Here is a 56,469-nt window from a genome sequence, read left to right on the forward strand (position 1 = left end):
TGCCGGCCTCGATCAGGGTCTGCACCGCGGTTTCCACCTTGCCGTCGGCGTACAGCGACGATTCGAGGTAGTAGTTGTCGAACTTGACGCCGAACGATTGCAGGTCCATGTCCTGCTCGTTGCGCAGGTAGGTGACGGCGAAGCGGCGGATCGATTCGATGTCTTCGACGTCGCCGCTGGCGGTGGCCGGCTCGCCGTCGCTGGCCGAGACGGTCTTCCTGGCCAGGTAGTCGGCCGCGATCTCGGCGATGTAGTCGCCGTTGTACGCGGATTCTGGCCATTCGGCGTCGCCCGGCTTGAAGCCGCGCGCGCGCGCCTGCACCGAGTTGGCCAGGGTGGCGATCTGCACGCCGGCGTCGTTGTAATAGAACTCGCGCGTGACTTCGTGGCCTTGCGACTCGAACAGCGACGACAGCGCGTCGCCCAGCGCGGCCTGGCGGCCGTGACCGACGTGCAGCGGGCCGGTCGGGTTGGCCGAGACGAATTCGATGATCGCGTGGTGGCCGTTGCCCGAAGTGCCGCGGCCGAACGCCTGGCCCTGCTCGAGAACGGTGCGCACCACAGACTGCTTGGCGCTGGCGGCCACGCGCAGGTTGATGAAGCCGGGTCCGGCGATGTCGATCGATTCGATCAGGTCTTGCGCGCCCGGCTCGGCCTGCAGCGCAGCGACCAGGCGGACCGCCAGTTCGCGCGGGTTGGTTTTCAGCTGCTTGGCCAGCTGCATGGCGATGTTGCAGGCGATGTCGCCGTGCGACGGGTCGCGCGGACGCTCGAGCACCACGTTAGGGGTGAGGTCGGTACCGGCGACGATCGGCGCCAGGGCTGCCTGGAACAGGGCAACGATTTGTTGTTTTTGTTGGGCGAGCATGGGAATGGTCGAAAGAGTAAGGTATGGCGGTGAACGCAGAGCCTGAGGCAGGCAAACAGCTGCCATTATACTAGTTTGGGAAACTGGATTGGCTGCCGGCGGCGCGGCCATTGGTGCTCAGGCAACGGCATTGCAACACCATTAAGCGTCGCCAAAGGCATAACCGTTACAATGGACGCCCTTTTTCGCAACATTGTATTCGCCATGACCGACAAGCGCCCGACGCTCTCCCTGAAACCCAAGGCCAAGGCCGCTGCCGGCAGCGCCCGCACTGGCGCGGTCGGTCGTGGACCGGCCCAGTCCGGCGGCGGACGCCCGGCCCAGGGTGGCGGCAAGCCCGGCCCGTCCAGCACCGGCCAGGCGCGTGCGCTGGACAAGGATGCGCGTCCGGTCGGCAAGCCGCCGCGGGTGCAGGGTGGCGACTTCCCGGGCGCGGCCAGGCAGCGCGGCGAACAGGGGCGTTTGGAGCCGCGCTATGAACGCCAGCGCGAGGAAGCTCCGCGCCTGCGCCAGAGCCATGAAGTCAAAGTCCAGCCGCAGCGCGACTTCCGTCCCGACCTGAAACCCGATTCGCTGGCGCTGGCCCTGCTGGGCGCGGCCAATGCGGTGTCGCGGGTGCGCACCGGCAGCGCACTGCCGCAGGCGCTGTCGGCCGTGTTCTCTGCCTACGATGCGGCGCCGCAGGCGCGCGGCGCGATCCAGGACATCGCCTACCGCACCATGCGCCAGCTGGGCCGCGGCGAGGTGCTGCTGGGCCTGATGACCACCAAGGCGCCCGAGCCGCCGATGCTGGCGGGGCTCCTTTATGCCGCGCTGGCGCTGCTCGATCCGGCGGAAGACGGCGAACCGCCGTACGAAGCCTTTACCGTGGTCGACCAGGCGGTCAGTGCCGCCGCCGCCCACCCCGACTTTGCCCATGCCAAGGCCATGGTCAATGCGGTGCTGCGCCGCTTCCTGCGCGAGCGCGAGGCGCTGGTCGAACAGGCACTGCGCGAACCGCTGGCGCGCTGGAATTATCCGCAGTGGTGGATCGACGCCACCCGCACTGCCTACCCGCGCGACTGGGAAGCGATCCTGAAGGCCGGCAACGCCCATCCGCCATTGACCCTGCGCGTCAACCGCCGTCACACGACAGTGGACGCTTACTTGCAGACCCTGCACGAGGCCGGCATCGAGGCCGCGCAGGTGGGCCCGATGGCCGTGCGTCTGGCGCAGGCGATCAATGTGGCGCAGATCCCGGGCTTCGCCGACGGCGTGGTCTCAGTGCAGGATGCCGGCGCCCAGCTGGCCGCGCCGCTGCTCGATCTGCAGGACGGCATGCGCGTGCTGGACGCCTGCGCCGCCCCGGGCGGCAAGAGCGGCCACATCCTCGAAGCGGCCGACGTGAACCTGACCTCGGTCGACGCCGACCCGGCGCGCCTGGCACGGGTGGGCGACAACCTGGGCAGGCTTGGGCTGGAAGCGCAACTGCTGGCGGCCGACGCCGGCAGCCGCGACTGGTGGGACGGACAGCAGTTCGATCGCATCCTGGCCGACGTACCGTGCACCGCCTCGGGCATCGTGCGCCGCCACCCGGACATCCGCTGGTTGCGCCGCAAGTCGGATACATCCCAACTTGCAACACTTTCCACCAAAATACTCGACAATCTTTGGCAGATGTTGCTGCCCAATGGTAAATTGCTGTTCGTGACATGTTCGCTCTGGCCCCAGGAATCGGAGGCGCAGGCCGCCGCATTCGCGGTGCGCCACGACGCAGTCCGCCTCGACGCGCCGGGCCAACTGCTGCCGACCGGCGGCTCCGGGCAAGATCATGACGGTCTGTTCTACGCCCTGTTCCAGAAGAAAGCGGCGTAAGGTTCTCTAACATACGCGCATTTTTAAGGCACCGGCCCACCCGTGACGTACCGATTTTTCAGCCTCTTCGCATGCCAGCTGCTGCTGGCGGTTGCGTGCGCCCTCATGGGCGCACCGGCGCGGGCGGCTGACGGAATCGACATCACGCGCGCCACCATCGAAGCCGGCGACGACGGCTACCGCCTGAATACCGCCTACGAATTCGAGCTCAATCACGGCCTCAAGGACGCGATCCAGCATGGCGTCCAGCTGCACTTCACCACCGAGATCGAGCTGACGCGCCCGCGCTGGTGGTGGCGCGACGAGAAGGCCGTCGAACTGAAACGCACCATCCGCATTTCATATGACGTGCTCACACGCCAGTACCACGTGATGGTGATGGGCAGCTTCCAGCAAAGCTTCCAGACCTTCGACGAAGCGATGTTCATGATCCGGCGCCCGACGCGCTGGCTGATCGCGCCCAAGGGCAAACTCAAACCCGGCGAGACGTATGAAGTCTCGCTGCGCATGTACATGGACCGCGAATACCTGCAGAAGCCCTTGCAGGTGAACGCCTTCAACGACTCCGACTGGCGCCTCACTTCGAACAGGAAGACCTTCAACTACCGTGCGGAGTAAATCGGTCAATCAGGTGCTGCGCTATGCGCTGGTGGTGGGCGGCGCGGTCGTCTCCATCCTGCTGTTCCTGCTGGCGTCGGCCTCGGACAACTCCGGCTTCTTCGACCGCTATTACGGCTGGCTGCTGGGCCTGAACGCCGCGATGGCCGTCGTGCTCCTGACCCTGGTGGTGGTGGGGCTGGCGCGCCTGTATTCGCGCTACAAGGCCGGCAAGTTCGGCTCGCGCCTGATGGCGAGGCTGGTGCTGCTGTTCGCCGGCATCGGCATCCTGCCCGGGCTGGTGATCTTCATGGTGTCGGTGATGTTCGTGTCGCACTCGATCGACTCCTGGTTCGACGTCAAGATCGAAGCCGCGCTCACGTCCGGCCTCAACCTGGGCCGCGCCGCGCTGGACGAGTCGCTGTCCGAGCTGGGCGCCACCGGCCAGACCGCGGCCGCCACCCTGGCCGGCCAGAACGACATGACGGCGCAGCCGGTGCTGGCGCGTTTATTGAGCGACACCAGCGGCCTGCAAAGCGCCATGCTGCTGGATGCCAACGGCGGCGTGCTGGCCGCCGCCACCGAAGACCGGCGCGCCAACCTGGCGGCCGACATCCCTGATCCACAAATGCTGCGCTCGGCCACCATGCCGGGCGGGTATGCGCGCGCCGAAGGCGGTATCGAGCGCGACTTCCGCGACCAGGAAGCGCAAGGAGGAGGGCAGGCCAATTCCCTCGACGCCGTCACCAGCCTGCGCCTGCGCGTGGTGTTGATGGTGCCCGAGCCTCCCGGCGCCGAGCCGCGCTACCTGCAGCTGCTGCAATCGGTGCCGGTGAACCTGGCCTCGAACGCCGAGGTGCTGCGCACCGCCTACAGCGAATACCAGCAGCGCAACGTGGCGCGCACCGGCCTGCGCAAGATGTACATCGAGACGCTGACCCTGACGCTGCTGCTGGCGATCTTCGGCGCCATCGGCAGCGCCTTCCTGATCGCCGGTAACCTGGCGCAGCCGCTGCTGGTGCTGGCCGAAGGCACGCAGGCGGTGGCCGAGGGCGACCTGTCGCCGCGCCCGATCGTCGAGACCAACGACGAACTGGGCACGCTGACCCAGTCGTTCAACGCCATGACCGGCCAGCTGTTCGAAGCGCGCAGCGCGGTCGAACGCAACCGCGCCGCGCTGCAAAGCGCCAAGGCCCACCTGGAGTCGGTGCTTGCCAATATGTCGGCTGGCGTGATCGTGCTCGACGCCGAAGGCACGGTGGTCAACTCGAACGACGCCGCCTACCGCATCCTGCAGGTCGAGCCGGGCGCGCTGGCCGGGCCGCTGGCGCGCATCCCGGGGCTGGAACATTTTTCGGTATGCGTCACGCGCGCCTTCTCGGCCCAGAGCGCGCACTCGGCAGCCGACCGCCGCAAGCGCGGTCACTGGCAGCAGCAGATCGAGATCCCGCGCGACGCGCTGCGCAAATCCGGCGGCGAGGAACCCGATCACGACATCGCCCTGCTGGCGCGCGGCTCGCGCCTGCCGGTGGGCGCCGACAGCGGCTTCATCGTGGTGTTCGACGATATCTCGGACGTGATCACGGCCCAGCGCTCGGTGGCCTGGGGTGAGGTGGCGCGGCGCCTGGCGCACGAGATCAAGAACCCGCTGACCCCGATCCAGCTGGCGGCCGAACGCATGCAGATGAAGCTGGAAGATCATCTGCCCGAGACCCAGGCCGATCTCCTGCGCCGCAGCACTACCACCATCGTCAACCAGGTCGACGCCATGAAGCGCATGGTGGACGACTTCCGCGACTACGCGCGCACGCCGCCGGCGGTGCTCGAGCCGCTCGACCTGAACGGCCTGATCGACGAAATCCTGAGCCTGTACCTGGCCGAGGACGCGAGCGACATCATCCGCGCGCGTCTGGCATCCGGCCTGCCGCGCGTGATGGGCGACCCGACCCAGCTGCGCCAGGTGATCCACAACCTGCTGCAGAACGCCCAGGACGCCCTGATCGACCGCGGCCCGGACGCGCCGCCGCCGCTGGTCGAGGTGGTCACCGAGGCGATCCACTACACCGGCGCCGACGGCATGCTGGGCGTGGCGGTGCGCCTGGCGATCATGGACAACGGCCCCGGCTTCGCGCCCAAGATCCTGGCGCGCGCGTTCGAACCCTACGTCACCTCGAAGGCGCGTGGCACCGGCCTCGGCCTGCCGATGGTGAAGAAGATCGTGGACGAACACGGCGGCCGGATCGATCTCACCAACCGCACGGATGGAAGTGGCGCGGCGGTATCGATTTTGCTGTTAAAGTTAGCGCCAGAGGCGAACTTGGCCGAAGTGTGAAAGACTTATAAAATACACACCATGACGGGTAGAAGATCAGGAAGGCAGAGAGATGGCGAACATACTCGTAGTTGACGATGAAATGGGCATCCGGGAACTTCTTTCCGAGATCCTGGGCGACGAAGGACATGCCATCACCCTGGCCGAGAACGCGCAGCAGGCGCGCGAGGCGCGCGCGGCCGGCGCACCCGACCTGGTGCTGCTCGATATCTGGATGCCGGACACCGACGGCGTCACCTTGCTCAAGGAGTGGCAGCGCGACGGCTTGCTGACCATGCCGGTGATCATGATGTCGGGCCACGCGACCATCGACACCGCGGTCGAGGCCACGCGTATCGGCGCATTGAATTTCCTCGAAAAACCGATTGCCCTGCAAAAGCTGCTCAAAGCCGTGCAGCAGGGCCTGACGCGCGCCCAGGAAGTGGCGCGCGCACCGATGGCGCCGCCGCGTCCGATCGCGCCGAGTGCACCGGCCGTGGCCGAACCGGCCGCCAGCGCGCCGATGTTCGCGCCGCAGCCCGGCGCGGGTGCCGGCATCGGCGCCGGCGTCGGCGCCGGCGTCGGCATGGGCGCCGCGGTGGGCGGTGTCGGCGCGGCCGGGATCGGCAACGGTTCGCGCCTGGTGCATGCGATCTCGCATGGCGAAGGCACCGGCTACACGCTGTCGTTCGACTTGCCGCTGCGCGAGGCGCGCGACGCTTTCGAGCGCATGTACTTCGAACACCACCTGGGCCGCGAAGGCGGCAGCATGACGCGCGTTGCCGAGAAGACCGGCCTCGAGCGTACCCACCTGTACCGCAAGCTCAAGCAGCTGGGCGTCGAGCCGGGCAAGCTGGCCAAAAAAGGAGGCTGATGGCCCCCGCGGCCACCAGCACCACCCTCGTCACCGGCGCCAGCGCCGGCGTGCGCGAAGCGGCAATCGCGGCGCTGCTGGCAGCGTCCGCAGATCGCTCCGCCGTCTTCACCCCAGGGGACGGCGCACTCCCTCCATCAGTCTCTGCTCTGGATGCGGTCATCCTCGAAGGATTCGGTGTCGCCGCCGATCCGCTCGAGAACGGTCCCGGCCTGCATGTGACGCGCATCGCTCCCGGCTGCCTGTGCTGCGACGGCAATCTGGTTTTGCGTGTAACATTAAATCGACTGCTACGTCAACGCCCTCGACGACTGTTCATCGGTCTGGCGAGCAGCGAACACCTTGATCAGTTGCGATCGTGGCTGCAGTCTCCGCCATACGATCAGCTGTTGGCGCTAGACCCGGTCGTCTCCGCCTGAGACGCCGCCTGAAGACCATGCGCGATATGTGGTCACTCTTGAAATCGGTTTGGCCAGCCCCACCTCTTTAACGAAGTGAAGAGCCTGCTGCTCGCCGCCAGACGGCAGGTTTGCACAAACACTCTGATCGAGAGAAGGAGTCATCATGAACATGATCTACAACAGCGAACAGTACAGCATCGTGGAGTTCGGCGTCGACCGTGAAGTCGAGGCTCTGCGATTTGGCGGCTTCGAAATCGTCGACAAAGCCGGGCGCTGCGAAGCGTTCATCGGCGGTCGCCTGGCGCAATCGTTCCGGCGCGACGTCAACAACCTGATCGCCAGCGAACCGACGATGGAAGAAATCGACGACTTCCTCGGTTCGTATGACACCCTGATGAGCCAGCCGGTGGTGCTGCATTAAGCGCCCCGCATCCTCCGCTTGGGAAGGATCCGGCTCACCAATGCACAGTGCCCGCTGACGCATCCGAAGATGGCGAGCGGGCACTGTTGGAAACACAAGGACGAAACGCCCTAGCGAGCGCTTCGTCCTGACTTCACCTCATCAGAAATCGACCTGCGCCGACAGCAGCACTGTACGTGGTGCGGCCACGGTGCCCACGGTCGCCAGCGTGCTGCTCGACAGCCAGTACGCCTTGTTGGCCACATTCTCCACGTTCGCACGCAGCATCACCGGTTTACCCATGATCGCGGTGCGATAACGCGCGCCGATGTCGATGCGGTTCCACGACGGCAGGGTCAAGGTGTTGGCGACGTCGAACGGCGCTTCGGCGGTGTAGATGGCGCGCGCATTCAGGCTCAGGCCCGGCACCCATGGCAGGTCCCAGTCAGCGCCGAGGTTGAAGGTGCGCTTCGGCACGCCGATCGCATCCTTGCCGTCGTTGACACCGCCGGCGCTGCGCGCCAGCGTGGCGTCGAAGAAGGTGGCGCTGGCCATCAGGCGCACATTGCGCACGACTTCACCCATGGTCGACAGTTCCAGGCCGCGGTTGCGCTGCTTGCCGTCCAGGCTGTAGATATTGGTGAACGGATCGGTCAGCGCGTTCGGGCGGTCGACCTGGAACACCGAGACCGTGCTCATCATCTTGTCGTGCTCGACCTTCACGCCGGCTTCGTACTGCTTCGACTTGTACGGCGGGAAGACTTCGCCGCGGTTGGCCGCGGTGTCCGGTGCGGTGCTGCCGCGCGACAGGCCGGCGGTGAAGTTACCGTACACCGAGACATTCTGCATCGGCTTGAACACGACGCCGGCCAGCGGCGCCACGGCGCTCTCGTCGTAGGCACCGGTGACGGCGCCGGCAGCGTTGAAGTTTTTCGCGTCCACCGTCTGGCGGCGCGCGCCGGCCGTGATCAGGAGGCGGTCGTCCAGCAGCGACACGGTGTCGGTCACGGCAAAGCTCGACAGCTTGGTGCGCGAGTTCAGCGTGGTCGCCAGGCGAGTGCCGTTCATCACCGGCAGCGCTGCCGGGTAATAGATGTTCGAATTGACCGGGGCGCTGGTCGCGGTCAGGTAGAAGCTGCCGGCTTCGGTTTCCAGGCTGGAGGCGGATACGCTGGCGGTGTGCTTGATGGCGCCGGTACGGAAGTTGAAGCGTGCGCCGACCTGGCCGGTCTTGTTGTGCGAGGCGGCGTCGTACCAGGCGTTACTGATGCGCATATTGCCGTTGACGTCGATCGCATCGTTGCCGCGCACCGACGGGAAATCCTGCTCGCTGGCGCCGTAGCGGTAGCCGGCGGTCGCGTACAGCATCACGTCCGGGTTCAGGTCGTATTCGATGCGCGAGGAAATGGTGGCGTCGCGGAAGGTCAGTTCGGCGCCGGGATACAGCGCGCGGTGGCCCGACGGCGCCTTCGGGATGCTGCGGATGCCCGGGCGGAAGCCGGTCTGGGCGCGGAAGGTGTCGGTGTCTTCGCGCTGGCCGTAGGTGTCCAGGCTCCAGCGCAGCTTGTCCGAGCGGTAGTCCAGGGCCAGGGCCAGCGTGCTGGCTTCCATCTGGCCGTCGTCCAGGGTGGTGTCGCCCTTGCGGTAGACGCCGTTGAAGCGCACGCCCCATTCGCCGTTGTTGCCGAAGCGGCGGCCGACATCGACGTGGGTGCCGAAGATGGCCTGGCTTTCATAGGTGCCGGTGATGCGGGTCAGCGGCTTGTCGCCGGCCTTCTTGGTGACGATATTGATGTTGCCGCCGACGCCACCGCTCGGGCTGATGCCGTACACCAGCGTGCCCGGACCCTTCAGCACTTCGACCCGTTCCATGATCGCGGCCGGCATGCGGTTCGACGAAGTGAGGCCATACAGGCCATTCAGGCCGACGTCGCCGCTGGTGACGTTGAAGCCGCGGATCTGGAAGTCTTCGCTGAAGCCGCCGGTCGAGGTCATCAGGCGCACCGAAGCGTCGTTGACGACCACGTCGGCCAGGGTGCGCGCCTGCACGTCTTCCAGCATCTGCGACGTGTAGTTGTTGGTGCTGAACGGGGTATCCATGACGTCCGCCGAACCCAGCACGCCGAGGCTGCCGCGGCGGGCCACGCCGCCGTTCATGTACGGCGCTTCGGCGTCGCCCTTGGCGCCGGTGATGACCACGCTTTCGATCTGCGGGGTCGCCTGTTGCTGGGCGTATGCCGCGAACGGCAGCAGGGCGACCGGCGCCGCGACGACGCCGCTCAGGGCCAGCTTGACGAAGCGCGCCAGCGGTTTCTGGCGGCAGACTGGAGAATTATCGTTCGGACGCAACTGCTTAGTGTTCATGGAGTACCCGGATTATTTTTGTAAATGAGAATGATTATTATATCCATTCGCATTTTTGGGGTCAATCCGGCCGGTGGCCTGATTCCGCCCGCCGGCCCGGCGTGGTAAGCTCCGGCCATGTGCCAGCTACTCGGAATGAATTGCAATGTCCCTACTGACATTGTTTTCTCTTTTACCGGCTTCGCCCACCGCGGCGGACGTACCGATACCCACCATGACGGCTGGGGCATCGCCTTCTTCGAGGGCAGCGGGGTGCGCCATTTCGTCGATCACCAAGCCGCGATCGCCTCGCCGATCGCCGAGCTGATCAAGCGCTATCCGATCAAGTCGACCAACGTCATCGCCCACATCCGCAAGGCCACCGTGGGCCAGGTGGCGCTGGAGAATTGCCATCCCTTCGTGCGCGAGCTGTGGGGGCGCTACTGGGTGTTTGCCCATAACGGCGACCTGAAGGACTTTGCGCCAATGCTCGACGGCCCGTTCCGGCCGGTGGGCAGCACCGACAGCGAGCTGGCGTTCTGCTACCTGCTGCAATGCCTGCGCCAGGAGTTCGGCGACACTGCGCCGGATCATGCCGCCTTGCGATCAGCGCTGGAGCGCATCATTCCCGGCATTGCCGCCCACGGCACCTTCAACATGATGCTGTCGGACGGCACCGCGCTGTTCACCCATTGCTCGACCAAGCTGTGCTACGTGGTGCGGCAATATCCCTTCGTGACCGCCTGCCTGTCGGACGAGGACCTGTCGGTCGACTTCTCGCAGGTGACCACGCCCAATGACCGGGTCGCGATCATCGTCACCGAACCGCTCACCACCAACGAAACCTGGACCCAGTTCCAGCCCGGCGAACTCAAATTGTTCGTGGACGGCCTGCCACAGTGATGGCCGCGGGTGGTGATGATTTGTTATCATTCCCCGAGTAAATTAGTTCCCTAAAAACACTGATACCGGCGGATGCGGTAGAGTAGTTCCGTTGCCGCGACGAAAAGAGACGCCATGACCGATACCGCCAGCCTCGACGAGGCTTCCCAGCCTCTGCGCATGCGCAATTTTTATCTGGCGCGCCAGCCGATCCTGGACCGCAATCAGGCGCTGTTCGGCTATGAGTTGCTGTTTCGCGGTAGCGCAAATGGAAGCGCACCGGTCGACTCCGGCGTGGCTGCCAGCGCCGGCGTGCTGCACCACGCATCGCAGCTGGGCCTGCCGCGCGCGATCGGCGACGCCACTGCCTTCCTGAACATCGACCGCGACGGTCTGATGAGCGACATCTTCGCCTTTCTGCCGCGCGAGCGGATGGTGCTGGAACTGGTGCGTTCGGTCGAGCCGGACGACGCCGTCATCGAACGCATGCGGGTCTTGAGCGGCCACGGTTTCCGCTTCGCAGTGGAAGCTTCGAACCACGGTCCAGAGCTGTCGCGCCTGCTGCCGGTGATCGACTTCGTCAAGATGGATCTGCGCGCGCTGCCGATCGTGACCCTGCTGTCGCTGGCGCCACGCCTGCGCACCACCGGCAAGCGGCTGGTGGCGGAGAAGGTCGAGAACCACACCGAATACCGCACCTGCCTCGACGTCGGCTTCGACTACTTCCAGGGCTATTACTTCGCCAAGCCGACCGTGATGAGCGGCCGCAAGCTGTCGCCCTCGCAGACCACGGTGCTGGCGCTGATGGACCTGATCAATGCCGACGCCGACAACAGCGCGATCGAAGCGCTGGTCAAGCGCGAAGTCTCGCTCGGCATGAACCTGCTGCGCCTGGTGAACACGCCGGCGCTGGGGGCGGGGCGTCGCATCGAGTCGATCAGCCAGGCCCTGAGCCTGCTGGGCCGGCGCCAGCTGCAGCGCTGGCTGCAGATTTTGCTGTTCGCCGAAGCCGACGTGCGCGGCCACAGCCAGAGCCCGCTGCTGATGCTGGCCACCACCCGCGCGCGCCTGATGGAGTTGCTGGCGCAGCGCCTGCGTCCGGCGCAGAAGAACGTGGCCGATGTCGCCTTCACGGTGGGCATGATGTCGCTGATGGACACGCTGTTCTGCATGCCGATGCGCGACATCGTCGAGCAGATTCCGGTGATCGACGAAGTGCGCGATGGGCTGCTGAAGCGCACGGGCTTCTTCGGCGAGCTGCTGCGCCTGGCCGAATCGATCGAGCGCATGGACGATGCGCAGGATGAGGTGCTGCCGGTGTTGCAGGCGTTGTCGATCGAAGGCGACGACCTGGCCGAGCTCGAAGTCTCGGCCTTCGAGTGGAGCGACAAGGTGGTGCGTTACGCCATGTAACCCGCCATATCAGCCCGCTGCGCCGGTCTTGGTCCACTGCCGGTGCAGCTCGGGGTCGCTGCGCAACTCCCACAATCCCAGCACGATCGTGGCGACGCCCGATACCAGCAGGCTGGTCGTCATCATCCGATCCGGCACCGTGCCCACCAGCCACGGCGACACCGCGGTCCAGGCCCCGACCACCACATTCAGCACCACCGCCCACACATAGGTCTTGTACAGGTCGAATGCCGCCAGCACCGCCATGATGATGCCGGCCACATAGGCATTGATGGCCGGGATCGAATCGGATGGATAGCCGAACGCCAGCGGCGAGATGATGAGCCAGACGCCGATCAGCAAGATCACCTGGTCTTGCCAGCGCCGGGTCGAAAAGTGCATTGCCATGACTGCCTCCGCACGATGAGCGGATTCCGGAAGAATCCCATTCGACTTTGACCAGAAAAAACGCCGCGAAGTTCGCGGCGTTGGAGGAGGGCAGGCTTACAGGTTCGGCGCCAGGTGGCGCTCGACTTCCGCGCGCTCCATGCCGCGCCGCGCGGCCATGTCGGCGACCTGGTCTTCGCCGATCTTGCCGACCACGAAGTACTTCGATTCCGGATGCGCGAAGTAGAAGCCCGACACCGCCGCGCCCGGATACATGGCGTACGACTCGGTTAGCTCCATGCCGATCTCCTGCGCCTGCAGCGTCTTGAACATGTCGGCCTTCACCGTGTGTTCCGGGCAGGCCGGATAGCCCGGCGCCGGGCGGATGCCCTTGTACTCTTCGGCGATCAGCGCTTCGTTGCTCAGGTCCTCGTCCGCCGCATAACCCCACAGGTCGGTACGCACGCGCTGGTGCAGGTATTCGGCGAAGGCTTCGGCCAGGCGGTCAGCCAGCGACTTGAGCATGATCGACGAGTAGTCGTCGTGCGCCGCTTCGAAGCGCTGCTCGTGCTTCTCGATGCCCAGGCCCGCCGTCACCGCGAACATGCCGATGTAATCAAGCGTGCCGCTGTCCTTCGGCGCGACGAAGTCGGCCAGGCACTGGTTCGCGCGCTGCGCGCCGTCGACCACCGGCTTGACGCCCTGCTGGCGCAGGCCATACCAGGTGAAGTCCACGGTCTCGCGCGATTCGTCGGTATAGATCTCGATGTCGTCGTCGCCCACGCTGTTGGCCGGCAGCAGGGCGATCACGCCGTTGGCGGTCAGCCAGCGGCCTTCGATGATCTTCTTCAGCATGGCCTGGCCTTCGGCAAACACCTTGGTCGCCGCTTCGCCCACCACCTCGTCGGTGAGGATCGCAGGGTAGGGGCCGGCCAGGTCCCAGGTCTGGAAGAACGGGCCCCAGTCGATGTAGCGCGCGATCAGGTTCAGGTCGACGTTCTTGAACATGCGGCGGCCGATGAACTTCGGCTTGACCGGCGCATACTCCAGCTTCGCCTTGTTGGCGCGCGCCTGCTCGAGCGTCAGCATCGGCAGCGCCTTCTTGCCGGCGTGCTGGATGCGGATGCGCTCGTAGTCCTGCGCCAGTTCGATGATGTAGGCATCGCGCGTGTCTTCGGTCACCAGGGCCTGGCCGACCGACACCGAGCGCGACGCGTCCGGCACATAGACCACCGGGCCTTCATAGTGCGGCGCGATTTTCACGGCGGTGTGGGCGCGGCTGGTGGTGGCGCCGCCGATCAGCAGCGGCACCTGGCGATCGCGGAACCACGGGTCGCGCTGCATCTCGCGCGCCACGTGCGCCATCTCTTCGAGCGACGGCGTGATCAGGCCCGACAGGCCCACCATGTCGGCGTTTTCTTCCTTGGCTTTCGCCAGGATATCGGCGCACGGCACCATCACGCCCATGTTCACGATCTCGAAGTTATTACATTGCAGGACCACCGAGACAATGTTCTTGCCGATGTCGTGCACGTCGCCCTTGACGGTGGCGATCACCATCTTGCCCTTCGGCTTGGCGACCACGCCGGTGCGCGCTTCTTCCTGTGCCTTTTCTTCTTCGATGAACGGCACCAGGTGGGCCACCGCCTGCTTCATCACGCGCGCCGACTTGACCACCTGCGGCAGGAACATCTTGCCCTGTCCGAACAGGTCGCCGACGATGTTCATGCCGTCCATCAGCGGGCCTTCGATCACGTGGATCGGACGGCCTTGCGCGGCCAGGACCTGCTGGCGCATCTCTTCGGTGTCTTCGACGATCCACTGCGTGATGCCGTGCACCAGCGCGTGCGCCAGGCGCTTTTCGACCGGGGCGTTGCGCCACTCTAGGTTCTGTTCCTGCTTGGCGCCGCCGGCCTTCAGGGTGCCGGCGAATTCGATCATGCGCTCGGTGGCGTCCTTGCGGCGGTTCAGCACCACGTCTTCCACGCGCTCGCGCAGCTCGGCGTCGAGGTCGTCGTAGACGCCGACCATGCCGGCGTTGACGATGCCCATGGTCAGGCCGGCCTTGATCGCGTGGTACAGGAACACGGTGTGGATCGCTTCGCGCGCCGGGTCGTTGCCGCGGAAGGAGAACGACACGTTCGACACGCCGCCCGAGATCTTCGCGTGCGGCAGGTTGTCGCGGATCCAGGCGCAGGCTTCGATGAAGTCGTTGGCGTAGTTGTCGTGTTCCTCGATGCCGGTGGCGATCGCGAAAATGTTGGGGTCGAAGATGATGTCTTCCGGCGGGAAGCCGACCTTCTCGACCAGCACCTGATAGGCGCGGCCGCAGATCTCGGTCTTGCGCGCGAAGGTGTCGGCCTGGCCGGTTTCGTCGAACGCCATCACGATCACGGCGGCGCCATAGCGGCGGCACAGGCGTGCCTGGCGGATGAATTCTTCTTCGCCTTCCTTCATCGAGATCGAGTTGACGATCGCCTTGCCCTGCACGCACTTCAGGCCCGCCTCGATCACCGACCATTTGGACGAGTCGATCATCACCGGCACGCGCGAGATATCGGGCTCGGACGCGATCAGGTTCAGGAAGCGCGTCATCGCCGCCTGCGAATCGAGTATCGCTTCGTCCATATTGATGTCGATGACCTGGGCGCCGTTCTCGACCTGCTGGCGCGCCACCGACAGCGCCTCGTCGAACTGCTCGTTCAGGATCATGCGCGCGAACGCTTTCGAGCCGGTGACGTTGGTGCGTTCGCCGACGTTGACGAACAGCGACGATTCGTCGATCGTGAACGGCTCCAGCCCCGACAGGCGCATCGCGACCGGCACTTCCGGCACGGCGCGTGGCGTCTGGGTTTCCAGGATCTTCGCGATGGCCGCGATGTGCTCGGGCGTGGTGCCGCAGCAGCCGCCGGCGATGTTGATGAAGCCGGCCTCCGCGAATTCGCGCAGCAGGGCCGAGGTGTCGGCCGGCAGCTCGTCGAAGCCGGTGTCGCTCATCGGGTTGGGCAGGCCGGCGTTCGGGTAGATGCAGACGAAGGTATCGGCGATTTGCGACAGCTCTTGCGCGTAAGGGCGCATCAGCGCCGCGCCGAGCGCGCAATTGAGGCCAATGGTCAGCGGCTTGGCGTGGCGCACCGAGTTCCAGAATGCCGGCACGGTCTGGCCTGACAGGATGCGGCCCGAGGCGTCGGTGACGGTGCCCGAGATCATCAGCGGCAGGCGCGGCGTCTCGGGATGCTCGTCGAAATACTGGTCGATCGCGAACAGCGCCGCCTTGCAGTTCAGGGTGTCGAAGATGGTCTCGACCAGCAGCACGTCGGCGCCGCCGTCGACCAGGCCGCGCACCTGTTCGTGATACGACTCTACCAATTGGTCGAAGGTGATGTTGCGCGCTGCCGGGTCGTTCACGTCGGGCGAGATCGAGGCGGTCTTCGGGGTCGGTCCCAGGGCGCCGGCGACGAAGCGCGGCTTGTCTGGCGTCGAGTATTTGTCGCAGGCGGCGCGTGCCAGCTTCGCCGCTTCGACGTTCATCTCGTAGGCCAGGTGCGCCATGTGATAGTCCTCCTGCGCTACGCCGGTGGCGCCGAAGGTATTGGTCTCGAGCAGGTCGGCGCCGGCGGCCAGGTAGCGCTCGTGGATCTCCTGGATCACGTGCGGCTGGGTCAGCGTCAGCAGCTCGTTATTGCCCTTCACGAACAGCTCGCGGTTGCCGCTGCCTTCCGGTGCGGCGAAGGTGGCGAACCGCTCGCCGCGGTAGGCCGCTTCGTCCAGCTTGTACTGCTGGATGATGGTGCCCATCGCGCCATCCAGGATCATGATGCGGCGTGCAAGGATCTCGCGCAGCTGGGTTTCGATCGGGGAGATGGCGTTGAGGCGGGCGTTCATGATGGGGGTCTTCCTGGACATGCGGCTTGACAGGCCGTTTACTGTTGGGCGGTCTGTCATTATACGGCAAGCCCGCGGCATGCGGCCGGGATGGCCTCAGGGCGCTCGGGGTGAGAATCCGTGTATGTATCCTTATGTATTCATACGGCTGGGTGTTACACGACGTTACAATTCACGGGGGTACCGCAATCTTTACGATACATAACGCAACGACAATCGAAGTCCGCCTCCGTGGAGAGGCGAACGTAAAGATGGGATAACCGTATGAACAAAGAATACCAACCGGATTGGGATCAGCCTATGGACCGCAACCCGGAGCCAGCAATGTCGTCGAAGCCTCAAGTCGCCAGCAATGGTGTGAAACAGATCGTCACGATCCGCCTGGACGTGGACATGCTCGATTGGTTCAAGTCGGCGGGTCCCGGTTACCAGACCCGTATCAATCAGGTGCTGCGTGAGCATATGGATGCGCAGCGTGCAGGGCGTTCGGAGTAACTTCAGTACTGATTTATCTGCGGCGCAGCGTTGAGTCGGCGCCGGGGTTTTACTTACATTAGTTAGCCCAAAAATCGTCATCCCCGCGCAGGCGGGGACCCAAGTTAACGTGCGTCGCCACTACGTTCGCTATAGGTGGAGTGCGTGAAAACTTGGGTCCCCGCCTCCGCGGGGATGACGTTTTAAAGCTAACGAAAAAAAACGACGCGCATGGTGCGCGTCGTTTTTAGTGATCAATCTGGCGTACCGCGGTCAAGCGAAGCGCAAGCCCGCCAGCGCGAACCCCTTCAGGAACTCGGCCGCCGCCAGGCGCTTGCCGCCCGGCTTCTGCAACTCGTTCAGGCGCAGCGCACCTTCGCCGCAAGCGACCACGATCCCTGCGGCATCGGCCTGCAATACTTCACCCGGCGCGCCGTTGCCCGCAACCGGCACCGCCTGCCAGATCTTGACCGCGCTGCCTTCCACCACGCCATTCGCACCCGGGAACGGATTGAACGCCCGGATCTTGCGTGCCAATACCTCGGCCGGCAGGCTGAAGTCCAGCTTGGCTTCTTCCTTGCTGATCTTGGCGGCGTAGTTCACGCCTTGTTCCGGCTGCGGCGTTGCCGGCAACTGGCCGGCTTCCATCTTGCGCAGTGCTTCGACGATCATGCGTCCGCCCATGTCCGCCAGCTTGTCGTGCAGGCTGCCGGTGGTGTCGGTGTCCAGAATCGGCAGACGCTCGATCAACAGCATCGGCCCGGTATCCAGGCCTTCTTCCATCTCCATGATCGTGACGCCGGTCTCCACGTCGCCCGATTCGATCGCGCGGTGGATCGGCGCGGCGCCGCGCCAGCGTGGCAGGAGCGAACCGTGGATATTGATGCAGGGACGGATGTCGAGCGTGCTGCGTGGCAGGATCAGGCCGTAGGCCGCGACCACCATCACGTCGTACTCGATCGCATTCAACAGATCATGCGCGGCGCGCGCTTCCCCGGCGCGTTGCGGATCCTTGCTGTCGGTGCGCAGCGACAGCGGCTGCGCTACCTGCATGCCGTTTGCCACGGCATATTGCTTGACCGCCGAGGCTTGCAGCTGCATGCCGCGCCCGGCCGGACGGTCGGGCTGGGTCAGGACCAGCGGGATCTCGAAACCGGCCTCGTGCAGGGCGCGCAGGGCGACGGCGGCGAACTCGGGGGTGCCGGCAAAGACGACTTTCATGGCGCCCCGGTTCAACGGCGCGCCGAACGCTGGGCGGCGTCGCGCGCCATGCCGCGTTCTTCCTTCTGCAGCTTGGCCTTGATGCGGTTGCGCTTGAGCGGCGACAGGTATTCGACGAACACCTTGCCCACCAGGTGGTCCATCTCGTGCTGGATGCACACCGCCAGCAGGCCGTCGGCGTCGACCGTGAATTCCTTGCCGTCGACGTCGAAAGCGCGCACCTTCACCTGGCTCGGGCGCTCGACGCCGTCATACACGCCGGGCACCGACAGGCAGCCTTCGTCGTAGACCTGCTTGTCGTCGCTGGCCCAGGTGATTTCGGGGTTGATGAACACGATCAGGTTGTCTTGCGCTTCGCTGACGTCGATCGTCACCACGCGCTCGTGCACGTCGACCTGGGTCGCGGCCAAGCCGACGCCGGGCGCGTCATACATGGTTTCCGCCATGTCGGCCACCAGCTTGCGCAGACGGTCGGTGCCGAATTCGGTGACCGGCGCGGCGATCTTGTGCAGGCGCGGATCAGGGTAGCGGAGGATGTTGAGTAAGGCCATATTCAGATTCGGTTTCGGTTGAGTGGACAGCGTGATGACAGCACATCAAGAGCGCGTGCAAAAATGCAAACGCAACAACGGGGACAGCCCGCCGGAAGGCAGTTTGTCTTGCTACTTCAGGGATTTATGTGCAGAATTTGATTCAATACGGCAACCCTTTTCAAGGCAGGGAGCGGTACCATCGGGCTGTCACAAGTGGCGTTTCTTGCGTCGCAGCCGGGGCGAAAACGCTAGCAGGAGTGACCCAGCCAGTGATCGGTCGTCGTTTGTTCACAACGTGTTCCCAACGCCGCACATAACGGACGTCTTCAATGAAAAATTTTAGCACAGTCGCGACCCGCGCTGCTGCCGTCGTGCTGGTCGCCGTGTCCGTGCTGGGCAGCGCTTCCGCCGCCACCCAGTCACCCGCACCGACCTGCACCTTCCGTCCGGACGCACCCGACCAGCATGTGGTGGTCAAGGGCGATACCCTGTGGGACATTTCCGGCACCTTCTTGCGCAACCCATGGTGCTGGCCGCAAGTCTGGGGCATGAACCGCGACGAGATCCGCAATCCGCACTGGATCTATCCGGGCCAGATCGTGTATTTCGACCGCGCCCGCGGCCGCCTGTCCCTGAACCGTCCCGGCAGCGGCGGCGGTGGCGACGGCCGTGGCGAGCCGCCTGTGCTGCGCCTGTCGCCGCAGGTACGCAGCGAGTCGCTCGAGCAGAGCGCGGTGCCGGCGATTCCGGCCGGCGCCATCGAACCCTACCTGACCCAGCCGCTGGTGGTCGAAGCGAACGAACTGGCCGGCGCGCCGCGCATCGTCGCTTCACAGGAAGGCCGCGTCTATCTGGGCGAGGGCGACCGCGTCTATGTGCGTGGCGAGCTGAAGGGCAGCAGCAGCTTCCAGGTGTTCCGTCCCGGCAATCCGCTGCGCGACCCGCAGAGCGGCAAGGTGTTGGCGCACGAGGCCGCCTACCTGGGCAGCGTCAAGCTGGTCAGCGCGGCCAAGCCCGGCGTCGATGTCCACACTTTTGTTGTCAGCAATACGCTGCAGGAAATGGGCGTCGGCGACCTGCTGGTGCCGGCGCCGCCGCAGCCGGTGCGCAACTACGTGCCGCATGCGCCGCTGGCGACGGTCGATGCGCGCATCATGTCGATCTATTCCGGCGTCACCTATGCCGGCCAGAGCCAAGTGGTGACTGTCAATCGGGGCACGCTTGACGGACTCGATATCGGCGCCGTGCTGCAGCTCTATCATTTCGGGAAGACGGTGCCCGACCCCGAGAGCAAAGGCTTCCTCGGCATGGGCCGGTCGACACTCAAGCTGCCCGACGAACAATACGGCAGCCTGTTCATCTTCCGCGTGTTCAACAATGTGTCGTACGGCTTGATCATGCAGGTAACGGCGCCGGTGCAAGTGGGCGACGTGGCCAAATCACCGGAGTAAATTCGCCGTGCAGGACACGGAACCCCACAGCGCCGATGCGGCAAAGGACACAGCCCGTGCGGCTTCGATCGCGGACTGGCTGAGGCTGGAACAGGCCGACGGCGTGGGGTGCCGCAGCGCGCACCTGCTGCTGTCCGTGTTCGGCTCGCCCGGCGCCATCCTGCGCGCCGGCCACGCGGCGCTCGCCGCCCACGTGTCATCGGCCCAGGCGCAGGCCTTGTGCGCGCCGGCCACGCCCGACTTTCATACGCTGGTCGCGGCTACGCATGACTGGCTGGCGCGGCCCGGCCACCACCTGATCACCTTCCACGATGCCGATTACCCGGCGGCGCTGGCCGAAATCCCCGATCCGCCACTGCTGCTGTATATCAGCGGCCGCCGCGAACTGTTGACACGGCCGCTGGTGGCGGTGGTCGGCAGCCGCAACGCCAGCGTGCAGGGCAAGCTCGATGCCGAATCGTTTTCCGCGGCGCTCTCGAGTGCCGGCCTGTGCGTGGTCTCGGGGCTGGCGCTGGGGATCGATACCGCGGCCCACGAAGGCGCGCTGCGTGGCGCCGGCTCGACGATCGCCGTGGTCGGCACCGGCCTGGATCGCGTGTATCCGGCGCGCAACCGCGACCTGGCGCACCGCATCGCCGCGCATGGCTGCCTGGTCAGCGAATACGCACTGGGTACGCCGCCGCTGGCCGCCAACTTCCCGCGCCGCAACCGCGTGATCAGCGGCCTGGCGGCGGGCGTGCTGGTGGTCGAGGCGGCGGCGCAGTCGGGCTCGCTGATCACGGCGCAGATGGCGGCCGAGCAGGGTAGGGAGGTGTTCGCGCTTCCCGGCTCGATTCATTCGGCGCTGGCCAAGGGATGTCATCGCCTGATCCGCGATGGCGCGCAGCTGGTGGAGACGGTGGAAGAGGTGCTGGAAGCGATGCAGGTGTCTCCGCTGGCGGCGCCGGCTGCCAGGGCAGAGCCCAAAGAGGTCGATGATAGCGACGACGATCTGCTGGTCGCCCTCGGCGCCGAACCGGTAGCGCTGGACGATTTATTGGCCCGCCTCGGCGGCGATGCCGGCGCGCTCGGCAGCCGTTTGCTGGGCCTGGAACTGGCCGGTCTGGTAACCCAATTGCCGGGCGGACGGGTGCAGCGGATCTGGCGTTGAAACCGCCTTATTTCACTGAAAATAATGTGTAATGGCACGAAAGGATTGTCCTTCGTTCCATCCTCTTTATAAATTGTATGTTCTTGTTTTTAATAGGATTTGGGTAAGCTGGTTGAACGGATAAGGCCGCCATACAACGTTTTTTCCTACAGGCAGCGAAGCGCACGTGCTGCACTTGTACCTCGGCGAGCTTAGCTGCTACAGTAGCGTCACTATGTTCGACATCCTGGTCTATCTCTACGAGACGTACTACCGTCCCGACGCCTGCCCCGAGCCGGCAGCCCTGGCGCGCAAACTGTCCGCCGTTGGCTTCGACGACATCGAAATTTCGGAAGCCCTCGACTGGCTGACCGGGCTGACCGATGCGCCGCTGCCCGAGACAATCGATGCCTCCACCGGTACCCGCTACTACGTGGACGAAGAGTACATCGAGCTGGGCAGCGCCGCGATCGGCTTCATCGCTTTCCTCGAAAGCGCCAAGGTGCTCGGCCCGATCCAGCGCGAAATCGTGATCGAGCGCGCGCTGGCGTGCGACGAGTCGCCGATCGCTTTGAGCAAGCTCAAGATCATCGTGCTGATGGTGCTCTGGAGCCAGGGCAAGGAGCCGGACGCGCTGATGTTCGACGACCTGTTCGGCGACGATGACGAGCAGGAACCGCGCCTGCTGCACTGATTTCCACCGGACGATCAACTCGTCCACGCAACACACGACAACGGGGCCTGCGCGCCCCGTTTTTGCTTTTCTGGCGCTCTATTTTTGCGCAGAAATTGCTGTTTTCCTGGGGCACATGCCAAGGCGATTGCACCACGGTGCAGCGCAACCCCTACTTGCGGGGAGCGCGAGAACACGCTTATCATTGGCCGCTTAATCGGGATTGTTACCAACCAGACACTATGGACGTTTTCACTGTCATGTCTGTGAGCATGTATGATGCCCGAGCATCGTGCCCCGAGCAAAACACACTATATAAAGAGCAAGACGAGAATCACTATGACCAAATCCCTCATCATCGCCGAGAAGCCATCGGTCGCGAACGACATCGCGAAGACGCTCGGTGGCTTCACCAAGCACGATGAGTACTTCGAGTCCGACGAATACGTCCTCTCGTCCGCCGTCGGCCACCTGCTCGAGATCGCCGTGCCCGAGGAATACGACGTCAAGCGCGGCAAGTGGAGCTTCACCCACCTGCCGATGATTCCGCCGTATTTCGCGCTGAATCCAATCGCCAAGACCGAGTCGCGCCTCAAGGTGCTCAACAAGCTGATCAAGCGCAAGGACGTCACCACCCTGATCAATGCATGTGACGCGGGGCGCGAAGGTGAACTGATCTTCCGCCTGATCGCGCAGAATGCGAAAGCCAAGCAGCCGGTCAAGCGCCTGTGGCTGCAGTCGATGACGGCAAATGCGATCCGCGAAGGCTTCGCCAACCTGCGCAGCGACGACGAGATGCTGCCGCTGGCCGACGCCGCCCGTTGCCGTTCCGAAGCCGACTGGCTGATCGGCATCAACGGCACCCGCGCCATGACCGCGTTCAACTCGAAAGAGGGCGGGTTCTACCTGACCACCGTGGGCCGGGTGCAGACCCCGACCCTGTCGATCGTGGTCGAGCGCGAAGAAAAGATCAAGAAGTTCGTCCCGCGCGACTACTGGGAAGTGCGCGCCGAGTTCGTGTGCGCCGCCGGCGTCTACGAAGGCCGCTGGCTCGACACCAAGTTCAAGAAAGACGAGAACGACCCCGAGAAGCGTGCCGAGCGCCTGTGGAGCAAGGCCGCCGCCGATTCGATCGCCACCGCCTGCCGCGGCAAGCAGGGCGTGGTCACCGAGGAATCGAAGCCGACCACCTCGATGGCGCCGGCCCTGTTCGACCTGACCTCGCTGCAGCGCGAGGCCAACGGCCGCTTCGGCTTCTCGGCCAAGAACACCCTGGGCCTGGCCCAGGCGCTGTACGAAAAGCACAAGGTGCTGACCTACCCGCGTACCGATTCGCGCCACCTGCCGGAAGACTATATCGGCACCGTGAAGAGCACGCTCGATTCGCTGGCCGACACCAATAACTACAACCAGTTCGCCAAGCAGATCACCAAGAACGGCTGGGTCAAGCCGAACAAGCGCATTTTTGATAACACCAAGATCTCGGACCACTTTGCCATCATTCCGACCGGCGTGATCCCGAAGAATCTGAGCGAACCGGAACAGAAGCTGTACGACCTGGTCACGCGCCGTTTCCTGGCGGTGTTCTTCCCGGCCGCCGAATTCCTGGTCACCACCCGCTTCACCGAAGTCTCGGGCCACCAGTTCAAGACAGAGGGCAAGGTGATGACCAACCCCGGCTGGCTGGCGGTGTATGGCAAGGAAAACGGCGACGACAAGGATGGCGCCAACCTGCCGCCGGTGGCCAAGGGCGAGCATGTGCTGGCCGATAAACTGACCGCCAACGGCCTGGTCACCAAGCCGCCGGCGCGCTACAACGAAGCGACGCTGCTGTCGGCGATGGAAGGCGCCGGCAAGCTGGTCGACTCGGACGAGCTGCGCGACGCCATGGCCGGCAAGGGCCTGGGCACGCCGGCCACGCGCGCCGCCATCATTGAAGGTCTGCTGACCGAGAAATACCTGCTGCGCGAAGGGCGCGAGCTGATGCCCACCGCGAAAGCGTTCCAGCTGATGACGCTGCTGCGCGGCCTGGGCGTGAACGAACTGACCGCGCCCGAGCTCACCGGCGAGTGGGAATTCAAGCTATCGCAAATGGAGAAGGGCAAGATCTCGCGTGAAGAATTCATGCGCGAAATCGCCCAGATGACCCAGATCATCGTCAAGCGCGCCAAGGAATACGACAACGCCACCATTCCCGGCGACTACGCGACCCTGGTCAACCCGTGCCCGAACTGCGCCGGCGTGGTCAAGGAAAACTACCGCCGCTTCGCCTGCACCAAGTGCGACTTCTCGATGAGCAAGACGCCGGGCAGCCGCCAGTTCGAGATCGAGGAAGTCGAAGAGCTGCTGGCCAACCGCACCATCGGTCCGCTGCAAGGCTTCCGCTCCAAGATGGGCCGTCCGTTCGCGGCGATCCTGCGCATCGTGCGCGACGAAGAGATCAAGAACTTCAAGCTCGAATTCGACTTCGGCCAGGACGATGAAAGCGAAGAGGGCGAAGGCGTCGACTTCAGCGCCCAGACCCCGCTTGGTCCTTGCCCGAAGTGCAACGGTGGCGTGTACGAGATGCCGCTGGCCTATGTTTGCGAGCACAGCGTGGCCAAGCCGAAGACCTGCGACTTCCGCAGCGGCCGCATCATCCTGCAACAGGAAATCCTGCCCGAGCAGATGGCGAAACTGCTCAATGACGGCAAGACCGACCTGCTGCCGGGCTTCGTGTCGCAGCGCACGCGTCGTGCCTTCAAAGCGTTCCTGACGCGCGGCAAGGATGGCAAGATCAGCTTCGAGTTCGAGGAGCGCAAGGCCAAGCCGGGCGCCAAGGGCAAGGCCGCCGATGGCGCGGAAGGTGCGGCCGATGGTGCCGCGGACAGCGCGCCGATCGCGGTGAAGGCGGCGCGCAAGGCCGCGGCCAAGGCGCCGGCGAAAACGGCTGCCAAGAAACCGGCCGCCAAGCCGGTCGCGCGCAAGGCGCCGGCCAAGAAAGCGACGGCCGCCGCAGCCAAGAAATAAGCTGTTCCTGGCTGTTCAGGCAATAAAAAAACCGCGGCGCGCCGCGGTTCTTTTTCGTCTCCGGCAAGCGCATCCAGCACGCTTGCCCAGGTTGCAACTCAGTCCTGCCACTCCTTCAGCGCGACGATTGCCGCTTCGCCGTTGTGGATCGCCTTGACGCGCCGTACCACCTCGTTCTGCCATGCCTCGTCGGCATCCTGGTCGGCGCCGTCGACGTCCTGCAGCAGCAGGCGCAGCAATTCGTTCTTTTCAGACACGCTCAGTGTCTTGATCTTTTCGGTAATTTCAGCGACTGCATTCGACATGGTCTCCCCCCAATCATTTTGATCCGATCATAGCGCGAGATTTACGGGTTGTCGACCGCGACCATATTGTCCGTGGGTTTTCTATCGATCAGCTTATTGTCGGGGTCGATGCCGGCGCGCGCCGGCAATGCGTCCACCACCAGCGTCACCGTTTGTCCCGCCTGCGCCACCAGGCGCCGCTCGCGCGCCAGCGGGTGGCCGTCGGCATCGTCGACGCCGAATTCGACGTAGTCGCGCAGCACCAGCGGCTGTTCGTCGCCGCTGTCGGTGATGCGCACCTTGGCGGCGTGGGCATGGATCGTCACGTCGTAGCGGCCGTCGGCGCGGCGGCGCGCGCTGGCGCTGTCGGCGCGGTTCTCGTACAGCACGATCGACTCGAACAGGTCGTCGATCAGATAGGCCTTGTCGGACGGCGCGATCTGACGCAGCGCGGCCACCAGGTCGCCGGCGCCGGCGCCGAGATCGGGCGCGCCGCGGTAGGCATGCCGTTCGAGCAGGCCGCGCAGCACGGTGTTGACGCGTGCTTCGCCCAGCAGGTCGGCCAGCAGGTACAGCGCCAGGCCGCCCTTGCGGGTGGTGACGTAGGGCTGGTTCTGGCTGTGCGCCAGCGGCAGTTCGCGACGCTGCTCCTGGACGCGGCCCGTCAGGTAGGCGTCCAGGTCGTGGCGCAGGAAGCGCCGCATGCGCTCGGCGCCGAAGCTGCGCCGCATCACCATCAGCGTGGTGTACTCGGCCAGGCCGTCCGACAGCACGGCGCCGCCGGGCATGCCGGCCGGCGCCAGCTGCAGGCCCCACCACTGGCGCGCGGTGTCGCGTGCGCTGGCGTAGAACGGGTAGTCGATGTCCCTGGCCGAAGCGTCGTCGATGCGGGCGATGAAGGCGCCGCTTTCCGACAACGGAATCATGCCCGGATAGGTCTGGGCGCTGCGCGTGGCGCGCGCGAATTCGGCGATGCGCAGCTCGCGCAGCGGATAGCGCCCGAAGTTGCGCGCACCGTATTCCAGGCCGGCCTGGGCGCCGCGGATCATGCGCTCGACGTTGGCCGCGTGGTCCTGGTCGTGGAACACGTCGATCGAGACGTCCTGCCAGCGGTCGTGGCGCACCTCGTAGCGCCCCGACTGGACGGCGTAGGCGTTCGGCAGCGGGCGGTCCATGCGGTATTCGAAGTGGCGGCGCCCGCCCTCGACCCATTCGCGTTCCAGCGTGCCGGGCGCGATCGAGATCTGGTCCGGGCTGGTGCTGACCACGGCGTGGAAGCCGGTCCAGTCGGGCTCGGTAAAAGCTGGCTTGGTTGCCGTCCTGGCGACTGCGTTGGCAGAGCGCGCGCCCAGGCCGAAGCGGCGGCGGTCACGCTCGTCGCTCAGCTCGACCGAGGGCTGGTAGCCGATGCGCGGCAGCACCGCATTGGTGAACAGGGTGCCGTTGCCCAGCACCGGGGTCTGGCTGCCGATGCCGAGCAGGCCGCGCGGTGCGTAGCCGACTTCGAATGCGAAGGCCATGCGCGCGCCGGGCACGAGCGGCGTGGCCAGGCGGTAGTGATAGAAGCCGCGTTCGGGATCGGCCAGCACCAGGCTGGCGGCGTGCGGGGCGGCGAAGCGCGGCGTGAAAGCGGCGCCGCGCTGCTGGTACAGCACCAGGTCGGCGACCGGCTGCGCGCCGCGGTTCTCGAGCTGGTAGGTCCCTTGCACCGTCATGGCGCGCGCTTCCGGACGCAGCGCTACATTCAGGTCGACGTCGACGATGCGCGGCTGCGCCAGGGCGGCGAAACGGGCGTAGCGCTGCTCGTAGTCCGCGCGCAGCGCTTCCGATTCGCGCGTGGTCAGGAAGCCGCCGGCCGCCAGTTCCCACGCCAGGAAGGCGCCGCCGCCGGCTGCGATCACCAATCCCACACCGAAGGTCGCCAGCACCGCCCGCGACAGGTTCAGGCGCGCCAGGCGCAGGCGCTCGCGCCAGCGGGTATCGACCCCGCGCGGCCACAGCACGCGCGCGGCCGCCAGCAGCATCAAGGCGGCGCCGCTCCAGTACAGCAGGAACAGGCGCTCGCGCAGCAGGTAGTGGCCGAAGCCGTCCAGCCCGGAATAGCCGAAGCGCGGCGTGAAGGCATAGCGCAGCAGCGGGTGGTCGAAGCTCGTTCCCGACAGCGCCACCATCGCCAGCAGCCAGCCGACCAGCAGGAAGTTTGCCACGTACTTGTGGTTGACGACGGCGTGCACCGCCAGCGCCAGCACCGCCACCAGCACGTACTGCGGCAGCACCAGCGTGAACAGCGCGTGCAGGTACAGGCCGGGTTCGAGTCCGAACCAGCCCTTGAACATCTGGATCAGCATGGCGGTGACCATCGCCAGCAGCAGCAGGCAGGCCTGCAGGCCGGCCAGGGCCAGGGTCTTGGACGCCAGCGGCAGCCAGCCTGCCACCGGCAGCGCATCGACCATCTGAGCGATGCGGGTCTCGCGCTCGCGCCAGGCCAGTTCGCCCGCGAACAATACCGTGGCAGCCAGCATGAACGGCGCCAGCACGCCGCGGATCAGTTCCAGCATCAGGTAGGTGAGCGGGTACGAAGCCACGCCGTCGCCGACGCCCATGTCGAGCGCGCTGGCGCCCAGCGCCAGCACCACGCCGACCGCCAGCGCGGCAAAATACACGTTGCCGAGCAGGCCGCGCAGCTCGCCCCAGGCCGAGCGCAGCGCCAGCAGCAGCAGGCTGCGCGCGGCGAAATCGGGCGCCGCCTGGGTATCGCGCGCGGCCTGCGACAGGGTTGCCGGCGTTTCGGCCGGCGTGCGCACGCGGGCGCGCGCGTCCTGGGCGCCGATGAAGTGGAAGCGCCAGTAGCCGAGCAGCAGCGCCAGCAGCGCGAAGCCGCCCCACAGCAGGCGGTTGAGCAGGTACACGCCTTCCAGGCCGACCGGACGCAGGTTGCGTTCGGCCAGCGGCCAGTATTCGGTCAGGCGGATCAGGGCGGTGGTGCCGAACGGGTCGATCAGCGCGGCGAAGGTCTTGAAATCGAGGTCGCGCGCCAGCGAGGGCGCGACGATGTAGCCGATGGTCATGACCACCGCCGCCACGTACACCGGCAGCATGCGCCGCGTCAGCGCCGCCAGCACGAAGAAGATGGCGCCGAAGATGAACAGGTTGGGCAGCAGCGTGTACAGATAGGGTTGCAGGTAGGTGGCCAGGCTGGCGGCGCCGACCCGCTCGGGCGCGACGCCGGGCACGAAGGCGCCCAGCCAGCTGCCGATCACGATGCTGGTGAACACCAGCGCCAGCGTGGCAAAGGCGCCCAGGAAGCGCCCGAACACGTAGTCGGTCTTGCGGATCGGCGCGCTGAAGAAGAAGTGGTGCATCTCGTGCTCGAAGTCCTGCTGCACCGCGCGCCCCATCACCGCCGCCACCACGATCGAGCCCAGCGAACCGAGTACCGCGCAGGTGAGGGCGACCTGGCGCGGCGCGTTGATCAGGACTTGCCCGCCGAAAGTCACCGACAGGTCGCGCAGGGCGCCGCCGGCAGCCGCGATCCACAGCATCGCCAGCGCCAGGAATACGCTGAAGTAAATCCAGGTCGAGAGCAGGCGCAGGCGCTGCGCCGCCTCGAAGCGGGCGATGACAAGCAGGGCGCGCACGGTCAGCAGGTCCCCGCGGTGGCGTGGTGGCGGCCGGCGATGGTGGCGAAGTACACGTCTTCCAGGCTGGCGCGGGCCGGCTCGAAGCCGTCGCCCGGATCGTCTTCGGCGTACACGTGGATCAGGGTGCGGCCGCTGAGCAGGCGGGTCGAGATCACCGTGTGGCGCGTCTGGTAGGCCGGGAGTTCGGCCTTGGTCACGAAACGGGCCCAGATGAAGTCCTCGATTTCGTAGATCAGTTCCTGCGGCTCGCCGCACAGCAGCACCTGGCCCTTGTTGATGATGGCCATATTGGCGCACAGGTCGGCCACGTCGGACACGATGTGGGTCGAGAGCAGCACGGTGCGGTCTTCGCCGATATCGGACAGCAGGTTGTGGAAGCGCACCCGTTCCTGCGGGTCGAGCCCCGCGGTGGGTTCGTCGACGATGATCAGGCGCGGGTCGCCCAGCAGGGCCTGGGCGATGCCGAAGCGCTGGCGCATGCCGCTCGAAAAAGTGCCGAGGCGCTGCTCGCGCACTTCCCACAGATTGGTCTGCTGCAGCAGGCCGTCCACCACCTCGCGCCGGCGGCCCTTGTGCGACAGGCCCTTGAGCTGGGCGAAGTGGTCGAGCAGTTCGAGCGCGCTTACCTTGGGATAGACGCCGAAGTCCTGCGGCAGGTAGCCGAGCAGGCGCCGCACCGCGTCCTTTTCGTCGAGCACGTCGATATCGTCCAGGAACACCGAGCCGGAATCGCATTCCTGCAGCGTGGCCAGGATCCGCATCAGGGTCGATTTGCCCGCGCCGTTCGGACCGAGCAGGCCGAACATCCCGGGCGGGATGTTGAGCGTGACGCGGTCCAGCGCGACCACGCCGTTGGCGTAGGTCTTGGACAAATGACGGATCTTTAATTGCATGACGGCTCCTGGCAGGGTGCGGCGCTCCTGTCATGGCGGAGCGCCGCGCTTTTCTCGCTTTTTTCTTTGCGCACTTCTACACACTTGCATTCTATAAAAAAGTCACAGCCGGGTTGGGCCCCCTGCGACACACGGGCCAAACCGCGTCCCAGACTGCATTATCCGGGTGCCAGGATGCGCCGTGGCTTTCTTTGCGTAATTTTCTTCAAGCGCGCAGGCGTGGATCGATGAAATGTGGATAATTACCGCATGAACCCCGCCACCCAAGACAAGCTGCTGCTGCTGATGCGCGAAGGGCGTTCGCGCACCGAATCGACCGACTGGTTCCGCGTCGCGCTGGGGCTGGTATACCTGGCCAACCTGATGACCGAGGAAGCGATCGACTTCAAGCAGGTCGACCGCGCCTACAACCGCTTCATCTATCACACGCTGGGGCCGGGCCACACCATCACCAGCGTGCTGCAGTTCATGAGCGGCGCCAAGGTGATACCGACGGTGGAGTGCGGCCGCTTCATGGACGCGTTCGGGCGCCAGTTCCCGGACGTGCCGCCGGCCTCGATCCCGTTCCTGCTGGAGCTGAACCTGGGCGTGGCCAAGAACATCTCGGGCCTGGAGCCCGAAGGACCGGTGGCCGACTGGATCGCGCGCAGCAAGGGACAGGGGGCGGGCGCGGCGCCGGCCGACCCGGCAAGCTCGCCCGAGCCCGGCTCCCCGTCGCCGGGCCAAGGCCTATAATGGTGGTTTTCGGCGATTACAAAGCGAGAACCCCATGATTGCACACCGTTTCACCAGCCCCCTGGACCATTTGATCGTCGGCTTCGACAAGGCCTTGCGCGTGGTGGGCGGGGTGGCCGCGATGTCGCGCCCGAACCCGGGCGCGATGGCGGTCGACAGCGACTTGAGCGACACCGAACGGCGCCACGCCGCGGGCCTGATGCGGATCAATCACGTGGGCGAGGTCTGCGCCCAGGCGCTGTACGACGCCCAGGGCAGCTTCGCCAGCACCCCGACCCTGCGCGCCCAGTTCGAGCAGGCCGGACGCGAGGAAGAAGACCACCTGGCCTGGTGCGCCCAGCGCCTGTCCGAACTCGGTTCGCAGCCGAGCGTATTGAACCCGCTGTGGTATGCCGGCGCCTACGTGATGGGCAGCGTGGCGGCCAAGCTGGGGGACAAGGTCAGCCTGGGCTTCGTGGTCGAAACCGAGCGCCAGGTCGAGGCGCACCTGGACAGCCACCTGGAGCTGCTGCCGCCGCAGGACGCCAAGTCGCGTGCGATCGTGGACCAGATGCGGATCGACGAGATCGAGCATGCCGAAGCGGCGCAGGCAATGGGGGCGGCCGAGATGCCGCTGCCGGTGAAGGTGGCGATGCGGGCGATGGCGAAGGTGATGACGACGACGGCGTATCGGGTGTAAGTGAGCGCAATCGGTTGCACGCGTGGACCGGTTTTCCGCCCACGCGTCCAGCCGGCATCAGACTTCGACGATCTCCACCGAATGCGTGATCTCGGCCATCTGCGCCAGCATGATCGACGCCGAGCAGTACTTGTCATGCGACAGCGTGACCGCGCGCTCCACCGCCGCCGGCTTCAGGTTGCGTCCCGTGACCACGAAGTGGAAGTTAATCCTGGTGAACACCTTGGGATCGGTATCCGCGCGCTCGGCCTGCAGCGTCACCTCGCAGCCGCGCACATCCTCGCGCCCGCGTTTCAGGATCAAGACCACATCGTAGGCCGTGCAGCCGCCGGTCCCCACCAGCACCATCTCCATCGGACGCGGCGCCAGGTTATGGCCGCCGCCTTCGGGCGCGCCATCCATCGTCACCATGTGACCGCTGCCGGTCTCGGCCCGGAAACTCATGCCCGACGGGCCGTTCCAGCTGACTTTCACTTCCATTGCAATTCTCCACATTGAACGTTCGCGCTCGATTGTACGGCAGGCGCCGGCGCCGTGCCGGCCCCATCACACCGCCAGCACGTAGCGCTCGCTCTTCATGCGCCAGCTGGCAAACGCCACCACCAGCAGCGCCGGGATCAAGGCGCTCAGGAAGGTCAGCACGAACGGCAATGCCCCCAGCTCGCTGCTCTTGGCCAGTTCCTTGAGCAGGGTCTGGTTCGACAGCGTCGGCACCAGGTACATCCAGCTTGCCGACTTGAGTTCCAGCGCCGATACCGCGAAGCCCGGGATCAAGGGCACGATCATCACGAAGCTGAGCGTGGTCTGGGCTTCCTTGAACGACTTGGCGTTCATCGCCAGTGCCAGGTACAGCGCGCCCGAGAGCAGCGACAGCGGCGCCGTCACCAGGCACACCAGCAGCATCTCGCTCCAGCCCAGGCTCCACGACATGCCGATTTCTTCCAGCGGCAGCCAGGCCAGGATCGCGTGCGCCAGCAGCAGTTCGAGCGTCACGCCGACCACCGACGGCACGCTGGCGGCCAGCCATTTGCCGCATACCAGCTCCCAGGTGCGGATCGGCTGCGCCATCAGCACTTCGAGCGAACGGCGTTCGCGCTCGCCGGCGGTGCTGTCGACCGCGGCCGACATGGTCAGCATGAAGGCCGGGAAGAACAGGATGCCGATGATGCCGCCGATGACCATCGCCGAGCGCGAGGCATTGGTGCCGGTGTCGTAGCGCTGCACCTGGATCGGCGACAGCGCGGCCGGCGACACCCCGTGCGCCAGCAGGCGCGCGCTGGCGATGTTGGCGCTGTAGGCCTGCAGCACCTCTTCGATCTGGCGCCGCTGCGGCCCGCTCTCGGCGGCCGAATCGAACCAGAATTCGATGCTGGCCGGGCGCATGGCGCCGTAGTTTTCGATGAAATCCTCGGACAGTCGCAGCACCGCCGCGGTCTTGCGCGCGTGCAGCAGGGCGCCGATCGCCTCCTCGTCCATCGGCGCCACTTCGCTGACGGTGACGTTCTTCTGGCGCAGCTGCGACACCAGGGTCGGGGCCTGGGCGCCGCCGATGATGGCCAGCTCCACGCCTTCGCGTTCGGTGCGGGTGTTCTTGTCGATCATCTGGTGCATCACGTAGCCGATGATCGCCGGGTACATCAGCGTGAACAGGAGCAGCAGGCTCAGGGTGCGCTTTTCGCGCAGGGTCTCGCGCAGCTCTTTCCAGAATACGATCCAGATCTTCGATCTCATGCGATGCCTTCCTCGGTGCCGACCAGGCTCACGAATGCGTCTTCCAGGCTGGCGATGCCGGTGCGGCGGCACAGTTCCTGGGGCGAGCCCTGGGCCACGGTATGGCCCTTGGCGATCACGATCACGTCTTCGCACAGCGCCGTCACTTCCTGCATCACGTGGGTGGCCATGATCACGCAGCAGCCGTCCTCGCGCAGCGCATTGAGCGCGGTGCGCAGGGCGCGCGTGCTCATCACGTCCAGGCCGCGGCTCGGTTCATCGAGCAGCAGGTGGCGCGGGCGATGCAGCAGGGTACGCGCCAGCGCCACCTTGATGCGCTGGCCCTGCGAGAAGCCCTTGGTGCGGCGCTCCATGATCTCGTCCATGCCGAGCAGCTCGGACACTTCGCCGATGCGCGCGCGCAGCGCAGTGCGCTCCATGCCATTGAGTTCACCGAAGTACTCGAGGTATTCGCGCGTGCTGAGGCGCTCGTAGAGGCCGAACTGGTCGGTCAGGAAGCCGATGTTGCGGCGTACCGCCATCGGATCTTTCTCCGGATCGACGCCGCCGACCGAGATGCTGCCGTGGTCGCGCCTGAGCAGACCCACCAGGGTGCGCAGCAGGGTGGTCTTGCCGGCGCCGTTGGGGCCGAGCAGCGCGGTGATCTGGCCGTCGCGCGCGGTGAAGGAAACGCCGCCCAGCGCCTGCACGGCGCCGAACTGCTTGCGTACATCATGGACTTCGATCATGGATGGTCCGAACGTAGATTCAATGAATTCAGGGTTGCGGCCCGGCGGCGCCGAGCTGGAAGGTGGGCGCCGGAATGTCGTTCAGGCAGGCGCTGTCGAGCTTCTGCTCCGGGCGGTCGAGGAACTCGCGCAGCAGGCGCGGCGCGCAGCCCAATTGCGACACGCCATGGCCGGCATTGGCCACCACCACCTGCTGGGCGCGCGCCATGTGGCGCGCCGCGCTGGCGGCGCGGTGCGGCGGCGTCACCGGATCCAGCGCGCCGGACAGCAGCAGGGCCGGGGCTTCGATCCGGGACGGCGCGGCGAACGGCACCGGCGGCACGTTGACGGTCTTGCACAGTGCCGGAATCTTCTCGGCCAGCGGGCGGGTGAGCACGGCGTCGTCCGACTTAAGCAATTCCGGCGTCATGCGCGGCACGTCCTCGGCGCACACCACGGCGAAATGCAGCAGCATCGCCATGCTGGCGTCGCCGCCGAAGTCGCCAGCCAGGTTCTGGCGCGCGATGAACGGCTGCCAGCGGCCGCGGCTGGCGCTGTGGATCAAAAAGGGCAGGCGGCGCGCATCGGCCGGCGAATACAGGATGTTGTGCACGGTGCCGAGAAAGCGCGGCAGGGTCAGGCTGAAGTCGACCTGCTGCGCGGTGCGCGGATCGGGCAGCGACAGCCTGATGCCGCCGCCCTCGAGTTTCGTCACCAGCGCGTCGAACTCGGCGCGCAGCTGCGGGAAGGCCTTGTTGCAGGCGGCGTCGCGCGCGCACTGGGCGAACAGGCCGTCGAGCGCGGCCTGGCCGTCGCGCCCGCCGGCCGGAATCACCTGCTCGGGCGCGGCCACGCCATCGAGCACCAGGGTGCGCACGCTGGCCGGATAGGCGCGCGCATAGGCTTGCGCCAGGCGGGTGCCGTAGGAACCGCCCCAGACGTTCACCTTGCCGTAGCCGAGCGCACCCCGCACCTGCTCCAGGTCGCGCGCGGCGGCGGCGGTGGTGTAGGCGGCGAATGGCGCCTTGCTGGCGCGGATGCAGGCGCGCAATTCTTCTTCGAGCTGTTCTTCGCCCATCAGTTCGTGCTCGGGCTTGCTTTCGCAGCTGAGCTTGCCGGAAAGGCCGGTGCCGCGCTGGTCGATGAAGACGATGTCGCGCGTGGCGCGCACCTTGTCGAGCGCGGCCGGGAGCAGCATCAGGACGTCGCTGCCGGCCTGGCCGGGGCCGCCTGCCAGCACGAACAGCGGATCGTTGCGGGTGCCCTGGCGGAAGGCCGGGGCCACGGCCACGTGCAGCTTGAGGCTGCCGGCGGCCGGCCTGGCGTAGTCGAGCGGGACGGTCAGGCTGACGCAGCGCAGGGCCTCGGTGGCACCGGGCAGGTGGCAGCTGCGCTCCTGTTTGGTAGCGGTCGGGGCCGGTTGCGCGGCGCCATGCGCGAGGCCCGCCGTCAGCCACGCCAGCGCGATGAACAACATCTTGGATTTCTTCACAACATCTCCCTGGAGTTGCGACGATAGTATGTTCGCGAAGTTTCCGCGGTCAACCGATTGTTTCAAGGCCGCATCAAGGAATTCATCTTGGGTAGTGCGCATCAGAAACGGCGCGCAAGAAAAGCGACAGCATCCACGTGCGGATTGACGCGGGAGTCGTTGTTCGGTTATGATCGTCGGCTTTCCGTTTGCTCAGGAAAAGACAATAAGGCCGAGTCCGCTGCATTCCGTATGCGGAACCACCATTTGAGCAATTTTTACTTTTGGATTAAACATGAAAACTTTTTCCGCTAAGGGCCACGAAGTCCAGCGCGACTGGTTTGTCATCGACGCGACGGACCTGGTCCTCGGACGTGTTGCCAGCGAAGTGGCACTCCGACTGCGCGGCAAGCACAAGCCGGAATTCACCCCGCACGTCGACACCGGCGACTTCATCGTCGTGATCAACGCGGGCAAACTGCGCGTGACCGGCACCAAGGCCACCGCGAAAACGTACTACCGTCACTCGGGCTACCCGGGCGGTATCTACGAAACCAACTTCCTGAAAATGCAACAGCGTTTCCCAGGTCGCGCACTCGAGAAGGCTGTCAAAGGCATGCTGCCTAAGGGCCCACTCGGCTACGCCATGATCAAGAAGCTGAAAGTGTACGCGGAAGGCACCCACCCGCACGCTGCTCAGCAACCACAAGCACTGACCCTCTAAGGAACTGACATGATCGGTAACTACAACTACGGCACCGGCCGTCGCAAGAGTGCAGTCGCTCGCGTGTTCATCAAAGCTGGCACCGGCCAGATCATCGTGAACGGTAAACCGGCATCGGAATACTTCTCGCGTGAAACCGGCCTGATGGTGATCCGTCAACCGCTGGAACTGACCGGCAACGTCGAACGTTTCGACATCAAGGTCAACGTGCACGGCGGTGGCGAATCGGGCCAGGCTGGCGCCGTCCGTCACGGCATCACCCGCGCTCTGATCGACTACGACGCAGCACTGAAGGGCGATCTGGCACGTGCCGGCTTCGTCACCCGTGACGCACGTGAAGTCGAGCGTAAGAAAGTCGGCCTGCGTAAAGCACGTCGCGCGAAGCAGTTCTCGAAGCGTTAATTCGCATATTGCAGCCCTGGTGCTGCAATTCGAAAAGACCGCCGGCCTTGTGCCGGCGGTTTTTTTTTCGTCCCGCGCTTTATGTATTTGTATGTGGGAAAGGTAACGTGGGCATCCGGGGCCGCAGTGTAGACTCGGCAGCAAATCAACTTCCCCGGACATCTGTAGTGGATACACCTGCCAAAAAGCTCAGTCTCGGCCTGCAAGGCGGCGGTTCGTACGGCGCCTTCGGCTGGGGCGTCCTGGACCGGCTGCTGGAAGACGAGCGCTTCGACATCAGCGCCATTTCCGGTGCCAGCGGCGGCGCCATCAACGCCACGGTGCTGCTCGACGGCTTTGCCCAGGGTGGCGGACGCGAGGGTGCGCGCCAGGCCCTGCACCGGTTCTGGCAGACGCTCGGCACCATGAGCCTATTCAGCCCGATGCGCCGAACCCCGGCCGACTACCTGGCCGGCCAGGGCTCGATGCAGGCGTCGCCCGCCTATCACCTGCTGCAGGTGATGAGCGCGGTCATGCCGCCGCCGATGACCCAGGTCAGCATCAATCCGCTGTGCACGCTGCTCGGCTCGCTGATCGACTTCGAGCGGGTGCGCAGCTGCGAACAGATCCGCCTGTTCGTGAGCGCCACCAATGTGCGCACCGGCAAGGGCAAGATCTTCACGCGCGACGAGATGGATGCCTGCCGCCTGGCGGCCTCGGCTTGTCTGCCGCAAGTGTTTTCCGGCGTCGAGGTCGATGGGGAAACCTACTGGGACGGCGGCTTCGTCGGCAATCCCGCACTGGCGCCGCTGGCCAGCGACGGCGGGGCGGGCGACATCCTGATCGTCCAGAACAACCCGATCGCGCGCGACCGCCTGCCGCTGAGCGTGGCCGACATCGCCAACCGCGCCAGCGAGATCGCCTTCAATATCGGCTTCGTGCGCGAGATCAGTGCCATCCAGCACTTCGGCATGCTGCTCGACGAAGAGCAGGCCGAGCAGACCCATGCGGCGGCGCTGCGCCTGCACATGGTCACCGGCAACGGCAAACTGCAGAACCTCGACATCTCGAGCAAGTTCAACAACGAGTGGCCGTTCCTGCAGCAGCTGCACGCGCACGGCCGCCAGGCCGCCGACGACTGGCTGGCGGCGCATGGCGAGCAGGTGGGCCTGCATTCGACGCTGGACATGCGCGCCATCTTTTATCCCGAGACCATGTCGCACGCGCCAGCCTGATGCGGGGCAGGCGGCCGCGGCCAACGGCCGGTGCGCGGCCATCTGGTCAGGCTGTTAAAATTGCGATTTCTTCCTGCCGCATCAGCAGGAAACCAATTTTCTAGAAGGAATGGACATGATCAAAGTTGGCATCGTAGGCGGAACCGGATACACGGGCGTGGAATTGCTGCGGCTGCTGGCCGTTCACCCTGATGTGCAATTGACTGCCATCACTTCGCGCAAGGAAGACGGCATGCCGGTGGCCGACATGTTCCCGTCGCTGCGCGGCCGCGTCGACCTGGCGTTCTCGAGCCCGGACAAGGCCGACCTGAAATCGTGCGACGTAGTGTTCTTCGCCACCCCGCACGGCGTGGCGATGGCCCAGGCGCCCGAGCTGCTGGCGGCCGGCGTCAAGGTGATCGACCTGGCGGCCGACTTCCGCCTGAAGGACCGCGCCACGTTCGAGAAATGGTACAAGATCGAGCACACCGCGCCCGAGCTGATCGAAGAAGCGGTGTATGGCTTGCCGGAACTGAACCGCGACGATATCAAGGGCGCGCGCCTGGTCGCCAACCCGGGCTGCTACCCGACCACCATGCAGCTGGGCTTCTACCCGCTGCTGAAAGCCGGCATCATCGACGCCGGCAGCCTGATCGCCGACTGCAAGTCGGGCGTTTCCGGCGCCGGCCGCAAGGCCGAGATCGGCACGCTGTTCTCGGAATCGAGCGACAACTTCAAGGCCTACGGCGTGCACGGTCACCGCCATACCCCTGAAACCTCGGCCCAGCTGGCCCGCTTCACCGGCGAGAAGATCGGCCTGATCTTCACCCCGCACCTGGTGCCGATGATCCGCGGCATGCACGCGACCCTGTACGCGCGCCTGACGAAGGAGATCGACAACGCCGCGCTGCAGGCGCTGTTCGAAGAGCAATACAAGGACAGCGAATTCGTCGACGTGATGCCGTTCGGCTCGCATCCGGAAACCCGTTCGACCCGCGGCTCGAACATGCTGCGCCTGGCGCTGCATCGTCCGGAAGGCAGCGATATGGTGGTGATCCTGGTGGTGCAGGACAACCTGGTCAAGGGCGCTTCGGGCCAGGCGGTACAGTGCATGAACCTGATGTTCGGCCTGGAAGAGTCGACCGGCCTGAAGCAGATTGCGCTGTTGCCGTAAAAAGCAGCCCCGGTTTGTCAAGCGACGCAGATCAAGGCGAGCACTGTTGAGCAGGGTAAATTGATCGTTGGACTGATCCTAGTTCAACGGTCAATGTGCGCCGAGGCGCGTTCTTCTCAGCAGAGGTGGTTCCATGTTCGGTCGACAAGCTAAAAGCGAAATTGACAGCCTGGTCGGGATCTCGGCCCGCATCGAGGGCGACCTGAGCTTCAGCGGCGGGCTGCGCATCGACGGCGAAGTGCATGGCAACGTGGTCGCGGCGGATGGCGCCGACAGCATGCTGATCGTGTCCGAACATGCCCGGATCGAAGGCGAAGTACGCTGCGCCAACCTGGTGGTCAATGGCTACATTGCCGGGGCCGTTTATTCGTCGGAACTCCTTGAATTACAGCCGAAAGGCCGCATACATGGGGATGTACACTACCGCCTGCTCGAAATGCACGGCGGCGCCCTCGTCACCGGCAAGCTGACGCACGAGCCGCAGCAGGCTTATGAAGAGCCGGTGTTTCATCTGACCGACATAGTCGAGGGGTCGGCAGCATGACTTTCCCCAACCGTCTATAATGGACGGTGTTTGATCTTTCAGGAGTTTTCCCATGAACGCAGTCGCAGAAGTGCTTGAGCACGACACTATTCCCGTACCAATCAACTTCACCGATAGCGCCGCAGAGAAAGTTGCACAGCTGATCGAGGAAGAAGGCAATCCCGATCTGAAACTGCGCGTCTTCGTGCAAGGCGGCGGCTGCTCGGGCTTCCAGTATGGTTTCACCTTCGACGAAATCGTCAACGACGACGACACGACGATGGAAAAGAACGGCGTCCAGCTGTTGATCGATTCGATGAGCTACCAGTACCTGGTCGGCGCCGAAATCGACTACAAGGATGACCTCGAAGGCGCGCAGTTCGTGATCAAGAATCCGAACGCCACCTCGACCTGCGGTTGCGGTTCGTCGTTCTCGGCATAAGTTTCACGCCACGCCGCCCGGATCGTTCCGGGTAGTCGACGGCCCGCTGCGAGCGGGCCGTTTGCATTTTGGCAGCGTGCGGTGACTGCGTTGCATCCTGACGGCCCGCCCGTGCGGGCCGCGCTGTTTTATGCGGGATACAGCGCGCCCAGTACACGCAGGCCGCGTGCGCCGGTGACCGCAGGCAGGTTGCCCGGCTCGCGATTCACGCAGCGCCAGCCCAGCCAGGCGAAGGCGAGTGCTTCGACCCGGTTCGGCGCTACGCCCAGCGCCGCCGTCGATTCCACCTTGATGCCGCCCAGCTCGGCGCCGATGGCGCGCAGCAGGGCGCCGTTGTAGGCGCCGCCGCCGCAGACGTAGGCCGCGTCCGGCGTCACGCCTTCGGCCTGGATGGCTTGCGCGATCGTGCTTGCCGTCAGGCGCAGCAGCGTCGCCTGGACATCGGCCGGTGCCAGGTCCGGGTGCTGCGCCAGCTTGTCATTCAGCCACTGTTCGTGGAACAGGTCGCGGCCAGTGCTCTTGGGTGCCGGTTGGCGGAAGTAAGGTTCGTCGAGCAGCGTGGCCAGCAGCGCCGCATCAACCGTGCCGGACGCCCCCCAGGCGCCATCCTCGTCATAGGCGCGATCCTGGTGGCGCGCGATCCACAGATCCATCAAAACATTGCCCGGGCCGGTATCGAAACCGGTCACGCGTCCGTCCGCGTGCAGCACGCTGATGTTGCCGATGCCGCCAATATTGACCACTACCCGGGCCGCGCCTGGCGTGCCGAAAGCGGCATGGTGGAAGGCCGGCACCAGCGGCGCACCCTGGCCGCCGGCGGCGACATCGCGGCTGCGGAAGTCGGCGATCACGTCCAGTCCGGTCAGTTCGGCCAGCAGGGCCGGGTTGTTGGTCTGGCGGGTGAAGCCCAGTTCGGGGCGGTGGCGGATGGTCTGGCCGTGGGCGGCGACTGCCGTGACCGGGCCCGGGCTGGATGGCAGCAGGGCGCGCACGCAGTCGGCGTAGACCAGGGCCAAGGCGTTGGCGGCCAGCGCTTCACGTTCGAGTTCGTTCGGACTGGCCGATTGCAGGGCCATCAGTTCGGCGCGCAATGCTGGTGGGAACGGGGTGAAGGCGGCGGCCAGGGTCTGGATCGCGCCGTTGGAGAAATCGGCCAGCACGCCGTCGACGCCGTCGAGACTGGTACCGGACATCAGGCCGATGAAGAGGGAAGAGGTGGCGTTCATGGTGGTTGCGCTAGCGATGGGCCCAAAACAAAACGCCCTCCGGCATTTGCATGCGACGGAGGGCGTCGGTACTGCGTATTTTTAAACCCGGATCAGCGTGCCGCCATGCCGTTGCCGCTTGGTGCCAGCAGCGAGAAGCGGTGGTTCATCTCGGCAGCTGCCATGCGGAAGCGTGCCAGTTCGGATTGGCTCAGCGGTTGCTGGACCAGCGACTTGAACTTGTTCGGATCCTGGGCCACACCGGCAACACGGAATTCGTAGTGCAGGTGGGCGCCGGTCGACCAGCCGGTCGAGCCGACATAGCCGATCACCTGGCCCTGGCTGATCTTGGCGCCTTTTTTCATGCCCGGAGCAATGCGGCTCATGTGGGCATAGGCGCTGCTGTAGTTCGACCAGTGCTTGAGCACGACCATGTTGCCGTAGCCATTGCCGTTGCCGGCGAAGTCGACGGTAGCGTCGGCGACGGCGCGGATCGGGGTGCCGGTGACGGCCGCGTAGTCGACGCCCTTGTGCGCTTTCCACTTGCCCGAGATCGGGTGGGTGCGCATCGAGAAGCCCGACGAGATACGCGAATACTGCAGCGGCGACTTGAGGAAGGCCTTTTTCAGCGCCTTGCCGTCCAGGCTGTAGTAGCCGCCTTGCTTGCTGATCGGATCTTCGTACCACACCGACTGGTAGCTGGTGCCGCGGTTGACGAATTCGCCGGCCAGGATGCGGCCGGTTTTCACCAGTTCGCCGTCCAGCCAGAAGGTTTCGTACACCACGTTGAAGCGGTCGCCGCGCTTGACGTCCGAACGGAAGTCGATGCTGGTCGAGAACATCTCGATGATCTCGCCGACCACCGAATCAGGGATGGTGCCGCCGTCCATATTGGCGTCGTCGGTCGCTGCGTACAGCGACGAGGCGATCTCGCGCGAGCGCATTTCGACGCGACGCTCGAGCTTGGCCGGCTGGTCGAGGGCGACGAACTTCTCGCCCTTGCGCTCGACCGTGATGGTGCGCGCGTTGCCGCTCTTGCCATCGACGACGGTGGCGCTCATCGACAGCAGCATGCCGTTCTCGTCGGTCTCGGCCTGGATGCGCTTGCCGTTCGGCAGCGACAGCAGACGGCGTGCGACCTTGTCGGAACGAACGAACTTCTGGGCTTGAGCGTCCTCGATGCCGAGGCGGGTGAAGATCGAGCCGAGCGAATCGCCGCGGCGGATACGTTCTTCGTGGATAAATTGCTGCTCGTTTTGTTGCAGGGCGGCGATCTGGTCGGCCAAGTTAGGCAGTTCCAGGTCTTGCGCCACCGATTGCACGGGCAGGTCGGAGGGATCGTTGGCGATCGGAGCGACCGCCACCGCGCCAAAGGCGCACATGCTGAGGAAGACGGCCCCGGCGCCGAGCATGCGGGCCTTGCGGGTCTTCGGCACCAGCTGCAGCAGGCGGGTACGGGTGATTTTCTGTATAGGGTTCATGCAATCAGTTAAAATTTGCGGCTGAACTTTCAAGGGCCATGTTCTTATCGATTCGTAAAGTTTTCTCTAGGAAACGAAAACAGGATCGTGAATTATACCAAAAGAAGTGGTCCTACAACCGTTTTAGCCAATTTCCTACAAGATTTATGACCTCTACTGCAGCTACCGGTAACGGCGCCCCGGCGACCTCGTCCGCTCCTTTGCCACTCAGCGACAAGGTGCGCGAAGCGCTCGCCATCGCCAAGCGCGGCGCCGACGAACTCCTGATCGAAAGCGAGTTCGCACAAAAGCTGGCGCGCTCCGAACAGACCGGCAAGCCGCTGCGCATCAAGCTCGGCCTGGACCCGACCGCGCCTGACTTGCACCTTGGCCACACCGTGGTCCTGAACAAGCTGCGCCAGCTGCAAGACCTGGGCCATCAGGTGATTTTCCTGATCGGCGACTTCACCTCGATGATTGGCGACCCGTCGGGCCGCAATGCCACGCGTCCACCGCTGACCAAAGAGCAGGTCGAGGAAAACGCGATGACGTACTTCCGCCAGGCATCGCTGGTGCTCGACGCGGCCCGTACCGAAATCCGTTACAACTCGGAATGGTGCGACCCGCTCGGCGCGCGTGGCATGATTCAATTGGCCTCGCGCTACACCGTGGCGCGCATGATGGAACGCGACGACTTCACCAAACGCTACAAGAGTGGGACTCCGATCGCGGTGCATGAGTTCCTTTATCCTTTGATGCAGGGCTATGATTCGGTCGCTTTGCAGTCGGATCTGGAACTCGGCGGTACCGACCAGAAATTTAATCTGCTGGTCGGCCGTGAGCTGCAGAAAGATTATGGCCAGGAACCGCAGTGCATCCTGACCATGCCGCTGCTGGAAGGCCTGGACGGCGTCGACAAGATGTCCAAGTCGAAAAACAACTACATCGGCATCACCGAGGCGCCGAACACCATGTTCGCCAAGCTGATGAGCATCTCGGACACGATGATGTGGAAGTACTTCGACCTGCTGTCGTTCCGCTCGATCGAAGAATTGGCCAAGCTGAAGGCCGAGGTCGAAGGCGGCGCCAACCCGCGTGACGCCAAAGTGGCGCTGGGTAAAGAGATCGTCACCCGCTTCCACTCGGCCCAGGCCGCCGACGACGCCCTGGCCGACTTCGTCAACCGCTCCAAGGGCGGCATCCCGGACGACGTGCCGGAAGTTTCGCTGTCGGGCGCGCCGCTCGGCTTGCCGCAACTGCTGAAGGCGGCCGGCCTGTGCGCTTCGACCTCGGAAGCGATGCGCATGGTCGACCAGGGCGGCGTGCGCATCGATGGCGCCGTGGTCAGCGACAAGGGCCTGCAGGTAGAGGCCGGCAACTTCGTGGTGCAGGTCGGCAAGCGCAAGTTCGCGCGCGTCACTCTGTCCGGGGCGCCGGCCGCATGATTGGCCTGCTGCAACGCGTGAGCGAAGCGGCGGTGCGCGTCGGCGGCGAGACCGTCGGCGCCATCGGTCCCGGCCTGATGGTGCTGGTGTGCGCCGAAAAGGGCGACACCGAGCGCGAAGCCGATCAATTGCTCACCAAGCTGCTGGGCTACCGGGTGTTCTCGGACGAGGCCGGCAAGATGAACCGCAGCGTGACCGACACCGCCGGCGGCCTGCTGCTGGTGCCGCAGTTTACCTTGGCGGCCGATACCCGCTCGGGCACCCGGCCATCGTTCTCGCCAGCCGCCGCGCCGGAAGACGGGCGGCGCTTGTTCGACTATCTCGTGCGCCAGGCATGCGAGCGGCATGGCATTGTCCAGACCGGCGTATTCGGCGCCGACATGCAGGTGTCTCTCATCAATGACGGGCCGGTGACGTTCTGGCTGCGGTTTGATCCGGTCGGGGCATCGCGCTGAAACCCGCGCCGGCCGCCACGGTCAAAATTACCAGCCAGGGAGGAACCATGCGAATCTGGAGCGAGTCATTCACCGACGGCGCGGAAATCCCCGCCGCCAACGCGTTTGCGGTCAGCGATCCCGACACCCATGTCAAGCTGTCGAGCAACCGCAACCCCCACATCGCCTGGGACGACGTGCCGGCCGGCACCCAGTCGCTGGTGCTGATCTGCCACGATCCGGACGTGCCGTCCGAGGGCACCGACGTCAACAAGGAAGGGCGCAGCGTGCCGGCTTCGCTGCCGCGCGTCGATTTCTTCCACTGGACCCTGGTGGACATTCCGGTCTGCCTCAAGTCGCTGGCCGAAGGCATGTTCTCGGACATGGTCACGCCGCACGGCAAGCCGGGCCCGCTGGTGCCGTTCACCATCAAGAACGGCACCGAGCACCAGCTGCGCCACGGCGTCAACGACTACACCGGCTGGTTCGCGGCAGACCCCGATATGGCCGGCGAGTTCTATGGCTACGACGGCCCGTGTCCGCCGTGGAACGATGAGCGGGTGCACACTTACATCTTCACACTGTACGCGCTCGACATCCCGCGCCTGCCGCTCGACGGCCGGTTTACCGGGCAGGAGGCGCGCATGGCGATCCAGGGGCATATCCTGGACGAGGCGCGCATCTTCGGGGTGTATTCGCTCAATCCCGAAGTCGCGGCCGATCAGCTGAAGTAGGTCCGCCGCTTTACACTTGCGCTCTTTGTCCCGGCTTTCTGAAGCCGGGGTGACGAGCGTGCTTCAACGTTACCCATCATGCCCCGAGGTTCGGGCACTGGAACCTCATGTCGTCGACTGTCGAACACGCGCCGCCGGGCGCCACCACCATCCTCCTGATCCGCCACGGCGAAACCGCCTGGAACGCCGAACGCCGGCTGCAGGGGCATCTGGATATCGCACTCAATGCCGAAGGCGAGCGCCAGGCGGCGGCGCTGGGGCGGGCGCTGGCGGACGAAAGGATCGACCTGGTCATTTCGAGCGACCTGGGGCGGGCGCGCCAGACGGCCGAGGCGATCGCGCTGGCGCGTGGGGAGCCGGCCGGCAGCGTGCAGCGCGATCCGAAGCTGCGCGAGCGTTGCTATGGTGGGTTCGAAGGGCTGCTGTACAGCGAGATCGCGGCGCGCTTTCCGCTCCAGTTCGCGGCCTGGCAGGCGCGCAATGTGGATGCCGAATTGCCGCCAGGGGAGAACTGCGGGGAAACCTTCCGTCAGTTCTTTGGCCGGGCAATGACGGCGATCCTGGGACATGCGGGGCAGCATCCGGGCAAGACGCTGGCGCTGGTGGCGCATGGCGGGGTGCTGGAATGTGCTTATCGGGCGGCGCTGGGCTTGCCGCTGGAAACGCCGCGCGATTTCAAGGTACATAACGCGAGCGTAAACCGGTTCGTGGCGGAAGAGGGCAGGTTGAAGCTGGTGAGCTGGGGTGAGGTGGATCACTTGCAGCAGAAAGTGCTGGACGATCTGTCGTGAGTGGTTTGCCGCTCGCCTGAACTTGGGTGAGTGGCTTTGGCTTGGGGACCTACATCCCCATTTTCATGGCGTAAATACACTGCATGCCTTTGCCTGCGACCGGAGCGCATCCAATACCCCCAAACGCCTTTTTTAGCACGTTGCCAATATCGCACGCGCAACAATCAAAAAAATTGTGCTGATAATTTGAGCAGCGCTTGGGGTAAAATAGCAGGTTCCCGAGAAACTTTTGTGATTTTCTTCTGTGCAAATCGGTCCTTATCATCTGCGAAATAACGTCTTCGTCGCCCCCATGGCCGGGGTGACGGACCGCCCGTTCCGCCAGCTGTGCAAGCAGCTCGGTGCGGGCTACGCGGTGTCCGAGATGGCGGCGTCCAACCCGCGTCTGTGGGCCAGCGAAAAGACCTCGCGCCGTACCGACCATGCAGGCGAAATGGAACCGAAGGCGGTGCAGATCGCCGGCGCCGATCCCAAAGACTTGGCCGATTGCGCGAAGTTCAACGTCGAGCGCGGCGCGCAGATCATCGACATCAATATGGGTTGCCCGGTCAAGAAGGTCTGCAACAGCTGGTGCGGTTCGGCCCTGCTGCAGCACGAAGACCTGGTCGAGCGCATCCTGCACGCCGTGGTCGAGGCGGTTGACGTGCCGGTGACGCTGAAGTTCCGCACCGGCTGGGATCGCCAGAACAAGAACGCGCTGCGCATCGCGCGCATGGCCGAGCAGGCCGGCATCCAGATGCTGACCCTGCACGGCCGCACCCGCGCCGACGGCTACAAGGGCGACGCCGAGTACGACACCATCCGCGCCGTGAAAGCGGCGGTGGGCATTCCGGTGGTCGCCAACGGCGACATCACCACGCCTGAAAAAGCGAAGTTCGTGCTCGACTACACCGGTGCCGACGCGGTCATGATCGGCCGCGCCGCCCAGGGCCGCCCGTGGATCTGCCGCGAGATCGACCACTACCTGCGCACCGGCGAACACCTGCCGGCGCCGCTGGTGGAAGAAGTGCGCGCGTTGATGAACGAACACTTGCCAGCGCACTACGCGTTCTACGGCGACTTCATCGGCGTACGCAGCGCGCGCAAGCACATCGGCTGGTATGTGCAGGACTTGCCGGGCGGGGAGGAATTCCGCCAGCGCATGAACCTGCTGGAATCGACCGCCGAGCAACTGGCCGCCGTCGATGCCTTTTTTGAATCGCAACGGCAGCATGGCGAGCGGTTACAATACCGCCCCGCGCATCCTGCCCTCGACGCGATCGCGGCATAGCAAGTACCAGAACAAGAACAAAAGGGGACGCGCTGCGCGAGAGCGGAGCACTTATTAACACCAGGATGAAGCAGCAGAAGACATGAGCAAAGAAAGTATCCAGGAAGTCGTCCAAAAGAGTCTCGAAGACTATTTCAATGATCTGGGCGAGCAAAAGCCGTCCAATATCTACGACATGATGGTGCTGACCGTCGAAAAGCCGGTCCTCGAGGTCGTGATGTCGCGCGCCGACGGCAACCAGTCGCACGCGGCCCAGATGCTGGGCATCAACCGGAACACTTTGCGCAAGAAACTGCAGGAGCACGGGCTGCTCTAAGCGTGGCATGTCGTGGCCGCGCGTCGTGGCGTGTGGCCAATCCAGGTCCGCACTCCCGCCGCACGAATTACCAACCATAGGCCACACCATGATCAAACAAGCTCTGATTTCCGTTTCCGATAAAACCGGCGTGCTCGATTTCGCGCGTGCGCTGAGCGCGCTGGGCGTGAACATCCTGTCCACCGGCGGCACCGCCAAGCTGCTGCAGGATAACGGCGTGCCGGTGACGGAAGTCGCCGACTACACCGGCTTCCCGGAAATGCTGGACGGCCGCGTCAAGACCCTGCACCCGAAAGTGCACGGCGGCATCCTGGCCCGTCGCGATTTCCCCGAGCACGTCGCCAAACTGGAAGAGCACGGCATTCCGCAGATCGACATGGTCGTGGTCAACCTGTACCCGTTCCAGCAAACCGTCGCCAAGCAGGAATGCTCGCTGGAAGATGCGATCGAGAACATCGACATCGGCGGCCCGACCATGCTGCGTTCGGCAGCCAAGAACCACCGCGACGTGGTGGTGATCGTCGATCCAAGCGACTACGGCGTGGTGCTGGCCGAGATGAAGGGCGCGGGTGAAGCGACCGGCCCGGTCAGCTACGAGACCAAGTTCCGCCTGGCCAAGAAAGTGTTCGCGCACACCGCGCAATACGACGGCGCCATCACCAATTACCTGACCAGCCTGGGCGAAGACCGCGCACACGCGACCCGTTCCAGCTTCCCGCAGACCCTGAACATGGGCTTCGAGAAAGTGCAGGACATGCGCTACGGCGAGAACCCGCACCAGGGCGCCGCCTTCTACCGCGACATCGTGACCATCGACGGCGCACTGGCCAACTACACCCAGCTGCAGGGCAAGGAACTGTCGTACAACAACATCGCCGATGCCGACGCGGCCTGGGAATGCGTCAAGTCGCTGGGCGGCCTGGGCCAGGCGGCCGGTTGCGTGATCGTCAAGCACGCCAACCCGTGCGGCGTGGCGATCGGCGTCGATGCGCTGGACGCCTACTCGCGCGCGCTGCAGACCGACCCGACCTCGGCCTTCGGCGGCATCATCGCCTTCAACGTCGAAGTTGACGGCAAGGCGGCTGAAGCGCTGGCCAAGCTGTTCGTCGAAGTGCTGATCGCGCCGTCGTTCACCGCAGAAGCGCGCCAGATCATGGCGGCCAAGCAGAACGTGCGCCTGCTCGAAATTGCGCTGGGCAATGGCCAGAACGCCTACGACGTCAAGCGCGTCGGCGGCGGCCTGCTGGTGCAGTCGCCCGACGCCAAGAATGTCGAGCTGGCCGACGTGCGCGTGGTCAGCAAGAAGCAGCCGACCCAGCAGCAACTGCAAGACCTGATGTTCGCCTGGCGCGTGGCCAAGTACGTCAAGTCGAACGCGATCGTGTTCTGCGGTAATGGCATGACCCTGGGCGTTGGCGCCGGTCAGATGAGCCGTATCGACTCGGCCCGTATCGCCTCGATCAAGGCGCAGAATGCCGGTCTGTCGTTGGCCGGTTCGGCGGTGGCGTCGGATGCGTTCTTCCCGTTCCGCGACGGCCTCGATGTCGTGGTCGATGCGGGCGCGACCTGCGTGATCCACCCGGGTGGTTCGATGCGCGACCAGGAAGTGATCGATGCCGCCGACGAGCGCGGCGTGGTGATGCTGTACACCGGTACCCGTCACTTCCGTCATTGATCAGCAGTTGGCAGTAACGTAGGGTTGGCGGCTCCGCCGCCGACGCGTCCAACCGGCGTTGAAATGGATGCCGAGCTTGCATTCAACCGATCGTTGAACGCGTCGGCGGGAAACCCGCCAACCCTACGAACATCAAACAGGATGTGGATCAATCCACCACGCACCTGTGTTTTTGCACAGTATTTTTCCCACGAACACCCCCAGCCGGGGTAACATTCCATAATGATTATTCTCGGCATCGACCCGGGCCTGCGCACGACGGGGTTCGGCGTCATTGAAAAACACGGCGCGAAATTGCGCTACATCGCTTCGGGCACCATCAAGACCGGGCTCGAGGGCGCGCTGCCGCCGCGCCTGAAGATCATCCTGCACGGCGTTAGCGAAGTCGTCGCCACCTACCGCCCTCACTGCGCGGCCATCGAAAAAGTGTTCGTCAACGTGAACCCGCAATCGACCTTGCTGCTGGGCCAGGCGCGCGGCGCCGCGATCACTGCGCTGGTCGGCGCCGACCTGGACGTGGCGGAGTACACTGCGGTGCAGGTCAAGCAGGCCGTGGTCGGCACCGGCAAGGCGGCCAAGCCGCAGGTGCAGGACATGGTGTCGCGCCTGCTCAAGCTGCCGGGCCTGCCAGGCAGCGACGCCGCCGATGCGCTCGGCGTGGCGATCTGCCACGCCCACGGCATGGACACGCTGGCGCTGCTGGGCACGCTGTCGCCCGACATGCAGGCGCTGCGCATGAAGAACAGCCGTCTCGTCTCTTAAAGAACAATTCCAAGGAATACCCCGATGATCGGTCGCCTCTCCGGAACCCTGCTCGAAAAAACGCCGCCGCAAGTGCTGGTCGATTGCAACGGCGTCGGCTATGAAGTCGACGTGCCGATGAGCACGTTCTACAACCTGCCGCACACCGGCGAAAAGGTGGTGCTGTTCACCCACCTGGTGGTGCGCGAAGATGCCCATCTGCTGTTCGGCTTCGGCACCGCGTCCGAACGCGCGCTGTTCCGCCAGCTGATCAAGATCACCGGCATCGGCGCCCGCATGGCGCTGGCGATCCTGTCCGGCATGACCGTGGCCGAGCTGTCGCAGGCCGTCACGCTGCAGGAGACCGGCCGCCTGGTGAAAGTGCCGGGCATCGGCAAGAAGACCGCCGAACGCCTGCTGCTGGAACTGAAGGGCAAACTCGGCGCCGACATCGGCGTGACCGCGGGCGCCGCGCGCGACGATGCCCAGGCCGACGTGCTCAATGCACTGGCCGCGCTCGGCTACTCCGACAAGGAAGCGCTGCTGGCGACCAAGAACATGCCGGCCGGATCGAGCGTCTCGGACGGCATCAAGTTCGCCCTGAAGGCACTGTCCAAGGCTTAACGGAAACAAGACATGAGTATCCAGACCGACAACTTTAACGGGAACTTCGCCGAACAGCGCATCATCGATTCGGCGCCGGCCTCGCCCAACGAGGAAGCGATCGAACGCGCCTTGCGGCCGAAGCAGCTGGACGAATACGTCGGCCAGGAAAAGATCCGAGACCAACTCGAAATCTTCATCAGCGCGGCAAGGAAGCGCCGCGAAGCGCTGGACCACACGTTGCTGTTCGGCCCACCGGGCCTGGGTAAGACCACGCTGGCCCACATCATCGCGCGCGAGATGGGCGTGAACCTGCGCCAGACTTCGGGCCCGGTGCTCGAGCGCCCGGGCGACCTGGCCGCGCTCCTGACCAACCTCGAGCCGAACGACGTGCTGTTCATCGACGAGATCCACCGTTTATCTCCGGTGGTCGAAGAGATCCTGTACCCGGCGCTCGAGGACTACCAGATCGACATCATGATCGGTGAAGGCCCGGCGGCGCGCTCGGTCAAGCTCGACCTGCAGCCGTTCACCCTGGTCGGCGCCACCACCCGCGCCGGCATGCTGACCAATCCATTGCGCGACCGCTTCGGCATCGTGGCGCGCCTGGAGTTCTACAACGTCGAGGAACTGACCAAGATCGTAGCGCGCAGCGCCGCATTGCTCGAAGCGCCGATCGACCAGGACGGCGCGCGCGAAGTGGCCAAGCGTGCACGCGGCACGCCGCGTATCGCCAACCGCCTGCTGCGCCGCGTGCGCGACTACGCCGAAGTGAAGGGCAATGGCGAGATCACGCGCGAGATGGCCGACCGCGCACTGAAGATGCTGGACGTCGACACCGTCGGCTTCGACGTGATGGACCGTAAACTCCTGGAAGCGGTGCTGTTCAAGTTCGCCGGCGGTCCGGTCGGCATCGGCAACCTGGCGGCGGCAATCGGCGAAGCGGCCGACACCATCGAGGACGTGCTCGAGCCCTACCTGATCCAGCAGGGCTACCTGCAGCGCACCCCGCGCGGACGCATCGCCACGCCGCTGGCGTATCAACACTTCGGCGTCACCGCGCCTCGCATCAGCCCGACGGGCGACCTGTGGGACAGCCTGCCGCCGAATTAAAGGCGCAGGTATCCTTGATAATCGCGGTCGACATGCTGCCAGCGGATGAACGAGCAAGCCAACAAGAGAAAGGCTTGGTGAATGCCCGTTCGGCGCTCGTAGCGGCTCCGCAGTCTGCGAAATAGCTGAAGCCACCCGAGGTTCGTTCGAACGACCCACGCCAGCGGCCCAGCCGTTCGCGTGACTCGACGCCATATCTCGCTAGAATGTTCCCGGTTTTCTAAACACGGACCGCTAAACAATGGCTACTATTCGGCTTTCTCGTCCTGAAGAGGGCGCACGCGCTGTCGACATCTGGCGTCGCGCAGTTGATGCTACACACGATTTTTTGAATCCGGAAGACCGTAGCGCCATTGAGGAATTGGTCTGCGACTTCCTTCCGAAAGCCGTGCTCTGGCTGGCAGTGGATGCCAACGATTATCCTCAGGCATTCATGCTTGTTGACGACGGCCATATGGAGGCACTGTTCGTTGACCCTGCCTTCAGAGGGCTGGGCATTGGTGCAGCGCTGGTCTGCCACGGCTTGAGGCTCCATCCCACGATGACAACCGATGTCAATGAGCAGAACGGTCAAGCCATTGGATTTTATGAAAAAATGGGCTTCAAACGGACGGGCCGCTCCCCACTGGATGGACAGGGAAGACCTTATCCGCTGATTCATTTGGCGCACGGCAGCGTCTGAGTAATCGCGGCAACGCCGTGCACGAACACCGCTTGGTGCTGTTCGATAACGGCGCTATCGTCGAGTCCGATTTCCGTGGCGCGGCCGACACTAGCGGACGATGCGCGATTGGCCGAAGCGGCCGGCTGCGCCCTTGCGCCGCAGCGGCGTCCACTGGATCGGCCGCGGCGCCCGCTTCGGCACAATCTTCTTCTGCGGTACGTGCATCAGCGGATAGATGAAGGCAAAATAGAGGAACACCGTCAGCACCAGCAGGAAGGTGCACAGGTACACCATCATCATATTGCTGCCGTGCCAGATGACGATGGCGCTGGCGCCGAACGGCACCATCAGCAGCAGGGCGGTGAGCGAGCGCAGCAGGTGATCGTTCTTCATGCGGTGTCCGGTCATCGCCACCAGGAAAAAGCCGCTGGAAGACAGCGCCAGGCCGACCAGCACGATATACGGTTCGCTCCAGTCCGGAATGCCATGCGCGGTCGAGGCCAGCAGCGCGGCCGGCAGCAGGATGCCGAACACGCCGCCCGCCAGGCTCAAGAGGCGCAGCAAACGCATCGCCCGCCCGCGAAAGACGGGGCGCGCGGCGCGGTTGACGGTGTTCGAAGTCATGCTGTCGGCATCTGGAAACGGGATCGATATTGACGACAGCATAGCCGACATCGCCCCTTGCCGGGAACACCTTTAGAACGCTTAAAACCTATCGGGATAGGTTCTTAGTGCCCGACGCTTTTCGAGAACAGATTGATGACCATGACGCCGCCGACGATCATCGCCAGCCCGGCGATCGCCGCCAGGTCCAGCGTCTGCTTGAACCAGAACCAGCTCACCAGCGAAATCAGCACGATGCCGACGCCGGACCAGATCGCGTAGGCGATGCCGGTCGGCAGCACGCGCAGGCTGAAGGTGAGCAGGTAGAACGACAGCGCGTAGCAGCCCACCGTGATCAGGCTCGGCAGTGGGCGGGTGAAACTGTCGGAGGCTTTGAGGGCGGTGGTGCCGATCACTTCGGACACGATCGCCAGTCCAAGGAAGATATATGCTTGGTTCAGGGTCATCGGGAGGTCTGTAAAAGAAGACGGCCCGTCGCCGGGCCGCCGAGTTCATTGCCGTGACGGCTTACTGTTCGCGCACCCAGGTCTGGCTGCGGCCGAACATCGGCGCGCCGATATAGCCGCGCACTTCGAGCTTGGCGCCGTTGTCCTTCAGCGCGGCCTTGCTCTTGTAGGTCTTGCCGGCGGCCGGGTCGAGAATCTCGCCGCCGCTCCATTCATTGCCGTCCTTTTTCAGCCCCGACAGGATGGTCATGCCGATGATCGGCTGGTCCTTGCGCGTGTCGCTGCATTTCACGCATTTCGGGTTCTGGTCCTGGTCGGCCGGGCGGAACAGTTTTTCGATCTTGCCGGTGAGGATGCCCGCGTCTTCGGTGATGCGCACCAGCGCCTTTGGTTTACCGGTCTCGTCGTCGATGGTTTTCCAGGTGCCGACCGGCGAAGCGTTCTGGGCCAGCGCAGCGGCGGACAGGGCGAACAGGGTAGCGGCCAGGCCGGCTTTGGTGAAGTGTCGCATGGTATGTCTCCAGTATTGTTGTTGGTAGGCCGAGTGTAGCAAACCCTGCCGCCCGCGGGCGGCGTATAAACCAGAGGATTCCTTCCAGGTCCCGTTGACGGCTAGGGCGCGTTGCGCACGTCCTCGTCCGTCACCTGGTGGCGCCGCTCGGCCGGCCGTGTCAGCACGCGCAGGCTGACTTCGAGCGGCACGCCCTGCTGGGCCAGCTGGTGCGCGGCGGGGCGCAGTTGGTCGGCGGCGTCGTGCATCACGGCGTCAATGATGAGGGCGGTCTTGTAGTCGGTTCGGCGGTCCATGGCGCGATCCTACCACGACGCTTGCTGTACGGAGGGCACGAAAATTGCTGGACGAACATTCAACTTCCTGTATCTTTGCAACGTTCCTGTTGCAATGTTTTTCAACGTAGTCTTCGACCGATGGCCTTGAAGCCATCGTCATAACGAGAGGTGGAAATGATTGATCTGGTGAATGCCATCAACGGCGTGGTCTGGAGCCCGGCGCTGATTGCACTGTGCTTGGGCGTCGGCCTGTACTTTTCGGTGCGCTCGCGCTTCCTTCAGTTGCGCCATGTGCGCGAGATGACACGCCTGATGCGCGAAGGCAAACCCTCGGACGAGGGCGTGTCGTCGTTCCAGGCGCTGGCCATGACCCTGGCGGGACGCGTCGGCACCGGTAATATCGCGGGCGTGGCCACCGCTATCACCTTCGGCGGACCGGGCGCGGTGTTCTGGATGTGGGCCGTGGCTTTCCTGGGCGCCAGCTCGGCCTTCGTCGAATCCACCCTGGGCCAGGTCTACAAGGAACAGATCGGCAAGCAATACCGCGGCGGTCCGGCCTTCTACATTGAAAAAGGCTTGGGCATGAAGTGGTATGCCTGGATCTTCGCCATCACCACCGTGTTCGCCACCGGCCTGCTGCTGCCGGGCGTGCAGGCCAACTCGATCGCCGAGGGCCTGCGCACCGCCGCCGGCATCGACGCCAACGTCACCGCCGCCGTGCTGGCGATCGCGCTGGCCTTCATCATCTTCGGCGGCGTCAAGCGCATCGCCAGCTTCGCCGAGTACGTGGTGCCGTTCATGGCGCTGGGCTATATCGTGGTCGCCTGCGTGATCGTGTTCCTGCACATCGAGGCGCTGCCTGGTGTGATCCGGCTGATCTTCTCGTCGGCCTTCGGCCTGGACGCCGGCTTCGGTGCCATCCTCGGCATGGCCATCATGTGGGGCGTCAAGCGCGGCGTGTACTCGAACGAAGCCGGCCAGGGCACCGGACCGCACGCTTCGTCGGCCGCCGAAGTGAGCCATCCGGCCAAGCAGGGCCTGGTGCAGGGCTTCTCGGTCTATATCGACACCCTGTTCGTGTGCTCGGCCACCGCCTTCATGCTCCTGATCACCGGCCAGTACAACGTCGAGGCGCCCGACGGCGCGGTGCTGTACACCGGCGTGCAGGGCGTGGCCGCCGGCCCGGGCTATGTCCAGACCGCGCTCGAGAACGTGATGCCGGGCTTCGGCGCGCTGTTCGTGGCGATCGCGCTGCTGTTCTTCGCCTTCACCACCATCGTGGCCTATTACTATATCGCCGAAACCAATATCGCCTACATGGACCGCAACGCGCGCCATCCATGGATGAACTTCCTGCTGAAACTGTTCATCATCGGCGCCACCGTGTACGGCGCAGTGAAGACCGCCGACGTGGCCTGGGCGCTGGGCGACATGGGCGTCGGCCTGATGGCCTGGCTGAACATCGTGGCCATCGTGCTGCTGCACAAGGTCGCGTTCAAGTGCCTGCGCGATTACGAAGCCCAGAAGAAAGCCGGCAAAGATCCGGAATTCGATCCGGTGGCGCTGGGCATCAAGAATGCCCACTACTGGGAAGGCCGCGCAGCCGCGCTGCGTGTCCAGAACAGCAAGGTGGACGACAAGGCCGCGTAAGCTGCAGCCCCGGCCGTTCGCTTCAGGCGCGCGGCTGGGGATCGACCGCAAAGTAGGCCAGGAACATCGATACCGCTGCGTCGATCACCCGTTCCTGTTCATCCGGCGCCAGCGGCGCCGCGCCCATCGCGATCTGCGGCCAGAAGGCAAACGTCTTGACCTGGCCCTGCAGCGCATGGGCCGCGAACGCCGCATCGCCCGGTTTCAACCGCCCATCTTCCTGCGCCGCGCGGATCCAGCGCGTCACGCCTTCTTCCAGTTCATTGAGACGCGCCAGGATCGGCAGCGTGCGCTCAGGCGCATGGATCGCTTCGCCGATCGCCACCCGCGCCAAATCGAGAAAGTCGCGGTCGCCCAGGCTGCGCATCTTCTGGCGCATCAGTTCTTCCAGCTGTTCGCGCAGGTCCAGGTCGGGCCGGTAGCTTAGCTCCAGCATGCCGGCGCTGCTTTCGAACATGTGCATGATGGTTTCCGCAAACAGCAGGTCCTTGCTCGGGAAATGGTTGTAGACGGTGCGTTTCGACACCTCGGCCAGGGCGGCGATGCTGTCCACACTGGCATTCTCGTAGCCATGGGTACGGAACTGTTCGGCGGCGGCGGCCAGGATCGCACTGCGCTTGCGGTCGGTAAGGCGGGTGGGAGCGGTCATGGGTGAATTTTACACTCAGTGGTTTACTTTCTCAATTTAAGACACTACACTGTGTAGTGTAATTTTGACGAATTCACTACGACCATGCGCTTATTTTTCGCCATCACCATTCTGGGAGCACTTCTTACCATGGCTGCCTGCACCTCCGTTTCCGCGACCCCGTCCGCCCAAACTTCGCCGCAATACCACGACGGCAAATTCCACAACCCGGTGCCGGTGCGCCAGTACAGCGTGGGCGAGATGGCGCGCCTGTGGTGGAAGGCGATGGTCGACAAGCCGGCCGGCACCATCCCCAAAGGCAAGATCCCGGTACGCGCGTTGACCCGCGCCGACCTGCTCGCCGCGCCCGACAACACCCTGTACCGCCTCGGCCACTCGACCATGCTGATCAAGCTGGCCGGCGAGTTCTACCTGACCGACCCGGTATTTTCCGACCGCGCTTCGCCGGTGCAGTGGGCCGGCCCGGCGCGCTTCCATGCGCCGCCGATCGGCATCGAACAGCTGCCGCCGATCAAGGCCGTGATCCTGTCGCACGACCATTACGACCACCTGGACCATGCCGCGGTCAAGGCGCTGG

At 64.8% G+C, this 56,469-nt stretch carries 54 protein-coding genes and 1 pseudogene (1 of these 55 cut by a window edge); 34 read left to right on the top strand and 21 right to left on the bottom strand.

Features of this window, described 5'->3' with window-relative positions; translation table 11 throughout:
- Positions 1-868, bottom strand: an 868-nt coding sequence (argS, locus tag RTQ83_RS12130) for an arginine--tRNA ligase (RefSeq protein ID WP_312514710.1), incomplete at its 3' end; no start/stop codon positions are given.
- 204 nt (positions 869-1,072) lie between these two features.
- Between argS and rsmB the strand changes: the two genes are divergently transcribed.
- From rsmB to RTQ83_RS12160, 6 genes are all read left to right on the top strand, one after another.
- Positions 1,073-2,722 (top strand): 16S rRNA (cytosine(967)-C(5))-methyltransferase RsmB, encoded by a 1,650-nt coding sequence (gene rsmB / locus RTQ83_RS12135; protein ID WP_312514712.1) that lies wholly within the window; start codon positions 1,073-1,075, stop codon positions 2,720-2,722.
- Positions 2,723-2,764: 42 nt separating this feature from the next.
- The gene (locus RTQ83_RS12140) at positions 2,765-3,340 is read left to right on the top strand and encodes a DUF4390 domain-containing protein (RefSeq protein ID WP_312514714.1); all 576 of its coding nucleotides are present in this window, start codon (positions 2,765-2,767) and stop codon (positions 3,338-3,340) included.
- A complete protein-coding gene (locus tag RTQ83_RS12145) occupies positions 3,330-5,651 on the top strand; it encodes an ATP-binding protein (protein ID WP_312514716.1) in 2,322 nt (773 codons plus the stop codon). The genes RTQ83_RS12140 and RTQ83_RS12145 overlap by 11 nt, the downstream gene beginning before the upstream one ends.
- Positions 5,652-5,703: 52 nt before the next feature.
- Positions 5,704-6,504, top strand: coding sequence for a response regulator (locus tag RTQ83_RS12150; RefSeq protein ID WP_312514718.1), 801 nt, complete (start codon positions 5,704-5,706; stop codon positions 6,502-6,504).
- Positions 6,504-6,923, top strand: coding sequence for a GTPase (locus RTQ83_RS12155; RefSeq protein ID WP_312514720.1), 420 nt, complete (start codon positions 6,504-6,506; stop codon positions 6,921-6,923). Before RTQ83_RS12150 ends, RTQ83_RS12155 begins: the two co-directional genes overlap by 1 nt.
- 145 nt (positions 6,924-7,068) lie before the next feature.
- A complete protein-coding gene (locus tag RTQ83_RS12160; RefSeq protein ID WP_312514722.1) occupies positions 7,069-7,326 on the top strand; it encodes a DUF3567 domain-containing protein in 258 nt (85 codons plus the stop codon).
- Positions 7,327-7,467: 141 nt separating this feature from the next.
- On the opposite strand, the gene RTQ83_RS12165 is transcribed toward RTQ83_RS12160, so the two are convergent.
- Positions 7,468-9,669: a TonB-dependent siderophore receptor gene (locus RTQ83_RS12165; RefSeq protein WP_312514724.1), complete on the bottom strand. Its 2,202-nt coding sequence runs from the start codon at positions 9,667-9,669 to the stop codon at positions 7,468-7,470.
- A gap of 117 nt (positions 9,670-9,786) precedes the next feature.
- Here RTQ83_RS12165 and RTQ83_RS12170 point away from each other — a divergent pair, with 117 nt between their 5' ends.
- Both RTQ83_RS12170 and RTQ83_RS12175 read left to right on the top strand, forming a co-directional pair.
- Positions 9,787-10,551, top strand: coding sequence for a class II glutamine amidotransferase (locus RTQ83_RS12170; RefSeq protein WP_312514726.1), 765 nt, complete (start codon positions 9,787-9,789; stop codon positions 10,549-10,551).
- Positions 10,552-10,665: 114 nt separating this feature from the next.
- Entirely contained in the window at positions 10,666-11,943 is a 1,278-nt protein-coding gene (locus RTQ83_RS12175) for an EAL domain-containing protein (protein ID WP_312514728.1), read from the top strand.
- Between the two features lie 9 nt (positions 11,944-11,952).
- Here RTQ83_RS12175 and RTQ83_RS12180 read toward each other — a convergent pair whose 3' ends face one another.
- Positions 11,953-12,330 carry an SPW repeat protein gene (locus RTQ83_RS12180; RefSeq protein ID WP_312514730.1) on the bottom strand — a complete coding sequence of 126 codons (378 nt, stop codon included), beginning with the start codon at positions 12,328-12,330 and terminating at the stop codon, positions 11,953-11,955.
- Between the two features lie 96 nt (positions 12,331-12,426).
- Positions 12,427-16,194 carry a methionine synthase gene (gene metH / locus RTQ83_RS12185; RefSeq protein ID WP_312514732.1) on the bottom strand — a complete coding sequence of 1,256 codons (3,768 nt, stop codon included), beginning with the start codon at positions 16,192-16,194 and terminating at the stop codon, positions 12,427-12,429.
- A gap of 300 nt (positions 16,195-16,494) precedes the next feature.
- Here metH and RTQ83_RS12190 point away from each other — a divergent pair, with 300 nt between their 5' ends.
- Positions 16,495-16,689, top strand: a complete 195-nt coding sequence (locus RTQ83_RS12190) for a BrnA antitoxin family protein (RefSeq protein WP_409456107.1) — start codon at positions 16,495-16,497, stop codon at positions 16,687-16,689.
- Positions 16,690-16,941: 252 nt separating this feature from the next.
- Here the strand turns inward: RTQ83_RS12190 and fmt are convergent, their stop codons facing one another.
- Both fmt and def read right to left on the bottom strand, forming a co-directional pair.
- Entirely contained in the window at positions 16,942-17,889 is a 948-nt protein-coding gene (gene fmt / locus RTQ83_RS12195) for a methionyl-tRNA formyltransferase (protein WP_312514736.1), read from the bottom strand.
- 11 nt (positions 17,890-17,900) lie between these two features.
- A complete protein-coding gene (gene def / locus RTQ83_RS12200; protein WP_312514738.1) occupies positions 17,901-18,440 on the bottom strand; it encodes a peptide deformylase in 540 nt (179 codons plus the stop codon).
- A gap of 311 nt (positions 18,441-18,751) precedes the next feature.
- Here def and RTQ83_RS12205 point away from each other — a divergent pair, with 311 nt between their 5' ends.
- From RTQ83_RS12205 to RTQ83_RS12220, 4 genes are all read left to right on the top strand, one after another.
- Positions 18,752-19,873: a LysM peptidoglycan-binding domain-containing protein gene (locus tag RTQ83_RS12205; protein WP_312514740.1), complete on the top strand. Its 1,122-nt coding sequence runs from the start codon at positions 18,752-18,754 to the stop codon at positions 19,871-19,873.
- Between the two features lie 7 nt (positions 19,874-19,880).
- A complete protein-coding gene (dprA, locus tag RTQ83_RS12210) occupies positions 19,881-21,023 on the top strand; it encodes a DNA-processing protein DprA (RefSeq protein WP_312514742.1) in 1,143 nt (380 codons plus the stop codon).
- A 214-nt stretch (positions 21,024-21,237) separates the two neighbouring features.
- On the top strand, positions 21,238-21,696 hold the full coding sequence (locus RTQ83_RS12215; RefSeq protein WP_290418179.1) for a DUF494 family protein: 459 nt from the start codon (positions 21,238-21,240) through the stop codon (positions 21,694-21,696).
- Positions 21,697-22,014: 318 nt separating this feature from the next.
- Positions 22,015-24,684: a DNA topoisomerase III gene (locus tag RTQ83_RS12220; protein ID WP_312514745.1), complete on the top strand. Its 2,670-nt coding sequence runs from the start codon at positions 22,015-22,017 to the stop codon at positions 24,682-24,684.
- Between the two features lie 98 nt (positions 24,685-24,782).
- Here RTQ83_RS12220 and RTQ83_RS12225 read toward each other — a convergent pair whose 3' ends face one another.
- From RTQ83_RS12225 to RTQ83_RS12235, 3 genes are read right to left on the bottom strand one after another with little or no spacing between them, the layout of a single operon-like run.
- A complete protein-coding gene (locus RTQ83_RS12225; protein WP_312514746.1) occupies positions 24,783-24,989 on the bottom strand; it encodes an addiction module protein in 207 nt (68 codons plus the stop codon).
- A gap of 41 nt (positions 24,990-25,030) precedes the next feature.
- Positions 25,031-28,606: a hypothetical protein gene (locus tag RTQ83_RS12230; protein ID WP_312514748.1), complete on the bottom strand. Its 3,576-nt coding sequence runs from the start codon at positions 28,604-28,606 to the stop codon at positions 25,031-25,033.
- A gap of 2 nt (positions 28,607-28,608) precedes the next feature.
- A complete protein-coding gene (locus RTQ83_RS12235; RefSeq protein ID WP_312514750.1) occupies positions 28,609-29,502 on the bottom strand; it encodes an ABC transporter ATP-binding protein in 894 nt (297 codons plus the stop codon).
- A 249-nt stretch (positions 29,503-29,751) separates the two neighbouring features.
- On the opposite strand from RTQ83_RS12235, the gene RTQ83_RS12240 reads away from it, so the two are divergent.
- Positions 29,752-30,237 carry a hypothetical protein gene (locus tag RTQ83_RS12240; protein WP_312514752.1) on the top strand — a complete coding sequence of 162 codons (486 nt, stop codon included), beginning with the start codon at positions 29,752-29,754 and terminating at the stop codon, positions 30,235-30,237.
- A gap of 34 nt (positions 30,238-30,271) precedes the next feature.
- A complete protein-coding gene (coq7, locus tag RTQ83_RS12245; protein WP_312514754.1) occupies positions 30,272-30,916 on the top strand; it encodes a 2-polyprenyl-3-methyl-6-methoxy-1,4-benzoquinone monooxygenase in 645 nt (214 codons plus the stop codon).
- A 57-nt stretch (positions 30,917-30,973) separates the two neighbouring features.
- On the opposite strand, the gene RTQ83_RS12250 is transcribed toward coq7, so the two are convergent.
- The 4 genes from RTQ83_RS12250 to RTQ83_RS12265 form a co-directional block, all read right to left on the bottom strand.
- A complete protein-coding gene (locus RTQ83_RS12250; RefSeq protein ID WP_312514756.1) occupies positions 30,974-31,396 on the bottom strand; it encodes an OsmC family protein in 423 nt (140 codons plus the stop codon).
- 66 nt (positions 31,397-31,462) lie between these two features.
- Positions 31,463-32,647, bottom strand: coding sequence for an ABC transporter permease (locus RTQ83_RS12255; protein WP_312514758.1), 1,185 nt, complete (start codon positions 32,645-32,647; stop codon positions 31,463-31,465).
- Positions 32,644-33,375: an ATP-binding cassette domain-containing protein gene (locus RTQ83_RS12260; RefSeq protein ID WP_312514760.1), complete on the bottom strand. Its 732-nt coding sequence runs from the start codon at positions 33,373-33,375 to the stop codon at positions 32,644-32,646. Before RTQ83_RS12260 ends, RTQ83_RS12255 begins: the two co-directional genes overlap by 4 nt.
- 28 nt (positions 33,376-33,403) lie before the next feature.
- Complete coding sequence (locus RTQ83_RS12265) at positions 33,404-34,846, bottom strand: alpha/beta fold hydrolase (protein ID WP_312514762.1); 1,443 nt, start codon at positions 34,844-34,846, stop codon at positions 33,404-33,406.
- Positions 34,847-35,120: 274 nt separating this feature from the next.
- On the opposite strand from RTQ83_RS12265, the gene rplM reads away from it, so the two are divergent.
- From rplM to erpA, 6 genes are all read left to right on the top strand, one after another.
- Positions 35,121-35,549, top strand: coding sequence for a 50S ribosomal protein L13 (rplM, locus tag RTQ83_RS12270; protein WP_005667902.1), 429 nt, complete (start codon positions 35,121-35,123; stop codon positions 35,547-35,549).
- 9 nt (positions 35,550-35,558) lie between these two features.
- Positions 35,559-35,951: a 30S ribosomal protein S9 gene (gene rpsI / locus RTQ83_RS12275; protein ID WP_123069985.1), complete on the top strand. Its 393-nt coding sequence runs from the start codon at positions 35,559-35,561 to the stop codon at positions 35,949-35,951.
- 167 nt (positions 35,952-36,118) lie between these two features.
- On the top strand, positions 36,119-37,165 hold the full coding sequence (locus RTQ83_RS12280; RefSeq protein WP_312514765.1) for a patatin-like phospholipase family protein: 1,047 nt from the start codon (positions 36,119-36,121) through the stop codon (positions 37,163-37,165).
- Between the two features lie 115 nt (positions 37,166-37,280).
- Positions 37,281-38,318 (top strand): N-acetyl-gamma-glutamyl-phosphate reductase, encoded by a 1,038-nt coding sequence (gene argC, locus RTQ83_RS12285; protein ID WP_312514767.1) that lies wholly within the window; start codon positions 37,281-37,283, stop codon positions 38,316-38,318.
- A gap of 133 nt (positions 38,319-38,451) precedes the next feature.
- On the top strand, positions 38,452-38,862 hold the full coding sequence (locus RTQ83_RS12290; RefSeq protein WP_312514769.1) for a polymer-forming cytoskeletal protein: 411 nt from the start codon (positions 38,452-38,454) through the stop codon (positions 38,860-38,862).
- Between the two features lie 52 nt (positions 38,863-38,914).
- On the top strand, positions 38,915-39,283 hold the full coding sequence (gene erpA, locus RTQ83_RS12295) for an iron-sulfur cluster insertion protein ErpA (protein ID WP_290418194.1): 369 nt from the start codon (positions 38,915-38,917) through the stop codon (positions 39,281-39,283).
- Between the two features lie 128 nt (positions 39,284-39,411).
- Here erpA and RTQ83_RS12300 read toward each other — a convergent pair whose 3' ends face one another.
- Together RTQ83_RS12300 and RTQ83_RS12305 are read right to left on the bottom strand one after the other, a co-directional pair.
- Positions 39,412-40,509: an anhydro-N-acetylmuramic acid kinase gene (locus tag RTQ83_RS12300; RefSeq protein WP_312514771.1), complete on the bottom strand. Its 1,098-nt coding sequence runs from the start codon at positions 40,507-40,509 to the stop codon at positions 39,412-39,414.
- A gap of 92 nt (positions 40,510-40,601) precedes the next feature.
- A complete protein-coding gene (locus RTQ83_RS12305; protein ID WP_312514773.1) occupies positions 40,602-41,969 on the bottom strand; it encodes a M23 family metallopeptidase in 1,368 nt (455 codons plus the stop codon).
- Between the two features lie 146 nt (positions 41,970-42,115).
- Between RTQ83_RS12305 and tyrS the strand changes: the two genes are divergently transcribed.
- The 10 genes from tyrS (at position 42,116) to ruvB (ending at position 51,070) form a co-directional block, all read left to right on the top strand.
- The gene (gene tyrS, locus RTQ83_RS12310; RefSeq protein WP_312514775.1) at positions 42,116-43,393 is read left to right on the top strand and encodes a tyrosine--tRNA ligase; all 1,278 of its coding nucleotides are present in this window, start codon (positions 42,116-42,118) and stop codon (positions 43,391-43,393) included.
- A complete protein-coding gene (dtd, locus tag RTQ83_RS12315; RefSeq protein ID WP_312514777.1) occupies positions 43,390-43,848 on the top strand; it encodes a D-aminoacyl-tRNA deacylase in 459 nt (152 codons plus the stop codon). Before tyrS ends, dtd begins: the two co-directional genes overlap by 4 nt.
- A gap of 47 nt (positions 43,849-43,895) precedes the next feature.
- Entirely contained in the window at positions 43,896-44,561 is a 666-nt protein-coding gene (locus RTQ83_RS12320; RefSeq protein ID WP_312514779.1) for a YbhB/YbcL family Raf kinase inhibitor-like protein, read from the top strand.
- 107 nt (positions 44,562-44,668) lie between these two features.
- Complete coding sequence (locus RTQ83_RS12325; RefSeq protein WP_312514781.1) at positions 44,669-45,352, top strand: histidine phosphatase family protein; 684 nt, start codon at positions 44,669-44,671, stop codon at positions 45,350-45,352.
- Between the two features lie 244 nt (positions 45,353-45,596).
- The gene (dusB, locus tag RTQ83_RS12330; protein WP_312514783.1) at positions 45,597-46,622 is read left to right on the top strand and encodes a tRNA dihydrouridine synthase DusB; all 1,026 of its coding nucleotides are present in this window, start codon (positions 45,597-45,599) and stop codon (positions 46,620-46,622) included.
- 82 nt (positions 46,623-46,704) lie between these two features.
- Complete coding sequence (locus tag RTQ83_RS12335; protein WP_290418202.1) at positions 46,705-46,938, top strand: helix-turn-helix domain-containing protein; 234 nt, start codon at positions 46,705-46,707, stop codon at positions 46,936-46,938.
- Between the two features lie 88 nt (positions 46,939-47,026).
- Positions 47,027-48,613 (top strand): bifunctional phosphoribosylaminoimidazolecarboxamide formyltransferase/IMP cyclohydrolase, encoded by a 1,587-nt coding sequence (gene purH, locus RTQ83_RS12340; protein WP_312514786.1) that lies wholly within the window; start codon positions 47,027-47,029, stop codon positions 48,611-48,613.
- A 222-nt stretch (positions 48,614-48,835) separates the two neighbouring features.
- Positions 48,836-49,375, top strand: a complete 540-nt coding sequence (gene ruvC / locus RTQ83_RS12345) for a crossover junction endodeoxyribonuclease RuvC (RefSeq protein ID WP_312514788.1) — start codon at positions 48,836-48,838, stop codon at positions 49,373-49,375.
- 24 nt (positions 49,376-49,399) lie between these two features.
- Positions 49,400-49,978, top strand: coding sequence for a Holliday junction branch migration protein RuvA (ruvA, locus tag RTQ83_RS12350; RefSeq protein ID WP_312514790.1), 579 nt, complete (start codon positions 49,400-49,402; stop codon positions 49,976-49,978).
- Between the two features lie 12 nt (positions 49,979-49,990).
- Positions 49,991-51,070: a Holliday junction branch migration DNA helicase RuvB gene (ruvB, locus tag RTQ83_RS12355; RefSeq protein WP_312514792.1), complete on the top strand. Its 1,080-nt coding sequence runs from the start codon at positions 49,991-49,993 to the stop codon at positions 51,068-51,070.
- Here the strand turns inward: ruvB and RTQ83_RS12360 are convergent.
- Positions 51,067-51,275 (bottom strand): annotated as a pseudogene (locus tag RTQ83_RS12360) (IS5/IS1182 family transposase); the annotation flags it as partial. The gene ruvB and the pseudogene RTQ83_RS12360 sit on opposite strands and share 4 nt — an antisense overlap.
- A 36-nt stretch (positions 51,276-51,311) precedes the next feature.
- Between RTQ83_RS12360 and RTQ83_RS12365 the strand changes: the two are divergent.
- The gene (locus RTQ83_RS12365; RefSeq protein ID WP_312514794.1) at positions 51,312-51,752 is read left to right on the top strand and encodes an acetyltransferase; all 441 of its coding nucleotides are present in this window, start codon (positions 51,312-51,314) and stop codon (positions 51,750-51,752) included.
- 90 nt (positions 51,753-51,842) lie between these two features.
- Here RTQ83_RS12365 and RTQ83_RS12370 read toward each other — a convergent pair whose 3' ends face one another.
- The 4 genes from RTQ83_RS12370 to RTQ83_RS12385 form a co-directional block, all read right to left on the bottom strand.
- The gene (locus tag RTQ83_RS12370; RefSeq protein WP_312514796.1) at positions 51,843-52,358 is read right to left on the bottom strand and encodes a hypothetical protein; all 516 of its coding nucleotides are present in this window, start codon (positions 52,356-52,358) and stop codon (positions 51,843-51,845) included.
- 104 nt (positions 52,359-52,462) lie between these two features.
- The gene (locus RTQ83_RS12375; protein ID WP_312514798.1) at positions 52,463-52,804 is read right to left on the bottom strand and encodes an SMR family transporter; all 342 of its coding nucleotides are present in this window, start codon (positions 52,802-52,804) and stop codon (positions 52,463-52,465) included.
- Between the two features lie 61 nt (positions 52,805-52,865).
- Positions 52,866-53,315 (bottom strand): DUF2147 domain-containing protein, encoded by a 450-nt coding sequence (locus tag RTQ83_RS12380; protein WP_312514800.1) that lies wholly within the window; start codon positions 53,313-53,315, stop codon positions 52,866-52,868.
- 101 nt (positions 53,316-53,416) lie between these two features.
- A complete protein-coding gene (locus tag RTQ83_RS12385) occupies positions 53,417-53,611 on the bottom strand; it encodes a hypothetical protein (protein ID WP_312514802.1) in 195 nt (64 codons plus the stop codon).
- A gap of 156 nt (positions 53,612-53,767) precedes the next feature.
- Here RTQ83_RS12385 and RTQ83_RS12390 point away from each other — a divergent pair, with 156 nt between their 5' ends.
- On the top strand, positions 53,768-55,243 hold the full coding sequence (locus tag RTQ83_RS12390; RefSeq protein ID WP_312514804.1) for an alanine/glycine:cation symporter family protein: 1,476 nt from the start codon (positions 53,768-53,770) through the stop codon (positions 55,241-55,243).
- Between the two features lie 22 nt (positions 55,244-55,265).
- Here RTQ83_RS12390 and RTQ83_RS12395 read toward each other — a convergent pair whose 3' ends face one another.
- Positions 55,266-55,892: a TetR/AcrR family transcriptional regulator gene (locus RTQ83_RS12395; protein WP_312514806.1), complete on the bottom strand. Its 627-nt coding sequence runs from the start codon at positions 55,890-55,892 to the stop codon at positions 55,266-55,268.
- A 129-nt stretch (positions 55,893-56,021) separates the two neighbouring features.
- Here RTQ83_RS12395 and RTQ83_RS12400 point away from each other — a divergent pair, with 129 nt between their 5' ends.
- Positions 56,022-56,469: the 5' end (the start) of an MBL fold metallo-hydrolase gene (locus tag RTQ83_RS12400; protein WP_312514808.1), read on the top strand. Its footprint extends 578 nt past the window's final position; only the first 448 of its 1,026 coding nucleotides appear in the window; its start codon is at positions 56,022-56,024; the stop codon falls past the right edge of the window.

The sequence above is a fragment of the Massilia sp. genome, assembly GCF_031995545.1.
Lineage (GTDB): Bacteria > Pseudomonadota > Gammaproteobacteria > Burkholderiales > Burkholderiaceae_D > Telluria.

Coding starts and splice junctions, on each gene's coding strand:
- rsmB (WP_312514712.1), top strand. CDS start 1,073: ATGACCGACAAGCGCCCGACGCTCTCCCTGAAACCCAAGGCCAAGGCC.
- RTQ83_RS12150 (WP_312514718.1), top strand. CDS start 5,704: ATGGCGAACATACTCGTAGTTGACGATGAAATGGGCATCCGGGAACTT.
- RTQ83_RS12155 (WP_312514720.1), top strand. CDS start 6,504: ATGGCCCCCGCGGCCACCAGCACCACCCTCGTCACCGGCGCCAGCGCC.
- RTQ83_RS12160 (WP_312514722.1), top strand. CDS start 7,069: ATGAACATGATCTACAACAGCGAACAGTACAGCATCGTGGAGTTCGGC.
- RTQ83_RS12165 (WP_312514724.1), bottom strand. CDS start 9,669: ATGAACACTAAGCAGTTGCGTCCGAACGATAATTCTCCAGTCTGCCGC.
- RTQ83_RS12170 (WP_312514726.1), top strand. CDS start 9,787: ATGTGCCAGCTACTCGGAATGAATTGCAATGTCCCTACTGACATTGTT.
- RTQ83_RS12175 (WP_312514728.1), top strand. CDS start 10,666: ATGACCGATACCGCCAGCCTCGACGAGGCTTCCCAGCCTCTGCGCATG.
- RTQ83_RS12180 (WP_312514730.1), bottom strand. CDS start 12,330: ATGGCAATGCACTTTTCGACCCGGCGCTGGCAAGACCAGGTGATCTTG.
- metH (WP_312514732.1), bottom strand. CDS start 16,194: ATGAACGCCCGCCTCAACGCCATCTCCCCGATCGAAACCCAGCTGCGC.
- RTQ83_RS12190 (WP_409456107.1), top strand. CDS start 16,495: ATGGACCGCAACCCGGAGCCAGCAATGTCGTCGAAGCCTCAAGTCGCC.
- fmt (WP_312514736.1), bottom strand. CDS start 17,889: ATGAAAGTCGTCTTTGCCGGCACCCCCGAGTTCGCCGCCGTCGCCCTG.
- def (WP_312514738.1), bottom strand. CDS start 18,440: ATGGCCTTACTCAACATCCTCCGCTACCCTGATCCGCGCCTGCACAAG.
- RTQ83_RS12205 (WP_312514740.1), top strand. CDS start 18,752: ATGAAAAATTTTAGCACAGTCGCGACCCGCGCTGCTGCCGTCGTGCTG.
- RTQ83_RS12215 (WP_290418179.1), top strand. CDS start 21,238: ATGTTCGACATCCTGGTCTATCTCTACGAGACGTACTACCGTCCCGAC.
- RTQ83_RS12220 (WP_312514745.1), top strand. CDS start 22,015: ATGACCAAATCCCTCATCATCGCCGAGAAGCCATCGGTCGCGAACGAC.
- RTQ83_RS12225 (WP_312514746.1), bottom strand. CDS start 24,989: ATGTCGAATGCAGTCGCTGAAATTACCGAAAAGATCAAGACACTGAGC.
- RTQ83_RS12235 (WP_312514750.1), bottom strand. CDS start 29,502: ATGCAATTAAAGATCCGTCATTTGTCCAAGACCTACGCCAACGGCGTG.
- RTQ83_RS12240 (WP_312514752.1), top strand. CDS start 29,752: ATGAACCCCGCCACCCAAGACAAGCTGCTGCTGCTGATGCGCGAAGGG.
- coq7 (WP_312514754.1), top strand. CDS start 30,272: ATGATTGCACACCGTTTCACCAGCCCCCTGGACCATTTGATCGTCGGC.
- RTQ83_RS12250 (WP_312514756.1), bottom strand. CDS start 31,396: ATGGAAGTGAAAGTCAGCTGGAACGGCCCGTCGGGCATGAGTTTCCGG.
- RTQ83_RS12255 (WP_312514758.1), bottom strand. CDS start 32,647: ATGAGATCGAAGATCTGGATCGTATTCTGGAAAGAGCTGCGCGAGACC.
- RTQ83_RS12260 (WP_312514760.1), bottom strand. CDS start 33,375: ATGATCGAAGTCCATGATGTACGCAAGCAGTTCGGCGCCGTGCAGGCG.
- rplM (WP_005667902.1), top strand. CDS start 35,121: ATGAAAACTTTTTCCGCTAAGGGCCACGAAGTCCAGCGCGACTGGTTT.
- rpsI (WP_123069985.1), top strand. CDS start 35,559: ATGATCGGTAACTACAACTACGGCACCGGCCGTCGCAAGAGTGCAGTC.
- argC (WP_312514767.1), top strand. CDS start 37,281: ATGATCAAAGTTGGCATCGTAGGCGGAACCGGATACACGGGCGTGGAA.
- RTQ83_RS12290 (WP_312514769.1), top strand. CDS start 38,452: ATGTTCGGTCGACAAGCTAAAAGCGAAATTGACAGCCTGGTCGGGATC.
- erpA (WP_290418194.1), top strand. CDS start 38,915: ATGAACGCAGTCGCAGAAGTGCTTGAGCACGACACTATTCCCGTACCA.
- RTQ83_RS12300 (WP_312514771.1), bottom strand. CDS start 40,509: ATGAACGCCACCTCTTCCCTCTTCATCGGCCTGATGTCCGGTACCAGT.
- RTQ83_RS12305 (WP_312514773.1), bottom strand. CDS start 41,969: ATGAACCCTATACAGAAAATCACCCGTACCCGCCTGCTGCAGCTGGTG.
- tyrS (WP_312514775.1), top strand. CDS start 42,116: ATGACCTCTACTGCAGCTACCGGTAACGGCGCCCCGGCGACCTCGTCC.
- dtd (WP_312514777.1), top strand. CDS start 43,390: ATGATTGGCCTGCTGCAACGCGTGAGCGAAGCGGCGGTGCGCGTCGGC.
- RTQ83_RS12320 (WP_312514779.1), top strand. CDS start 43,896: ATGCGAATCTGGAGCGAGTCATTCACCGACGGCGCGGAAATCCCCGCC.
- RTQ83_RS12325 (WP_312514781.1), top strand. CDS start 44,669: ATGTCGTCGACTGTCGAACACGCGCCGCCGGGCGCCACCACCATCCTC.
- RTQ83_RS12335 (WP_290418202.1), top strand. CDS start 46,705: ATGAGCAAAGAAAGTATCCAGGAAGTCGTCCAAAAGAGTCTCGAAGAC.
- purH (WP_312514786.1), top strand. CDS start 47,027: ATGATCAAACAAGCTCTGATTTCCGTTTCCGATAAAACCGGCGTGCTC.
- ruvC (WP_312514788.1), top strand. CDS start 48,836: ATGATTATTCTCGGCATCGACCCGGGCCTGCGCACGACGGGGTTCGGC.
- ruvA (WP_312514790.1), top strand. CDS start 49,400: ATGATCGGTCGCCTCTCCGGAACCCTGCTCGAAAAAACGCCGCCGCAA.
- ruvB (WP_312514792.1), top strand. CDS start 49,991: ATGAGTATCCAGACCGACAACTTTAACGGGAACTTCGCCGAACAGCGC.
- RTQ83_RS12365 (WP_312514794.1), top strand. CDS start 51,312: ATGGCTACTATTCGGCTTTCTCGTCCTGAAGAGGGCGCACGCGCTGTC.
- RTQ83_RS12370 (WP_312514796.1), bottom strand. CDS start 52,358: ATGACTTCGAACACCGTCAACCGCGCCGCGCGCCCCGTCTTTCGCGGG.
- RTQ83_RS12375 (WP_312514798.1), bottom strand. CDS start 52,804: ATGACCCTGAACCAAGCATATATCTTCCTTGGACTGGCGATCGTGTCC.
- RTQ83_RS12380 (WP_312514800.1), bottom strand. CDS start 53,315: ATGCGACACTTCACCAAAGCCGGCCTGGCCGCTACCCTGTTCGCCCTG.
- RTQ83_RS12385 (WP_312514802.1), bottom strand. CDS start 53,611: ATGGACCGCCGAACCGACTACAAGACCGCCCTCATCATTGACGCCGTG.
- RTQ83_RS12390 (WP_312514804.1), top strand. CDS start 53,768: ATGATTGATCTGGTGAATGCCATCAACGGCGTGGTCTGGAGCCCGGCG.
- RTQ83_RS12395 (WP_312514806.1), bottom strand. CDS start 55,892: ATGACCGCTCCCACCCGCCTTACCGACCGCAAGCGCAGTGCGATCCTG.